We start from the raw sequence: 57,671 nt of genomic DNA on the forward strand, positions 1-57,671 counted from the left end.
GCCCCCAGCGTTCACTCAAAATAGATAAGGCGCCGGAGTCGGCGCCTGTTTCAGTTAATAGACAGATTTTCACAGAATAAATCAGCCTTTGATGCCGTAATGGGCCAGCATCGCATCCAGTTGAGGTTCGCGGCCACGGAAGCGTTTGAACAACTCCATTGGCTCTTCAGAACCGCCACGGGTCAGGATGTTATCAAGGAAAGATTGCCCGGTTTCGCGGTTGAAAATCCCTTCACTTTCAAAGCGCGAGAACGCATCTGCCGCCAGCACATCAGCCCATAGATAGCTGTAGTAACCCGCTGCATAACCGCCCGCAAAGATATGGCTGAATGCATGTGGGAAACGGCCCCACTTCGGCGATGGCACCACGGCAACCAGCTTCTTGATTTCATACAGCGTATCGAGCACTTTCGCGCCCTGCTCTGGATTAAATTCAGCATGCAGACGGAAGTCGAACAAGCCGAACTCAATCTGGCGCAGAATAAACAGTGCCGCCTGGTAGTTCTTGGCAGCCAGCATTTTATCCAGCAGCTCTTTTGGCAGTGGCTCGCCCGTTTCGTAATGACCAGAGATGAACGCCAGCGCTTCCGGCTCCCAGCACCAGTTTTCCATAAACTGGCTCGGCAGCTCGACGGCATCCCACGGCACACCGTTGATACCAGAAACACCCGCTGTTTCCACTTTAGTCAGCATGTGGTGCAAGCCGTGGCCGAACTCATGGAACAGCGTGATCACTTCGTCGTGAGTGAACAGCGCAGGCTTGCCATTCACCGGACGGTTAAAGTTACAGGTCAGGTAAGCGACTGGTTTTTGCAGCGAACCGTCGGCTTTACGCATCTGGCCTACGCAATCGTCCATCCACGCCCCACCGCGTTTGTTTTCACGGGCGTACAGGTCGAGGTAGAAACTGCCGCGCAGCTCGTTTTTCTCGTCATACAGCTCGAAGAAACGCACGTCAGAATGCCAGACGTCGATATCTTTACGCTCTTTCGCGGTGATGCCATAAATGCGTTTCACTACTTCGAACAGACCATTTACCGCGCGGTCTTCCGGGAAGTACGGGCGCAGTTGCTCATCGCTGATGCTGTACAAATGCTGCTTCTGTTTTTCGCTGTAATACGTGATGTCCCACGGCTCAAGCTCGGTAACATTGAATTCTTTTTTCGTAAATTCGCGCAGTTGTGCCAGTTCAGCTTCACCCTGTGGACGGGCGCGTTTAGCGAGATCGGTCAGGAACTCCAGCACTTGTTGCGGGTTTTCGGCCATTTTTGTGGCGAGCGATTTTTCCGCGTAGTTATCAAAGCCCAGCAGTTCCGCCAGTTCGTGGCGCAGCGCGAGGATTTCTTCCATCACCGGCGTGTTATCCCACTTGCCTGCGTTCGGGCCTTGATCGGAGGCGCGGGTCGCATAGGCGCGGTACATTTCTTCACGCAGTTCGCGGTTGTCGCAGTATGTAAGAACCGGCAAATAGCTTGGAATATCCAGCGTCAGCAGCCAGCCGTCTTGCTCTTTCGCTTCGGCTTGCGCACGTGCGGCTGCCATAGCGCTCTCCGGCATACCAGAAAGCTCGGCATCGTCGGTGATTAGTTTCGTCCAGCCTTGAGTCGCATCCAGTACGTTGTTGCTGTAGGTCGAACCCAGCTCAGACAAGCGCGCAGCGATTTCGCCATAACGCTTTTGTTTTTCTGCTGGCAAACCGATACCGGAAAGCTCGAAATCACGCAGGGCGTTATCTACCGCTTTCTTCTCGGCAATACTCAGATCCGCGTAAAACGCGCCATCACGCAGATTGCGATACGCCTGATACAGGCCTTCGTGCTGGCCTACCCAGGTGCTGTATTCAGACAGCAGCGGCAGCGTCTGTTCGTAAGCTTCACGCAGTTCCGGGCTGTTCTGTACGGAGTTCAAATGGCTCACTGGCGAGAAAATACGACCCAGACGGTCATCCACTTCAGCCAGTGGCTGGCAAAGATTTTCCCAGCGATAAGGTGCGCCCTGCGCGACCACACTTTCGACTTTCGCACGGCAATCATCCAGCGCTTGCTGCACAGCGGGGACAATATGTTCAGGTTTCAAAGCGGAAAACGGCGGCAGGTCGAAAGGCGTCAACAATGGATTGGTCATAAGCGCGGTTCCTGATATCTGATAAGTGGAGCGCGGCAGGCCGCGCTACAAAAGCAATACCCTTTAACATGAGGCTTAGTGTAGTTAATTTCAATGCCAGGCGGGGAGCATAAGGCTGTATACTGTGCAGAATAGTTGTTCTTCTTTTGTCTTTGGAAACCCTTCAAGCCATGCTCAGTTATCGCCACAGCTTTCACGCCGGCAACCATGCCGACGTACTGAAACATACCGTTCAATCTCTCATCATTGAATCGTTGAAAGAGAAGGATAAACCTTTTCTTTACCTCGACACGCATGCGGGAGCAGGCCGATACAAACTGAGCAGCGAGCACGCCGAGCGTACCGGTGAATATCTGGAAGGTATCAGCCGTATCTGGCAACACGATGATTTGCCAGCAGAACTTGAAGCGTACATTGGCGCGGTTAAAGCGTATAACCACGGCGGCCAACTGCGTTATTACCCAGGTTCCCCGCTGATTGCCCGCCAACTTCTGCGTGAACAAGACAGCCTGCAACTGACCGAACTGCACCCGTCTGATTTCCCGCTGCTGCGTTCTGAATTCCAGAAAGACAGCCGCGCGCGTGTTGAGCGTGCTGACGGTTATACCCAGTTGAAGTCCAAACTGCCGCCGGTTTCGCGTCGCGGTCTGATTCTTATCGACCCGCCGTATGAGATTAAAACCGACTACCAGGCCGTCGTCACCGGCATCAACGAAGGCTATAAGCGTTTTGCTACCGGCACTTACGCGCTGTGGTATCCGGTGGTTATGCGTCAGCAAATCAAACGTATGCTGCGCGAGCTGGAAGAAACCGGTATCCGCCGTATTCTGCAAATCGAGTTAGCCGTTCTCCCGGACAGCGACCGCCGTGGCATGACCGCTTCGGGCATGATTGTTATCAACCCGCCGTGGAAACTTGAGCAGCAAATGGCTAATGTACTGCCGTGGTTGCATAAAACACTGGTGCCTTCCGGCAACGGTTCAACAACATTGAGCTGGGTTGTTCCTGAGTAACCCCCCACTAAATAATTCGAGTTACTGGCAGGCGGCAAGAGAATGAATCCCCAGGAGCTTACATAAGTAAGTGACTGGGGTGAGTGAATGCAGCCAACACCCCTGTAACTTGAAGTATGACGTGGGGCTATCAGAGCTATCGGTGGAACCAATTTCTCGACGCGTTACAATTGCGCAAATTTTTTCGACTCAATAGGGAAACATCATGACCAAACATTATGACTACCTCGCCATTGGCGGCGGCAGCGGCGGTATTGCCTCCATTAACCGTGCGGCAATGTATGGGAAGAAATGCGCACTCATTGAGGCGAAAGAGTTAGGTGGCACCTGTGTCAACGTCGGTTGCGTGCCGAAAAAAGTGATGTGGCATGCGGCGCAAATCGCAGAAGCCATCCACAACTACGGCCCGGATTACGGCTTTGACACCACGGTGAATAAATTCGACTGGGACAAACTGATCGCCAGCCGCACCGCTTATATCGACCGCATCCACACCTCTTACGACAACGTGCTGGGTAAAAACAACGTTGACGTGATTCGTGGCTTTGCCAAATTTGTCGATGCGCACACGGTTGAAGTGAACGGCGAAACCATCACTGCCGACCACATTCTGATTGCGACCGGCGGCCGTCCAAGCCATCCGTCGATTCTAGGTGCGCAATTCGGTATTGATTCCGACGGTTTCTTTGAGCTGCCAGCGCTGCCAAAACGCATTGCGGTAGTCGGTGCGGGTTATATCGCCGTTGAAATCGCAGGCGTAGTGAACGCACTGGGTTCTGAAACTCACCTGTTCGTGCGCCAACACGCACCGCTGCGTACTTTTGATCCGCTGATTGTCGAAACGTTGCTGGAAGTGATTAACACCGAAGGCCCAACGCTGCACACCCACGCCGTGCCAAAAGCCGTTGAAAAGAATGCCGATGGCAGCCTGACTTTGCACCTGGAAGATGGCCGTTCGCAGACCGTCGATTGCCTGATTTGGGCGATTGGCCGCCAGCCAGCAACCGACAGCTTCAATCTGGGCGTGACCGGTGTGAAAACTAACGCCAAAGGCTACATTGAAGTCGATAAGTTCCAGAACACCAGCGTGCCGGGTATTTATGCTGTTGGCGATAACACCGGTGCCGTAGAACTGACGCCCGTTGCCGTTGCCGCTGGCCGTCGCCTGTCAGAGCGCCTGTTTAACAATAAGCCAGACGAGCATCTGGATTTCAGCAACGTCCCAACCGTGGTGTTCAGCCATCCGCCAATCGGCACTGTGGGTTTAACTGAGCCACAAGCGCGTGAGCAGTACGGCGACGACAACGTGAAGGTGTATAAATCCTCCTTCACCGCGATGTACACCGCTGTCACCTCTCACCGCCAGCCGTGCCGCATGAAGCTGGTATGTGCAGGTCCGGACGAGAAAATTGTCGGTATTCACGGCATTGGTTACGGCATGGATGAAATGCTGCAAGGTTTTGCGGTAGCACTGAAAATGGGTGCCACCAAGAAAGACTTCGACAACACCGTGGCGATTCACCCGACGGGTTCGGAAGAGTTCGTGACCATGCGCTGATGTGCGCTTTCGTCTTCTAAAGACGGGAAATAAATGACAGGCTGTGGATCCCAGGATCCGCAGCCTTTTTATTTACAGCGCTACGAAATATATATTTCAAACTATTTAGTTACATTTGGACGTAATTTCCGAACTTATACGCTTTCACTTATTGCTGTATTAATTTCTGTTTATTCCGTTGCTCCGCCGCGCATATTCTAGGAATTATCTCATGACCCAGGTATCTCACCTGGTTGATATACTTGCGGGTGCAGAATATTAAAATTGGAGCGCAGGTTATTGCGCATTTATATGTCCAGGAGGACAAGTTCTTGAAAAAATTCATTCCAGGTTTATTGATCTTATCATTCGCATTTTCCGGCAACGTATTGGCGCTTGATAAAACATCGGGTGGCGCACTCGCTGGCGCGGCAATTGGTGCAGCGACAGGTAAAAGCGTGAAAAGCACCGTCGGTGGCGCAGTGGTTGGCGGTGGTACTGGTGCGATGTTTAAGAGCGGAGACACCGGTAAAGCTGCACGTAAAGGTGGCGCAATTGGTGCCGCTGTGGGCGGCGTTGCGGCAGCAGCAACTGGCAACAGCGTGTTAAAAGGTGCTGCAGTCGGTGCCGGCGGTGGGGCATTGATCGGCGAAGCGTCTCACTGATCCTGAGTAAAAGAAAAAGCCTGAGATCGGCCGATCTCAGGCTTTTCATTTTGTCGGATGACGCTGCGCTTATCCGACCTACAAATGATTGAAACGTAGGGTGGATAAGCGCAGCGTCATCCGACAGCGAAATAATTGAAACGTAGGGTGGATAAGCGCAGCGTCATCCGACAGCGAAATAAATGAAACGTAGGGTGGATAAGCGCAGCGTCATCCGACAGCGAAATGATTGAAACGTAGGGTGGATAAGCGCAGCGTCATCCACCATTTTCGCCAATTATGTCATCAGTCCCAAACGAAACCAGCACATCACCGCATCGCGTCATAAATCGCTTTCTGAATCTCCATCGCACGTTTTTCATCGGTTTCTTCAGCGTCAGAATTGCGTTGCTGTTGCGCATTTAGCCGCAATTTTGCGCGGTCCACATCTTCTTTCTGCCGCTTGATAGCCTCAGGCGTACTACAAAAAGTTTGCAGGAATTGTTTGCGTGCAGAAGTGAGACTTTGCCCGTCGTTCATCGCCTGGCTGATGGTTCTGACCATGCGCCGACACGGACGCTCTTCATCCATTTGCGAGCGGTATTGCAACAACGTATTGAGCGCGTCGCGATAATCGCCCGCCAGTGCAGATTCGGTGTAATACACTTTCCAGTTCATTCCGCCCTGCATAAACAGGCGCACTACCGTGGAATCGCCCCGCTCAATGGCCGAGCGCAAATTTCCTTCTTCCCAGGTAATACCAATATTCGCCAGCTTTTCACGCGCACTCTGACTTAATGGGATTGAATCAACCACCGTCACTTTCGCCGGTTCACTTTTTGCCTGCGCGGGTTGACTGGTGATATCGCTCAGGAAATACATGCCGAAAATAGCGGTGCTAATCAGCGCCACGCCTGCCACGCACCACAACAGCATGCGCAGCGTTTCGCCGGTATCCTGTTTTCTTTTGGTGTGACGCAAATCGGGATGATCGATGGTGTCGCGCACCTCATCCGAATCACGTCCCGACAGTTGATATTTTTTCTGAGCAAGCTCTATAAATGCCTGCAGTTGAGCGTCATCAGCAGCCATAAAGGCGGCCGGATTGACTGTGGTTCGCCCTTCATCATAAGCACGCTGAATAGCCGCGCTGCTTTCCTGATAATAGCTATCCAACAAAGCGAGTTGCACTGAAGTGAGCGGCGGTTGTTGAAGGAGATGATTGCGAATTTCGCGTACGTCGTCGAGGAAGGTTTGTAGCGTTTTGCGTTGATCAATAAACAAACTTAACTGCGGCGTGCTCTGGATTATTTCAGCATAGTGGTTCGCAAACTCCTTTTTATCCACCACCATCAAAGCCAGCTCGCTAAACCGCATGCCGCTTAACACATCCCCCTGCTCGCCATGCTTTAACCAGCGGCGCACACCTTCGGCGCCAAACTGTTTTTTCAACTTATTCACCAGTTGCGACTGGCTGGGATAACTTTTATTAATCATCCCTTTGAGCATTAATTCCATTGCCCGCATCTGGCGCACAGCCTTTTGCTGCTCAGCTTCGCTGTTCTTATCGAGTTCGGTGGAATAACCCAGCAGTGGCTGCCTTAATCGCACCAGTTCGAGATAACTGACAAAACGCAGTGCGGCAATAAGCTGGTTATGGCTGATTTCCTGGCCACTTTCATATTGCGGCACCAGTTGTTGTAAATGGCGCAGCAGCAGAGTGAACTGCGAAATCTCGGCGTCATTGAGGTTTAACCGCTTTGCCACCGCCATCCAACTGCCGAGTGCCAGCCGGGCCTGCTCCAGTTGTTGGAAAAACCATTGAGGATCTTTGCCTTCGGAGGCTTTGATGGTGAGCAATGGCAGGATTTGTAATGACGCCTGGCGGCAAACACTCAGGCAAGTCTCAAACTTATCCCGCATCAGCAACTGTGCAGCGCTGGTCATGGTTTTCCTTTTTGGATAAGGCGCGCGTTCACGACGCCGTTACGCCGGATTTTAGCGTAATCAAAATGGAATCTATGGCAGTAAAAGACCAGGAAAATTAACCGTTTTCAAAAACATCGCTGATCACCTCGCCCAATTTTCGCAGCGCGGTTTCGGTCTCATCGTTGAATGGCAGCGCGTAATTCAGGCGCATACAGTTGCGATATTTCCCGGAAGCAGAAAGCAATGACCCCACCGCAATGCGAATATTGTGCTCACGCAGCGTTTCAATAATCGGCACGATATCAATGTGTTCCGGTAGCTCTATCCACATCAGGAAACCGCCTTGCGGGCGAGAAACACAGATACCGCACGGGAAATAGTGGCGTACCCAGCAGGTGAAAATATCGAGGTTGCGTTGATAGTGTTGGCGCATACGCCGCAGATGGCGATGGTAATGGCCGTTACGCACAAATTCAGCGACCGCCATTTGCGTAAAGGTCGTAGTGCTGCCGGTCACGATATATTTCATATGCATCGCGCGGTCAAAATAGCGCCCCGGCACAATCCAGCCGACACGCAGACCCGGCGCTAGTGTTTTGGAAAATGAACTACACAGCACCACACGCCCATCCACATCGAGCGATTTTATTGTCATCGGACGCGGATATTCATACGCCAGCTCGCCATAAACATCATCTTCAATGATGGCGATATCAAAGCGTTGCGCCAGATTCAGCACCGCTTTTTTACGTGCATCGGGCATGATAAACCCGAGTGGATTGTTGCACGTAGGAACCAAAATCACCGCTTTGATTGGCCACTGTTCCAGCGCCAGCTCCAGCGCCTCAACACTGATCCCCGTTTCAGAATCCGTTGGTATTTCAATCACTTTAATGCCAAATGCACGCAGCATTTGCATGGTACCGTGGAAACAAGGTGACTCAACCGCCACAATATCTCCCGCCTCACACACCGCGCGAATCGCAATCGACAGGGCTTCATGGCAACCGGTGGTGATCACAATGTCGTCCGGCGTGACAACACAACCGCTATCGAGCATCAGGCGGGCAATTTGTTCACGCAGAACGCCCTTACCGTTAATACAGTCATAGCCTAAAACTTCGGCTTCCTGATATTGGACAATGCGGCCCATTTCACGCCACAACGGTTTAATCGTTGAATGGGTCACATCCGGGAATCCGCTGCCAAACGCGATGCTACCGGCATCTTCCCTGCCAGTGAGTTGTTCAAGAACCGCATCCCATTGCGTAATTTCTACCGGACGTTGCGCAGGACGAGTCAGCGCTGGCACGGGCGGCAGTGATTTGCGTGGCGTAACAAAATAGCCGGAGCGGGGCTGCGGGGAAATAAGCTGGCGGTCTTCAAGAATATGATAGGCCTGCTGTACGGTGCTGATACTGACGCCGTGTTCGCTACTCAGGTTGCGCACCGATGGCAGGCGTTCCCCACTGCGATACAACCCTTGTTCAATGCGTTCTGCCAGCAAAGTGGCAAGATGTTGGTAGCGCGTCATGCTGTATCCTCTCATTTCACCATACAGACGGAAAAACCAGTACAGAATGGCGAAGAAAGTCCCATTCAGATCTTGTTTTAGCGCGTCTGTATGTTAAATAAAAGTTATATTTGCGTCTGCCTGCGATCTGTATGGTGGCGCATGATTGTTCCCATCAACACGATGAGGAGCAACACCATGGGCTTTGAAGAAAACAGACCACGTCGGCCTTTTTATGGCTTCGTGATGATCTACCACTATTTCCGCCAACGCTGGTTGCAACATCAGACGGCACGCGTACTAAAAGGGCTCAATAAGGAACAATTACGCGATATTGGACTGACGACGGATGATATATCACGCTGGAATTAACCTTATATAACGGCGCAATTTTCTGGCGCCGTTATTTTTTTGCTGATATGAATTAAACACCTGCAAATAATAAAAATCGTGGACTAAAAGCTATGTTTCCACTCGTGACTTCCAGACTCAATTTAACGCAAATCACCGAGCAAGAATGGCCATTATTCTTGCGCTTGCAACAAGACCCCGACGTTATGCGTTATGTTTCTGATAATCGACAGGAAGCTGAGATTCGCCAGATTTTTAATGCTCGCCTGGTGCGCTGGGAAATTCACAGCCGCCACTGGCTTTGCCTTGTTATGCGCGATAAACCCAACGGCGTGCCGATTGGTTTCACCGGTTTTGTGCGTAGCGATGACGATATGGCGGAAGTGGGCTTTATTCTTGATCCTGCGTTTCACGGGCAAGGTTACGGGTATGAATCGCTTAATGCGGTATGCAAATTTGCGTTCGAAAAGTGCAGTATGCGCAGGCTGACCGCGACTGTCACCGTCGGGAATATCGGTTCCAAAAAGACGCTGGAAAAGGTGGGTTTTAAGCAGGAAGGCGTTCTGCGAGAAAACTATTTTCTGGGAGACGTCTGGCAAGACGACTGGATTTTCGGCTTGCTGCGCAAAGAATTTAAATAAAACACGGTGGATGACGCTGACGCTTATCCACCCTACGATAACGGTGTTGTAGGTCGGATAAGCGTTAGCGTCATCCGACAATGTTCACAGTGTTGTAGGTCGGATAAGCGCAGCGTCATCCGACAATGTTCACAGTTGTAGGTCGGATAAGCGTTAGCGTCATCCGGCATCGCCCCAGACTGTGCTTACAAAAACATTCCGCCTGACACTTCAATACGCTGCGCATTCATCCAGCCACTTTCATCACTCAGTAGAACCGCAATCGCATTACCAATGTCATCAGGTTGCCCAACACGTCCCAACGCGGTTTGTGCAGCGATGGCATTGGCAACTTGTTCATTGTCACGCACAACACCGCCGCCAAAATCGGTCGCAATCGCACCCGGTGCGATGATATTGACCGATATCCCCCGAGCACCCAGCTCTTTGGCCTGGTATTTAGTCAGCACTTCCATCGCCCCTTTCATCGCGGCATAAGCCGCTTTCCCCGGCAGCGCAAAACGCGTCAGCCCGGTAGAAACGTTGAGGATGCGCCCGCCATTTTTAATCAGCGGCAGCAGCTGTTGGGTCAGGAAAAAAGGCCCTTTCAAATGGATGTTCATTAAATCATCAAACTGCGCTTCTGTTGTTTTTTCGAACAGCGCATCGAGACCCGTACCCGCGTTGTTTAATAAATAATCAAACGAGTCGCGCTGCCAGACGTCATGCAGCTGTTGTTTCACTTCGCTAGCAAACGCCGGGAAGGTTGCACTTTCGGCGACATTCAAGTGAATTGCCACTGCTTTCACGCCTGTTAGCTCGATTTCACGTACAACATCCCGCGCTTCTTGTTGCTTGCTGTTGTAGGTCAGAATGATATTCACTCCGCGAGCCGCGAGCTTCAGAGCCGCGTTTTTACCTAATCCACGGCTGCCGCCGGTCACTAATGCGATTGTTTGGCTCATGTTTTACCCCTTCGATGACTGTTCGGTGATTGAGGGAAAGCTTATTAGCTGCTACAAAATCAATAAAGAGTGCCAAATGCGCATCACTGTTTCACTACCAACAACAATGCGGAAAAAAAGTGGATAAAATACAGGCAATGCAGCTATTCATTAGAGTGGCTGAACTGGAGAGTTTTTCTCGCGCCGCCGACACTCTGGGCCTTCCTAAAGGTAGCGTATCGCGCCAGATTCAGGCGCTAGAAGGCATGCTGGGAACAAGGTTATTGCATCGCACCACGCGGCGCGTGCAATTGACGCAAGACGGCATGGTCTATTACGAACGCTGTCGCGATCTTTTAGCCAATCTTGATGAACTCGACGGGTTATTTCTGCAAGACCCAGGCAGCGTCAGTGGGCGCTTGCGGGTCGATATGCCGGTGGGGGTAGCCAAAAATCTGGTGATCCCCAGACTCCCCGCCTTTTTACAGCAGTACCCAGGCATTGAGCTGGAGTTAAGCAGCAGCGACCGCATGGTGGATGTGGTGCGTGAAGGGTTTGACTGCGTGGTGCGTGTTGGGCAACTCAAAGATTCAGGGCTGGTCGCACGTCCCTTAGGCAAACTGACCCTAATTAACTGCGCAAGTCCGGATTATCTGGCGCGTTTTGGCTATCCGGAAACCCTTGATGATCTGGCTTCTCACGCGGTGGTGCATTACGCGCTCAATCTCGGCAGCCGCCCGCAAGGCTTTGAAGTGTGGCTCGATAAAAATACGCGCTGGATAAAAACCGGTGGCGTTATTACCGTGAACAGCACCGAAACTTATCAGGCAGCGTGCCTGGCTGGGCTGGGGATTATTCAGGTGCCGCGCATCGGCGTGAAAGACTTACTTAAGAGCAAAAAACTGGTGGAGATCCTGCCGCAATACCGCGCCGAACCGATGCCTGTTTCGCTGCTTTATCCGCACCGACGCAACCTCTCCCGCCGCGTTCATTTGTTTATGGAATGGCTGACCGGGCTGGTTAAAGGCTATGTAGACTGACGACCAGGCTATAATTTCTTTACGAGCCAGCAAAACTAAAAGGATATCGCTGCTGATGACCCCACCGGAAAACGTCGAGAAACGTCCAACCGAACCGCTTGAATATGAGCCTGTCGCCAAATTTCAGACGGAGCCGAAGCCCGAAACAGTTGAGCCTGTGAAGCCAGATGAGTCGGAGCAGTTGTTAAATATCAAAACGAGCAACGAGACGGTTAATCATACGATTGCCAGTGTCAATAAAGCCGCGCAGCGCCCAATGGTGGCGCATCTTTTACGTGCTACCGAGCGGTTTAACGACCGCCTTGGTAATCAGTTTGGTGCAGCGATTACCTATTTTTCGTTTTTATCGCTGATCCCCATCATGATGGTGGCGTTCGCCGCAGGCGGTTTTATTCTCGCCTCGCACCCGACGCTATTGCAGGATATTTTCAACAAAATCCTTGAGAACGTCAGTGACCCGACGCTTGCGGCCACACTGAAAAACACCATTAACACCGCGATTCAACAACGCACCACGGTGGGTTTAGTGGGGCTGTTGATTGCGCTTTATTCCGGCATTAACTGGATGGGGAATTTACGCGAGGCGGTACGTGCCCAGTCGCGTGACCGATGGGAGCGCAACCCGAAGGATGAAGAAAAGTTCTGGATAAAATATCTGCGTGATTTTATCTCGTTGATTGGCCTGCTGATTGCACTGATTGTGACGCTTTCCATCACTTCGGTTGCAGGTTCAGCACAGACTATGTTGATCGGTCTGTTGCATTTAGACGGTATTGAATGGCTGAAACCTGTCTGGCATGTGGTCGGGTTAGCGATTTCTATTCTGGCTAACTATTTGCTGTTCTTCTGGATTTTCTGGCGCTTGCCGCGCCATCGCCCGCGCAAAAAAGCGCTGATTCGCGGCACGTTTATCGCCGCGATTGGCTTTGAAGTTATCAAAATCATCATGACTTACAGCCTGCCAAAACTGGTGAGTTCGCCTTCCGGTGCGGCGTTTGGTTCGGTTTTAGGTTTGATGGCGTTTTTCTATTTCTTCGCCCGCCTGACGCTGTTTTGTGCCGCGTGGATTGCCACCGCCGAGTACAAAGATGACCCGCGTATGCCGGGTAAAACGCAGAGGTGATCTTCAATCCGTAGGTCGGATAAGCCTGCGTCATCCGACACCTCACGGCGGATGACGCTGGCGCTTATCCGCCCTACGAGAACTTCACTTCACAATCCATTCAGCACATAAATCTAACCTGTAACTTTTATTTAACCTGAAACCAGTTTTATCATCTAATTTTTTAAAAATGAGAAGCACGACATGGATGCTTATTTTCTGGACTAAAAATTATCCTCTTAATGCTTATTTATCGCACAGCCTGCTCATCAGGCGTGCGTTGAAATGCGCCTTTTGCTGTGCGTAATATGGCCTTTCGTTCGATATAAATAAGAAAAAAATATGCAAGCCACCATCGCAAATCCAGTCAATACCGAAACTGACGTCACGCCCGTCAACTCACGCGGAAAAGTTGTCGTTGCCTCGCTTGTCGGCACCGCCATCGAATTCTTCGATTTCTATATTTACGCTACTGCGGCCGTGATTGTTTTCCCGCATATCTTCTTCCCGCAAGGTGACCCAACGGCGGCGACACTCCAGTCGCTCGCCACGTTCGCCATTGCCTTTGTGGCACGCCCAATTGGCTCCGCACTGTTCGGCCATTTTGGTGACCGCGTCGGGCGCAAAGTAACCCTGGTGGCATCGCTGCTGACGATGGGTGTTTCAACCGTGTTGATTGGCCTGTTGCCGAGCTATGAAACTATCGGCGTATTAGCGCCAATGCTGCTGGCACTGGCTCGCTTCGGGCAGGGCCTCGGTCTGGGTGGTGAATGGGGCGGTGCTGCGTTGCTGGCGACCGAGAATGCGCCACCGCGTAAACGCGCGTTGTACGGTTCATTCCCGCAACTCGGCGCGCCAATCGGCTTCTTCTTTGCCAACGGCACCTTCCTGCTGCTTTCCTGGTTGCTGACTGACGAGCAATTTATGAGCTGGGGCTGGCGCGTACCGTTTATTCTGTCCGCAGTGCTGGTGATTATTGGCCTGTATGTGCGTGTTTCTCTGCATGAAACTCCGGTGTTCGCAAAAATCGCTAAAGCCGGCAAACAGGTTAAAGTCCCGCTCGGCACGCTGCTGACCAAACACCTGAAAGCGACTATCATCGGCACGTTTATCATGCTGGCCACCTACACACTGTTTTACATCATGACGGTCTATTCAATGACCTTCAGTACCGCCAAAGTACCGGTGGGTCTGGGCTTCTCCCGCAACGATGTGTTGTGGATGCTGATGATGGCGGTGATTGGTTTTGGCGTGATGGTGCCGATTGCCGGTTATCTGGCTGATAAGTTTGGTCGCCGTAAATGCATGATTGTTATCACCAGCCTGATGATTGTGTTTGCGTTAGCCGTATTCCAGCCGCTTCTGGGTTCAGGCAACCCGACGCTGGTGATGGCGTTCCTGCTTATTGGCTTAAGCCTGATGGGTTTGACCTTCGGCCCGATGGGCGCGTTGTTGCCAGAGTTGTTCCCAACGGAAGTGCGTTATACCGGTGCGTCGTTTTCCTACAACGTGGCGTCGATTTTGGGCGCGTCAGTTGCGCCATATATCGCAACCTGGTTGCAGGCGAATTACGGTCTGTTCTACGTTGGTTTGTATCTGGCGGCGATGTCAGCGATTACGCTGGTTGCGCTGTTGGTGTCTAAAGAGACACGTCATTTGTCGCTTTAGAACAGTGCAAATGGTGGATGACGCTAAACGCTTATCCACCCTACAAAGTCTGTAACCTATGTGCCCGGTTTGTACCCTGCGCTTATCCACCCTACTACGGCATTTGTAGGTCGGATAAGCGCAGCGTCATCCGACACTGTTACTTCTTCATCTGCCCTAAAATATTCCGACACTGATTTTGCTCCCCTTCAGAAGGTGAAATCAGCGCCAGTAACGCGGCGGCCGGTGTCACAAGGGTCGCCAGCGCTGCGGCAACCGCACCACGGGCAATCAGTGGTCCAGGTTTCACGCCAGCATCCGGGTTTTTAAACGTCCCGCGCACATAAAGTGGCGAGCGTAGCGTCAGAATACGCACCCCTTTGCTTTCCGGGTTGATGGTTAAATCGAGACGTTCGTTAGCAAAATTAGTGGTGCCGGTGACGTTAATCAGCGAGTTTTCCGTATCGAAGGCGAAAATACGTGGGGACGCTATCCCGTCGCGTAAATCCAGATTCGCCGCCGCACAGTTAATCCGCACTTCATCATCACCAAAGATTTGCCCAACGATGTAGTTCCCCACATTTAGACCGACGATTTCCATCAGGTTGCGGCTAATCAGCCCATCGTGCATCAGCAGCTTCAGGTTGCCATCGCTGCTTCCTAACAACTCTGCGATAGAATTCCCCCGGCCACGCAAATCTGCATCACCGTTCAGTTCACCGAGTGTTTTCTGCATCGATTCCACTTTCGGCATCAGCTGTTTGAGCTGCAAACGCCGCGCCTGAATATCCGCCTCTCCCAGCATCGGCTTCTTATTGCCTTGCAGGTGGATATTGGCGTTGATGGTGCCGCCCGCCATACCAAATTTCAGCGGCTCAAGGCGCAAGTCGGCATTTTTAAGGATCACATGGGTATTGAGGTTGCTAAGCGGCAGCGAGCCACTGTGTTCGATACGGCCCCCTTTAAAGCGCACGTCGGCATCCATCACATCCCATTTATCCGTTTCGAAACGGTCGTATGGCAGAACTTTGCCACTCGGCTGGACAGTTTTCTCGCCTTTGGCTTGCTCGGCTTGTTTGCTTTTCTGCGCGTCTTTGCCGGAATCCACACCAATTAACGGCCCTAAATCCGCCAGACGCAGCTGTTTAGATTCAAGATCGCCTTCCAGCTTCGGACGCGGCTTGCCCTGAGAAAACGTCAACGAACCATGAATATCGCTCTCGCCGATACGCCCGTTAAAGTTCTGATAGCGGAAGACTGACCCTTTTTCTGTGTCGATTTTTGCCAGTAAATGACCGTCAGTTTCAAAGGGAGGGGTATCCGGCAATAACACGCCGGTCAAATCGTAGAGATTTCCCAAAGAATCACCGGAGAATTTCAGTTGCAGATCCACGCCGCCCATTTTCATCGGGTCATTAACGGTACCAATGAACGCCACGCGTGAATTACCTGAATGCACATCAGCCTGCACCGGGAAGGCGGTTTCACCTTCGCTGCGCAGCGCTAACATGCCGCCAATTTTGCCAGTACCTTCAATCGGTTCGCCGTTATAGCGCCCACTGACCTTCAGGCCAAAGACATAATCTCCGGCTTTTGCGGCATCTTTACCTTTCGGTTTTTTCCCTTCAACCTCGCTAAACGGCAACGGCTTGCCGAGTGGATCGACGAGGATTTCCATCTCCGCTTTGGTGAGTTTGTCGTTTATAGCGATTCGGCCTTTATCGAACAAAATGTTGTCCATTTTGAATGACCAGGCAGATGGCGGCTGGTTGGGATCTTTTGGCTGGTCGCTGGCAAAGTTAAACGTCCAGTTATTGTTTTTTTCCGACAGGCGAATGATGCGCACATCGGGCTTTTCAAGCTTGATCCACGGGATATAAACCGTTTTGGTGAGCAAAAAGAGGGGGGCCAGCGTGGCATCCACACGCGGCAGATGCACCATAGTCACTTCTGGGATGTCGGGCGGGTTGCCGAGAATAATATCTTCTGCATGAACATGTGGCCATGGCACCCAACTGCGCCAGCCGGTCTCTTCTTTGTTACGTTCCCATACCACGCCTAAATCGCCACGAATGGCGAATGGACGGTTAAGCTCTGTCGAGACTTTTTGGTTGATGGTCGGTTTGAGCCGATTCCAGTCAAACGTCGCAATCACAATGATTGCCACCACAACCAACAACAATAAACCCCCGACGATACCGCTGGCGACTTTTCCAGTTTTAGTCATGCCTTTTACCTTCTCCTGATGTGGCTCGCATTAACTAAAGATAGTTGAGCGTAACCAATCCGGCATCAGGAGAGGCGAGTCAGGACACTTTCTAACTGTTCAAACGGGAACGGACGGGAGAGAAAATAGCCTTGCGCCGCAAACGCCGGGGAGTTTTGCACATCACGCCATTCATCTTCGGTTTCCACACCTTCGACGATGACGCCTTTGCAATAGCGATTCATCAGTTGCAGCAACATGGTGAATAAATTGCGGCCTTCTTCGCTGGTACGCAGCATGATAAACAGGTCACGCGCGACTTTGATGTAGTCGTAGTGCATCTCACTTAATGCCGAAAAGTTGGCGACGCCCGTACCGAAATCATCCAGCCACAGCGGGCCAAATTCATTCATTCCCGCAAGCGTCACCGCTTGTGGTTGGGTGATGTGTTCAACCAGTTCAAAGCGTACCCACGGCATTTTGTTGATCAGTGCCAGTATCGGCTGATGGTTTTTCATCGCCACAAGCGTAGGGCCATCGACATTTACGGACGCTAAAATGCCATAACCGAGGAAAATGGACTCCCAACTGTGCAGCAAGTTGAGTTGCTCTTCGATAACCATCAATCGTGTGCGGCTGGAGATAGATGCAAAGTAGCGATCGGGTGGAATACGGACTTCGGGTTCATCCACGTGCGTGACCACCGTCAGTAGCTCTATCGCCATCAATCGACCGTCGATTTTATAGATCGGCTGGAAGGTGTACTGCCGCTGGCACTGCAACCAGAATCGCCGTTCCTGCAAACTTTCGACACTCGCCTCAAGCGTATTCAGCCGGTGAGTGATCTGCTTAAACTTCATCATGTACGTCCTGTTTACCTTGATAACTCGGGTGGCCCATCGACAAGTTATCGGCGTAGCGCATGAGAACTTTATGTTCGCTTTGAGTACAACATCAATGAAAGAGAGTTCGTTCACATTGGCAATAAACTGCCTTAGCTCAAAGTTTTCCGAAACAACGTTTTAAATTGTTTGACTCGTTTTTGGCCGACCAGCAAACTAACGTTAATTTCATTAATTCAGGTTTACTGCTATGCCAACGCGCAAAATCGCCGTCATCGGTGAATGTATGATTGAACTGTCGCAAAAAGGTGCGGAAGTTAGCCGCGGCTTTGGTGGCGACACCCTTAACACCTCTGTTTACATCGCTCGTCAGGTTGATGCTGACGCGCTGGAAGTCCATTACGTTACGGCGTTGGGCGAAGATAACTTCAGCCAACAAATGCTCGACGCATGGCAGCAAGAAAACGTACACACCGAACTGACACAGCGCCTGGAACACCGTTTACCGGGTCTGTATTACATCGAAACTGACTCGACTGGCGAGCGTACTTTCTACTACTGGCGCAACGAAGCCGCAGCCCGTTTCTGGCTGGAGAGCGAGCAAGCGCAAGCCATCTGTGCAGAACTGGCTCAGTTCGACTATCTGTACCTGAGCGGGATTAGCCTCGCTATCCTCAATGCCGCGAGCCGTGAAAAGCTGATGGCGTTGCTGACTCAGTGCCGCGCGAACGGCTGCAAAGTTATCTTCGATAACAACTATCGTCCGCGTCTGTGGGCAAGCCGTGAAGAGACTCAGCAGGTTTACCAGCAGATGCTGGCCTGCACCGACATCGCGTTCCTGACGCTGGATGACGAAGACCTGCTGTGGGGCGAGAAGCCAGTTGAAGAAGTGATTCACCGTACTCAGGCGGCTGGCGTGCGTGAAGTGGTTATCAAGCGTGGCGCAGATTCTTGCCTGGTGGCGATTCAGGGTGAAACGACATTAGAAGTGCCAGCAGTAAAACTGCCGAAAGAAAAAGTTATCGATACCACGGCGGCAGGTGACTCTTTCAGCGCAGGTTATCTGGCAGTGCGTTTAACTGGCGGAAGTGCTGAAGAAGCGGCAAAACGTGGACATTTGACCGCGAGCACCGTGATTCAGTATCGCGGCGCGATCATCCCGAAAGAAGCCATGCCCGCTTAAAACAACCCTCACCCCGACCCTCTCCCTGAGGGAGAGGGAGAAATCAATTCAATCCCCTCTTTTGAGGGAGAGGGAGAAACCGATTCAATCCCCTCTTCTGAGGGAGAGGGAGAAACCGATTCAATCCCCTCTCCTGAGGGAGAGGGTTAGGGTGAGGGCAAATATTACTGCGCTGGCGGAATATCCGACACGTCCTGCTTCGGTTCATCCGTTAACGGAAGCGCCTTAGACGGAACCATCACTTTATCCCACGTCGCTTGCAGATCCTTCATGTTGAACTCAGGTTCGCCTTTTGGCTGCAACAGCACTAATGCCATTTCTTGCGACAACTGCTGACGCAAATCCTGATTCAGCGAGCTTAAGGTCAGGCTGTTCAGGAAGTCGCCGCGCAGTTTCTGATACTGCTCCGGCGCGATATCTACCACCTGGTTTTGCAGCGAGCGCATACGCTGGCTAATCAACACATCGGTATCCGTACGCGCGTAAGTGGCGAATAGCTTGGCAAGTTCAGCTTTTTTCTGCGCCACCAGCCCATCAAACTCTGCCTGGGAAAGCCCTTTATCACGCACGTTCACCAGCTCTTTGCCGACGTTCGCCAGATTCGCGTTTAGCTTATCGTTTGGTGACTCAAGGTTAATGCCACACTGCGCACGCTGATACAGCACGCGGCAATCGAAGCTCAGATTGAGGTCTTTGGTGTTCTGCTTGCTAAGGTTCTGCTGCACATGCCAGAACAGCGCTTCACGGGCGAGGTCAGCACGCCAGTAACGCAGCAGCGCAGAGGATTCACGGATAGGCTGCCAGGAGTTGTCCCACATCAGTGAGAGGCGGTCCTGACTCACGCTATCAGTCATCAAACTCACGGGAACGCGCTTGAGAGGAGAAAGGGTCGCAACCGGTGCGGGAGTTTCACGTTTGCCGGTCAGCGCGCCAAACGTTTTGTTGATTTGATCGGCAACGCTTCGGCTGTCTACGTTACCGACGACAATCAACGTCATCGCGTCAGGGGTGTACCATTTCTTGTAGAACTGGCTCAGTTGTTCGTTATCAACTGGCTGTTTGAGATCTTCTGCCGGGTCATGGCCCAACAGCGTGGAACCTTGCAAGCGATAGCGCCACCAGTTGTCTTTGGTGTCCATCGGCCAGGTTGCCACCATATCCTGAGTTTGCAGCGCAACGTTCACCGTTTCTGGGGTGACAGACGTTTTACCGGTGCTTTCAGAAAGATAAACCAGCGCTTCTTTAAGCAAATCATTGCGGTTATTAGGCAGGCTGAGATTAAACAGCGTGAAGTCATAGGAGACAACCGCTGGAGGCAGAGGACGCTGCGGGTCCACACTTTGCTGCCAGAGTGAGCGTACCTGCAATGGCTGCAAGCTACCGCTTTGTGTAAGTGCCAGGCGAGGTAAGAAGTGGCTAAAGCCGCTCTGCTGGGTGGTCTCAGTCAATGAGCCCGTATTGACCAACAGACGAATTTCAATACGATCGCTTGGGCGTTGAGGTGTGGCCAGGACTTGCCATTGAAAACCATTGGCCAGCGTACCTTGCTGCCAGGCTGGATCGGGCTGTAGTGCTTCTGCCTGCACATTACTGGCGGCGGCGACCAACAGCAATCCGCCAGCTAAGAGTCGAATTTTGGTGCCCTGCATGTTAACCCCTGGAAAACAATCCTGATTAAAAAGTGTAATGGTGACAAAAGATTACGCAAAAAAGCCACCACGGTGACAATTCACCACTCCGTTTGACCGCATCTTCGCGAAAACGTCACTTTTAAAATGAAAAAAAACGCCAAAGAAGTTGGCTCAAGGGTCAATTATGCGCAGTAGCCCACAGCGAGGGCAAGTCGCTGTGGGCAATTGAGGGGATTAAGACGAGACTTCGCTCACTTTTTTCGCGGAATTTGGATTATTAAGCGTATCAACCAGCTGTTTCTCATCCAATTGTTTCACCCACTTAGCCACCACAACCGTCGCGACACCGTTACCCACCAGGTTAGTCAGCGCACGCGCTTCTGACATAAAGCGGTCGATACCGAGAATCAACGCCAGGCCCGCGACCGGTAAATGTCCCACCGCTGAAATGGTGGCTGCCAGCACGATGAAACCGCTTCCCGTGACACCCGCCGCCCCTTTAGAGGAGAGCAGCAACACCACCAGCAGTGTGATTTGATGGAAAATATCCATATGACTGTTGGTCGCCTGGGCGATAAACACCGCAGCCATGGTGAGATAAATCGATGTGCCATCGAGGTTAAACGAGTATCCGGTCGGGATAACCAGCCCGACAACTGATTTACGACAGCCGAGTTTCTCCATTTTATCGAGCATTCTTGGCAGCGCGGATTCAGATGAAGATGTGCCGAGCACGATCAGCAGCTCTTCTTTGATATAGCGGATAAATTTGAAGATGCTGAAACCCGTCATCCGGGCAATGGAACCCAGCACGACAACCACAAACAGAATACAGGTGATATAGAAGCAGATAATCAACTGGCCAAGCTGAACCAGCGACCCGACGCCATATTTACCAATGGTAAATGCCATGGCACCGAAAGCACCGATTGGCGCAAGGCGCATGATCATATTGATGATGCCGAAGATGACCTGCGAGAAGCTTTCAATGACGTTGAAAATCAGTTGGCCTTTGTGGCCCAGACGGTGCAACGCAAAACCAAACAGCACTGCAAACAGCAGCACCTGCAGGATATTGCCGCTGGCGAATGCGCCAATTACGCTACCCGGAATCACATCCAGTAAGAATGCGACCACGCCTTGCTGCTGTGCTTGTTCGGCATACATTGCCACGGCTTTCGCATCAAGCGTTGCCGGGTCAACGTTCATGCCAGCCCCTGGCTGGAGCAGGTTGACGACAATCAAGCCAATAATCAGCGCAACGGTGCTGACCACTTCGAAATAAAGCAACGCCACAGCACCCGTGCGGCCGACAGCTTTCATGCTTTCCATGCCCGCGATGCCCGTCACTACCGTACAGAAGATAACCGGCGCAATAATCATTTTAATCAGTTTAACGAACGCGTCGCCGAGCGGTTTCATCTGTGCGCCTATTTCCGGGTAAAAATGACCCAGCAGGATACCGACGGCGATCGCCGTGAGAACCTGGAAGTAGAGGCTTTTAAAGAGAGAGAGTTTCATAGCGTGTCCTTGAGAGGTAGAAATTCCGCAGTGCCGCAGGATTGGCCATTGGCCTGCGGCAGCAAAAATAACACCCACAAAAACACTCAAAAGTGACACAGCGCTGATTTGTAGACAAAATTGTTAAATAATTGAGCTGACTCGCGCCAGCCCAATAACATTTGCAACAACTAATTTACTGAGAAGCGGCGGATAAGTACTGCGCATCAAACTCTTTAAGAGTCAGTGCTCTGGAGAAAAGATAACCCTGGGCAAGGGTCACGCCCTCGTTTAACAGCCAGTCGCACTGCGCCTGATTTTCAACGCCTTCCGCCACCAGTTTCAGACCAAGTGTGTTCGCCATCCCGATAATCACGCCCGCCATGGCGTTGTCTTCCGGCAGGCCATCAACAAAGCTCTTATCGAGTTTCAGCACATCCACAGGCAGCGATTTCAGGTGATGTAAATGGCGCAGACTGGCATAACCCATACCAAAGTCATCCAGCGCAATTCGCACCCCCGCTTTGCGTAACGGACGCAAAATACTGACCGCTTTTTTCGGATCATCAATGTTATGACTTTCCGTGACCTCGAGAATTAACATCCCTGGCTGGATACGGTAGCGCGCCATCAACTCCAGCAATGACGAGCCCATTTCTTCGTGCAGTAATTGATGTGCGGAGACATTCACACATAACGGCATAGTGATGCCCTGGCTTTGCCAGCCAGCCAGCACGCGGCAGGATTCTTCAAGGATCCAGTTGCCAATCGTGAACATCAAACCGCAATCTTCGATACGTTCAATCAAGCCTTCCGGCAACGCCCAACTGCCATCTGGCTGCTTCATACGCAGTAACACTTCGGCGCTGACTACTTCCCGGGTACGCAAATTGACCTGCGGTTGCAGCCAAATCGCGAACTGATGATTGTCTAAAGCCGCCAGCAAATCATGTTCTTGCGTTAGATAGCGCTGCGCAATTTCCATCTGTTCAGGGTCAAAGAATTGAATCTGATTTTTGCCATGGCGACGGGCAGAAAACGCAGCGGAAACCGCACGGCGATACAACTGTTCGGCGCTCAGCCCACCGTGATACATCGCAATTCCGATGCTGGCAGTCGGTTTGAGAGAAATGGTCTGAAGCGGCAGTTTCTCGTTGAATACTGCGATAATCTGCTTCGCCAACGCCATCGCCTGCCATGCATCCTGAATGCCATGAGCAATAATGCCGAAGTCGTTGCCACTGAGCTGGGCCAACACCATATTCGGCGGCAGGACACCTTTGATTTTCTCGACCAGCGTCAGCAGCAGCATTTCGCGCTGCTCTTCGTTAAGCACGCCGGCGCTGTCTTGCAAAGTCTCGCTGGCAATCACGATCAACGCGTTCTTGTTATCGCTGGCGGTCAGCTGCTCCAGCAAAGCGAGTAACAGCGCTTTATTGGGCAACTCAGTCAGAGTATTTCGGGTGCTCATCGCACTCATTTCGTCATGCATCCGCAGCGACATTTGTTGGTTGCGGTTATAGCTGCGCACCAGCATGCCTATCTCATCATCGTGATGAAGAGGAGGCAGACTGAGTTGATGAGTCGCCGCGTCATGCGGGCTGAGGCTGTCGAGTTCACGGGCGATTTTTCGCAGAGGGTGAACAATTAAACGGTTAATCGACCAGCTAATCGCTACTGATAAAATCAGCGCCAGCAGCAGATACGTCGTCAGTAAGGTCGAAATCGTACTAATGATGAATTTATACATCCGCCACGAGTCCGCTTGCAGCACCAGATAAGCCAGCGGCTGCGGATTGGCCGGGCGCTCCAGTGAATACAGCGGTAAGGAAATCTGCACCGGAAGTTCAAACAGGCGCGCAATCCACACAGGGATCGTGCGTTCCGGGGTAAATCGCTGGCGTAACGCCTGGAATTGGTTCGGCAGAACGACATCCGCCCGGCTGATAATCCCGGAAGGTTGAATTTGGTTCAGGATGGATTCTGCCTGAGGAATATCGGCCCGCAGGATAGCTTCAGACAGCGGAATACGCACCGAATGGGCGATTTTCTCCATCTGGCTGGCTGTGTCGTAGCGGCTTTGCTGCACAAAGTGAAAAAGCTGAACCACAATAAAAATGAAAATAAACAGCAAAGCGACGGCTGACACCATCGCCATTTGTTTAATCGTTAATGAACGACTGACTCGCAAACTTACACTCCGCAATGACTGGGCTTACTGAACTTGCTCTTATGCAGGCTGAGTATACTTCATTGTGGTGGATTTTAGGCTTGAGAAACCGAAACTGCCGCGAGCGTATCCAGAATAAGAGTGAGTACGTCGTCGGTATTATGCGTGAACTCGTTATTCCAAAAGCGCAGTACCCGCCAGCCTCTTAGCTCCAGCCATAATGTCCGGCTCTCATCGTAACGATGACTTTCGCTGTGCTGCCCGCCGTCCAGTTCGATAATGACTTTGGGTCGTAAGCAGGCGAAGTCGACAATAAACGGACCGACAGGATGCTGGCGCCTGAATTTGTAATTGGAAAAATGTCTGTTTCTTAGCAGCCGCCACAGCAATTGTTCCTGGGGCGTCATGGTTTGGCGCAATGTTTTAACGTAGGTTTTGGTTTTTTTATTCATTGCGGGATGCTGGCGGTTTTTTGGGGTTTTGTCAGATTGCGCGAGGAATTTTGGAAAGTGCCTCGAGAAAACAACCCTCATCCCGGCCTTCTCCCTGAGGGAGAAGGAGCTAAAAATCCCCTCTCCTGGGGAGGTACGGGGAGAAACGGTTTATTCCCTCTCCTGGGGGAGAGGGCCAGGGTGAGGGCGTCCCGCACCAACAATAATCACCTTACCGACAACGCCACCAGCATCTTCAAACTCGCCGAGTAGTAATCCTCTTGCGCAGTGATTTGCGGGTTCGCCACATTCGCAGGCTGGAGCACTAAATCACGCACCGCCAGTAACCCGCCGTCCATCATGTACGGCGCGGTATCCCCCGTGGTGACATTCACCCACGCTGGAGTTTGCAAGCGACCGTAGCGCCCCCACCAGGTTTTATAGACCTGCAACTCAGGGCTGCTGTGATTAAACCAGTAGACGTACAGCGGAACGCGGATCGCATCGTAACTAAAACGCGCCGGCCACTCTTTTGCTGGAACGGTACGGCCATCGGAATAGAGCGACACCCAGTCAGACGGAAGCTGCGGGCTGCCAAAGTGCATTTTCCCCAGTAACTTCTGCCCGTCATTAATCAAATCTCGCCACACCGTTAAATGGCTGCGGTTCGCGAAATCCTGCCAGGCCGGAAAGATAAAATAGGAAGGGTTGAGATTCACGTAGCTGTTGAGGTTAAAACCTTTTGCTCCAGGCAACATCACCTGCATACCCGCAAAACGCACCACGTTATGCGCCACCAGCGCCTTCGTGATGGCATCGGACTCTTTGAGATAATCCGGGTTCTGCCACTTGTTGCCCGCTTTTAATAGCGCCCAGGCGATAAAGGTATCGCCATCGACGGCATTGTTTTTATCGGTGATCGGCTGAGCTTCAACCGGGTTATATCGCCAATAGAACAGACCGTTTTCAGGGTTTTTCAGGGTTTTTCGCGTCCAGTTCCACATCTTATCAAAACTGGCGCGGTCATCATTGCTCACTGCCATCATCATGGCAAAGCCCTGTCCTTCGGTATGGCTGACGTTTTTATTCCCGGTGTCGACAATGCGACCATCAGGCATTAAGAAACGAGATTTATAGCTGTCCCATGCCGTGTCAGCCAGCGCTTGCTGGCTGAAAATCAAGGCAACCATTGCCACTATCAGCGTTTTGCATCGCTGCAACATCAAAGCACCTCATCGACTATTTTGATATCGAAAGTGTACCACTGTTGCTGACGGTGAAGACTCGCGCCACAGCGACACATGCGGTTTACCGCCCTGATCGCGTAACCAACGGGCGTATACTCCTTCCAGAACGGCACTGAAGGCATTATTCCAGGAAACCTGCTGCGCTTCGTCTGCGGGAACAGGCAAAGCCATGTGGCGAATAAGCATCGCGTTTTCACTGGCTTCGATATCAATATAGCCCCAGTTGAAACGGGCGAGCTGAACATTTATCTGTGATTCGAGTTCGCCCACAGTTCGCGCTAATGCCAACGGGTGACGCTCGGCCAGCGTCTCACCCATTTGTATCAGAAACGGACGGCTTTCCGCCTCGCCGGCATTCGCCACCATGCTATCAATCATGATGTGGAGCAAAGAGAACCAGCCGGGTTGTGTCTGCTGATTCTGAAAGTACTGCAACAACTGCGCGTCATTCATGATTAATTATTCCCCAGCAGGTAACGGAAGTAGAGTTGCGCGGTACTTTCGTTGTAATCACCAAAGGTGTCATAGCCGACCTGTCCACCTATCCGCATGTCTTTATTAACTTTGTAATCAGCACCCGCACGCAGGTTATAGCCCATGCCGTTTTTGCTACTGCCGCCGTACCACGCCTCTTTAGCGAAGCCGTTGGCGACATAGTTTTCCAGTTGCGCTTGCATCGCTGCATCGGTCGGGAAGTACGGGCTTTCATCCTGGCTATAGGACTGATAACCCAATGAAGCGCCAACCGACATATCCCAGTTATCAAACTTCTGCGTGTAATCCACCGGGAAGGAGACGCTGATGTAATCTTGCGGGCTAAAGTAGCCACCCTGCCCATAGCTGAAATAGCTGAGGTTTTTCGAGAAGTCCATGTAACTCATGCTGATACCGGTTTTCAGTTCGCGGTCATCAGCACGGTATGGGCGAAGATAAACGCCTGCGTTACCGGTGACACTGCCGTTACTCGGCACGTTTTCACCAATGTAGTTATACAGCCCCACACCCGCGTAGAAACCGGCATCACCGTTGTCGTAGCTCAGTTGTGCGTTACCGCCGTTTTTCGTCACCTGGCCCCATTTCTTCCCGCTGTATTTGTCTTCTACACCAACGTAAGAGAGCAGGCTGTCGACCACGGCACGACGTTCACCCGTTAACACGAGCTTCAGATAATCGGTCAGTTGTGGCGACCACTGCACGCCACCGACAACGGTATTCAAATCCTGGCCTAACGGTGTCGAGCCGACGTCCAGCTTGTACTGCTCGCCCGTTAATGCCATCGCGACTTCCACGCCCGCAGCGCTTTGTGAGCCTTGCGAAGGCACGGTTATCTTGTCGATATTCGGCAGTTCCGGCGGTGTGGTCGTTGAGGCGTTATATATCTCCTCGGCAACCTGCCCCTGAATCAGGGCGCCCGTACCAAAACGGCGGCTGGTTTCGTCCGAGGAACTCCCGGCGTTCAGGCTTATCGGTGTGACGTTGAGATCTAAACGTGAGTCGCCAAACGGAACGGTTGACCATTGCAGTGGAGCTTTGATTTCAGTGAGTTCACTCAGGCCACTTTCGCCATCACGACCACGCATCGCCACAGCCCCTCGCGCCCAGGTCGCGGTTTTATCGGTCAACTGCTCCATCATGTTATCCACCTGGCGCAGCGTTCCCGCCTGCGGCGATTCAACCGGCAGATCGGTACGCGTGGTGCCCGGAGGTGCTGTTTGCGGATTTCGCGCCAGTTGGGCGACTTGCCACGGCATCGCATCGCCATACAGCGAGTTGGACGCCGTTTGCTGACTTTGCGGAGCGACGGTGTTTTTCGGGGTAAACGGATTATCCGCCAACGCCAGGCCGCCAAGGGTCGGTGCCGTGTCGCCACTGGTTCCTTGCAGGCCGACGAGTTTCCCTCGTGCGGTACGCAAATAGCTCATCGCCTGCTGGTGATTGCCATCGGCTTCGGCGACGCGCGCCAGTAACAGCAAGCGTTCTGGGGTTTCATCGTGACGTAATCCCGCCGACAACTGTTTGGCTTTCTCAACATCTCTGCTGGCGAGTGCGATATCAATTGCACCGGTGCGGGCATCCTGTTGCGGCGTGTCACGCGTCATCAGGTAGTCGTAAACCACGCCCGCTTCTTTGTTCATTTTTCCGGACTGATACAGACGCGCCATGGCAAACATCAGGTCGGTGTTTTGTGGGTCGCTCTGCATTGCACGGATAAGCTTGTCATACGCCGCCGCATAATTGCCCTGAGTACGCAGCTGATCAACTTCGTTGATCACATAACCATTGCGGATACTGGCCATTTGCGTTGGTGTGCTGCGCGACTGCAATTCTGGATTCGCAAGGAACGCCTGCGCTTCACGCCCGAGGCCAGCCTGGTTCAGCACGGCAATCTGGTCGCCGTAATCTCCGGCATTCCCCTGAACGCCACGACGCATGTTGTCGCGCACAATCGTCACAGCAGTAGTGACATCACCGGTTTGCGCCAGCATTTTCGCCAGTTTACCGGCGTCTGCCGGGCTTTGCGGTGGACGCATCGCCAGTGCTTTTAAGGTGTTAGCCGCAGCGACTGTGTCGCCTTGTGCGAGGTAGCGTTCCGCGACGGACATTTGCAGGTTGTAGTTCACACGCGCCGCCAGTGTGCGCATATCGCTGTTCTGGCTGGAGGCCGGAATGCGGGAAAGCAAAGTCTGCGATTGCTGCCAGGCGTTGTTTTCGCTGGCAAACAACGCGCCTGCATACAGTTCAGTATTGGAAGCGTTAGGCCGGAAAGACGCTGCCATCACGCTGCTGGCTTCGGCGGTGTTCCCCTGCTTCTGCAACTGACGCGCTAAATCAAGGCGCAACCATGGATCGGACGGGTAACGCGCCACGCCCTGCTGCAAAATAGCGATGGCTTGTTGTGGATTGCCATTTGCTGCGGCTTGCTGCGCCTGACGGCGAATCGGATCGGCAGGATTGCCGCCAGAAACACGCGGCTGCAATTTCGCCTGCAAGCTGGCGGGTAAAGTTTGCAGCATCGCCTGAGCTTCAGCGGTTTTGTTCTGCTCGCGTAACACGTAGTAGAGGTTTTCACGCGCCGTACCGTTATTCGGTTGCTCGGTCAGGATACCGCGCAAAGACTGCTCGGCGGCGGCGTAATCTTTGTTGTGGCGCTGAACATCAGCCCGGAACAATTTAGCCGAAATACCACGCTCGCCACTTTGTTGTGCCAGTGGCGCACTCAGCGCCAGCGCCTGGCTGATATTGCCTTGTTTGAACGCCGCCTGAGCGCTCGCCAGTTGCGCGTAAAAATCGGCGTCGTCGGCTTGCTGTTTGCGCTCGCCAGACTGATCGCCACCAAGACTCGCAGCACGATTCAGATATTGGGCCGCGGCAGTGTAGTCGCCCTTACGTTGTGCGATGTAGCCCATCCCGGCCAGCGCATCGGCGTCTTGCGGGTTGTCTTGCAGGACCTGTTCGAACTGTGTTTTTGCCACTTCGGTGTTGCCGCTATTCAGTGCGTTAAAACCTTCACCTTTCGCCGCACCACCAATGTTTTTCCGGTAGTGATCCTGGACCGCAGTATCTTTTGGATGGCGTTGCAGGAAGGTTTGATAATACTGTTCGTCACTGGCGGTTGGCCCGAGCCACAGCAGAGCCTGACGCAGTGATTTATCCGCATCCGAACTCCCGCTGGCCATATTTTGCAGGATATCGATCCCTTCACGACGCGTGCCTTCCTGGTAGGTCAGCACTTTGCCGAGCGCAATGCGCCCGCCGTTATCCTGAGGGTTTTGCGCGGCGAACTGGCGTAAACCGGCCACCGCTTGCGGATAGAGCGATTTATCCCCCGCCATGGTCAGATAATATTCTGGCGCAAGGCTCGGCGGTGGCTGGTCGCCATTAAACAAACTGCGCCAGGTAGCGAGGGCGGCGGGAATATTGCCGCTTCTGGCCTGCTGGCGCGCCAAATCCAGCTGTCCACGGGGGATTTGCTGAATTTGTTTGGCGTTATCCAGCGCCTGCAAATTGTTATCTTGCGGCGAAACTGACGCAAGGCGCTCGCGCCACTGGGCAGCACCTTTGATATCTCCGGCTTGCTGCGCCCATAACGCCATCAGGTACATCGCCTGGGTGTTATTGGCATCAACCATCAACACCTTTTGCAGCGCTTCTTTTGCCAGCTCGTCATGTGACTTTTCATGCCAGTAATTAGCCTGGTCAAATAACGCTTTTAACGCCGGATTATTATCCGCAGCCTGAGCGCCAAACGTCAGGCCGCCAAAGAAGCACAGAGTTAATAAGCGGCGGGCGGTTTTGTTTTTATGATTAATGTTTTTATCACTCATTGAGCACCACCTTACTTACCATCATCCTGAGGATTAAGACGTTTGTGTGCGCGTTTTTTCAGTAGGGCATACAAGCTCAGACCGATAACAGAAGCGAACAACAACCCTAAAATGGCCAGCAGTGCTGAATGCTGGTTGGCATACCAGACCACCATCATGTACCACGGCATCTGGCCGCTCGGGAATTGTTGTCCCACCCGGAAGCTACGTACCCCGTTTTCATCAGTAATGATGGTCGCGTCACCACGAATACCAGCGTTGATTCGGGCTGAGCCTAAGTCAGTTTGCAGTTTTGACAGCTCTTCATCGGTGCTGCCAATCGCCATCACCACCACGCGGTCGGGGCTCCACTGCGAACGGAAACTCACAAACCCGCGCCACGCTTCGTTAGACGAGAAGTAACGATCGGCGGCAATGCCTGTCGAGCCCCAGTCGCCTTCAATCCAGTGCTGCATTTTTTGCCAGACTGAACGTTCGCGAACGCCGAATGAATGCTCGTTGCTGGTAAATGGCGACTGAGCCAGTAGCGTCCGGTTAAAGCTGCTTTGATGAATGGTGGAAACAGAAAGCACGTGGCTTTGCTCAAGGCGTTGCAGGTTTGCGCCAGCGGTTGGCACGCCGAACATCACCGTGTTGTTGTTTAAAGAGGTACCCGTCGCGTTACCCGAACGGGCCGCCATATTCAGCAGGGTGCTGATTTCAGCCTCGCCTGGGTTTTCTGGCAGCAGCAACACGGTATGCCCAAAGTCAGCAAAGCGTGAGAACGGGAACGACGCACCGACGAAGTAAGAGAGGTTTGGCAGCAACGAGAAGTGACGCGTTTTGCTCAAATCAATCCATGAATCTTCGGAGATACGGCTCTTAATATTGTTATTGAGCAGCACGCTACACGGTGCCGATTCTTTGGTCTGGATGTTGAAGTACAACGACAACTGGTTGTCGCCGTAAATCAGGTACGGTTCCAGCGCCAGGTTGTACTCTTCCTGACGTGCATCGCCACCCACTTTGCGCCACAGAGTTTCGAGCGCGCCTTGCTTATTCACCGGCAGGTTGTGCAAGAAGGTGCCGTTGAGGGTCAGAGAGAGATATGAACGCTCTTCATCAATCCAGCTTTCTGTCGGGAAGCGATAGCCGATTTTCACCGGGATCGTGTCGCCATCCCACAAGAACAGATCCGGTGCGGCGCGGAATGCCACGCTTAATGGCTCGTGCCAGATACCAGTTGCGGTGAGGCTTTGGTCTTTACGCATCAATTCGGAGAGGCGTACCGGGCGTTCAGTGCTAATCCAGCGCGGGGCGTCATAAGCTTTACTCACCGGGATAGTCTGGTTTTCAACGGCGAGGCTGGCGGTCTGGAGATTAAATTTCCCCTGGGTTAACCGCCATGCGGCGGCGCGCAATTGCTGATCGGAATTCCCCACCACCAACAGCAACTTATAAACCGGATTGCCTGGGTTATCGATAATTTGCAGCATCGGTTTTTGCGTTTCTGGCAAGGTCAGGCCGCCAATTTGCTCGCCGGGCTTGCCAAACAGAATGCCGTTTTTCTCAGGCAGTTTGTCGTTTAACGCATTAAAGGAGATGCCGCGATAGTCCGCCTCGATGCCTAACCAGGAAGCCACCAGCGCTGCGGCGCTCACTTGTTCAGGCAGCGTTTTTGCCGGGAAAGCAAACTCCACAGAAGCCGGAGTCATCTGCATTGCGTCAAAGAATGGGCGTGGGAAATGGCTGAGGTCAGAGCCGATATTCAGCTGCTGGCCTTCCAGATCCAGCCGCGTGTTCGGCATGATGGTGACCTGATATTTATCAGACAGGTCACGCAGACATAGCAACGCATCACCATCGTTGATCTTAAAGCTGATGTTGTTGCTCGACACCACCATCGCCGCCGGGATTTCCAGCTGATAGTTGGAAACATCGCTGTCGGCAGAACCCAACGGTACCGTCCCCAAAGGCTGACCGTTCATCATCAACTGCAAGGTGGTATTGCGTGCCGCCATCGCCGGAGAGACTTTCAGATTCAGGAACAGCTGTGCGTTGGTGATCACCTGATCGGCGGGCAACGTGAAATCAATACCCGCCTGTAACTGCCCGCCACTGAGCATCACGCCGCGTGGTTGACCCATTTGTGCCACCGTAATGCTGCTACTGTTCCCCGGTGTGAATACCGAAGGCGTTGCTGGTGCCACTGCCGGAGCAGGGACGGGGTCAGGCAGTGCATCGGGCGCTGCTTCTGGTGCAGGGGCAGTTTCCGGCACAGACGCTGCGTCTTGTGCAAAAGCCGCGTCAGGCGCAGGTAAATCCAGCGGGATTTGCGACTCCACCGCAGTGGTGTCTTCCGCCATAACGGGTGAAGCCATCACCGTTAACGCGAGCAATAACTGGCAAAGCTTAAGACTCATCCCTTTCATGCAACGTTGTCCTCGCCAGCGGCTTCCATACGTCTTGCTTCTTCCTGACGCAGACGGCGGTTTTCACGCCGCGATTTGAACGTCAGCCAGAACAGGTCAAACACACAACGAATAATGATCATCAGGGAACGGAAAGGGTTGTCCTGCGGTTTTGGCGGACGGATCCACGCATCAGCACGCGACAGCACCACTCGCACCAGTTCACGACGCTTTTCGAGTGGGATCTCTTCAAACATCAGGCGAATGGCTTGCTCATCGCAGGCGATGACTTTCACCGGAATGCTGATAGAGCCGGATTTCAGCTGCAGCTCGATTTCTTCGATTTCATCGGTGAGATGGCGGTCATCTGGCACCGCTATCTGGCAGCCGCCCATCGACAAATCGATGGTGTTACTGCGGGAAGATATTCCGCTGGCGTAGTGAATAACTACCGGAACATCGACATCAATACGGATAGTTTTACGCGTCTGGCGCGTTTCACGGGCCACCGCAATCGCCGCCAGCAGGAACACCAGGCTGTATAATCCCCAGCCGACGTTCAGCGCGATAACATTCGGGTCAACGCCAAAGTAGTCATGAGCACAGGCGCGCACAATCCCGGCGATGATCGCCACCGCCAGCAGCACCGCGATAATCACATGTGGACGCACCACGCTGAAATCGAAGTAGCCGACGTTGAGCAACGCGCCTTTATCGGTCACGTTAAACTTGCCGCGTTTTGGGAACAACATGGTGATAACCGTCGGCAGAACCAGGTGGAAGGCCAGCACCATGTCATAAATCTCGCCCCAGAAACTGTAGCGGAAGCGCCCGTTCATGCGGGAGTTGAGATAAATGCTCAAGATCAGGTGCGGCAACGCGTAAGCAAAGATCAGGCTCGCGGAGGAGTGAATGATATTCAGGTTAAACAGTAAGTACGCCAGCGGCGCGGTAACGAACGCCACACGCGGCAAGGCAAACTGGAAATAGAGCATCGCACTGAGATAACAGCAGCGTTGCTGCCAGGTCAGGCCCCGACCAAACAGCGGGTTATCCATACGGAAGATTTGCGTCATACCACGCGCCCAGCGCGTACGCTGAATCACGTGTAGAACCAGACGTTCTGTCGCAAGCCCAGCGGCCAGCGGAATATCGAGGAAAGCGGATTTCCAGCCCAGGCGCTGCATTTTCAGTGCGGTGTGCGCATCTTCAGTCACGGTTTCGACTGCAAAGCCGCCAATTTCTTCTAGCGCGCTACGGCGAATAACGGCACAGGATCCGCAGAAGAAAGTCGCGTTCCAGTTATCGTTGCCTTGCTGAATTGGGCCGTAGAACAGCGACCCTTCGTTCGGGATATTTTGCCCGCCCGATAAGTTACGCTCGAAGGGATCCGGTGAATAGAAGTAGTGCGGCGTCTGTAACAGCGCCAGTTTCGGATCCTTCAGGAATGCTCCCACCGTCGCTTGCAGGAATATGCGCGTCGCAACGTGGTCACAGTCAAAGACGGTTATCAGCTCACCTTTGGTGAGTTTCATCGCATGGTTAAGATTACCGGCTTTGGCGTGCGAGTTATCATTACGCGTGATGTATCCCACCCCCACGTCGGCGGCAAACACCGCAAACTCGCGACGTTTACCATCATCAAGCAGGTAGATTTTTATTTTATCCCGCGGATAGTCGATACATTGCGCGGCCAGCACGGTATCACGCACCACATCGAGGCTTTCGTTATAACTCGGGATATAAACATCCACCGTCGGCCATTTCGAGGTGTCATCCGGCAAAGGCACAATTCCCCTTTTTAATGGGAATGAGGTTTGCAGATAGCTCAGTAATAAGATGACCCAGATATACAGCTCAGCCAAAAATAACCCTACGCCGAGAATGGCTTCAATTTCTGAATTAAAATGCAGGGTTTGAGTTGCACGAAAATAAATATAACGCGTCGACATCAGGACCGAAACGAGCATCATGATTATCGACACGCTGTGCTTTTTGCTGAAGCCTAATAAAAACAGAATAGCGAGGCTGATAAAGCCAAAGAGATACTGCTTCTGGCTGTCCATAGGCGTAATGATGATCAGCACTGCTATTGGCGCCAACACCAATAGCAGTAAATAGAACAGGACCTTTTTCATAGGACATCCTGGATGATTGTCAGAAATTTGATGTTCTCAAGGCGGTATGTACCGCGCCATCACCAATTTTAATGCCGAGAACACCCGCGACTCTTTTACTGATCAATTCAATATCAAAAGCCGCAGCAGAGGCCGGGCTGAAATCGAATATTGATTGCTGAGAAGCGTTGGCTTCAGCCACACTTTCGTCGCGGTTAATCACGCCAAGCAGACGATCACCAAGACGTTGTTGCATAAACGCCGTGACATCGCGGCTAATATGGCGGCGGTTATCACTTTGGTTAAGAACAAAATAATATCCGGCTTTATTATTGAGCGGTTCGCCAATGAGACGGTGATTTTCAATATGCGGTAACAATGACAGCGAAGCGGTATCTGCCAGCATGGTCACCAGATGCAAATCGGCCAAATGCGATACCGCTTTCAGCGCAGGATTAGGGCCTGGCGGGAAATCAGCAATAATCACAAGGCCTGGATAGTTCAGTAAGGTGCTTAATCCACGCATCAGGAAATGGCTGTCGGTGCTCAGGCGGTGCTCAAACTCCAACCGCTGATCTTCGGTGACATCGCCATACGGCAGCACGAACAAATTGCTACCGGCAGTCAGCACCGACTGGCTCCAGTCTGCGGATTCGATGGCTTTTGCCACATAGCCACGGCCATCGGATAAAGGCACCCCAAAATGCAGGCGCAGCGCATTTTGTACATCAAAATCAATGGCTAATACTTTGCTACCCGCGCGAGCTAACGCATACGCCAGGTTGGCGGTAACCGTGGTTTTTCCTACTCCGCCTTTTGGCGAGCAAACACACACTAGCGGCATGACGCAATCATCTCCAGCAACGGTTGCAGCGGTAAGTCTTTAGCGGGATGGTTCCGCGCCGTATTCCCTTTGGCTGCGAACAGTTTGTCAAAACGCACTGGCTCTGTTTTTACCGGTGCAGAGGCCTGCGGCGCTGAAACAGCGGCAGGTTTCACGGTGTCGTATATGGGTTCTTGTGTTGGTTCTTTTAACGGTTCAATAGCGGGTTCTGGTTGCGCGACGACCGGCGCAAGTTGTTCAAACAACGTCGATGTGGTGTGTTGCGTATGCTCGCTTTGAAAGATCTCAGCTTTGGTTTCAGGCAGTGCGCTTTGCAGGCTATTCAGAATAGAACCCTGAGACGCAGAGTTACTAATAGGTTGCGCCGACATCGGTCTGAAATGACTCGCATCAAACTCATCAGCCTTGACCGCCTGCGGGACAGGCACGGCAATACTTCCGGCATGGGAAAGCACTGAACCGTCATCTTCAGTATTCATTAACTGTTTGATTATCGCCCAGTTGCTGGCATCCGACTGTTGGTTTTGCGCCGACATATCTTTGAAGTCGATAGCGCCAGTGCGAGTCTTATCCTTGAATCGCTGCAAATCATCATAGTTTTTCATTGCGACACTCATGATTTGTAAGACAATTGAATTTGATGCATGAATATAATCAAACTAAACCGTGACTATTAGAACATCATTGTGGGTAATTAATTTGGCTTATTGACTTCATGAATTGCTAATAATTGCACTGCGTTATCATTCGGGTTTTTATTATTCATTTTTCGGGAAAACGACTGCATTTCAAGCCAATATATAGGCACAGATGGTCTTATCTCCATCTTTTTTTCTTATTAATGCCATGCTAAGCATGAAACCGATTAGATTTTGGATTGAGAGATATTTAAAACTACCACTTAAAAGGTAGCAGCTTTCTTTTGTGATTTCACACACATAAACATCATTTATCGATTTCTGATATTTCGCGGAAGAAATTAACATTAATGGCAGGGTTTTAAGAGCACATATATTCGGGTAGCGGATGAATGTACCGACGTGAGCTGGTTTTTTATCGCGACATAAAATTCAGGCCGGCGGATGGCGCTTCGCTTATCCGCCCTACGATAACAGGACTCGCAGTGACGCCCTTGTTCCCGGTTTAAATCCTGGAGCTTCCATGCTCCCAATCGTCCTACCGAATTTCCCCGTTCTCATCCTGATCAACAGCGAAACAAGCCACCAATTGCCCACCGTACTCTTTGAGTTGAGGTTGCAACTGCGTGCACGGCCCGAAACGGCGACGGCAGCGGGCGTTGAACGCGCAGCCCGGAGGCGGGTTCAGCGGGCTTGGCAGCTCGCCGGTGAGTTTAATACGCTCGCGTCGGTCGTCCGGGTTCAGGCGTGGTGTGGCAGATAACAGCGCCTGAGTGTACGGGTGGCGCGGGTTCGAGAAGATCTGGTCTTTGGTGCCCTTCTCCACGCAACGGCCTAAATACATCACCATTACTTCGTCGGCGATGTGTTCCACCACCGACAAATCGTGAGAGATGAACACGTACGACAGCCCCATCTCCTGCTGCAAATCCATCATCAGGTTGAGAACCTGCGCCCGCACGGAAACGTCGAGCGCGGAGACAGGTTCATCGGCGATCACCACGTCCGGGTCAAGCATCAGACCACGGGCGATAGCGATACGCTGGCGCTGGCCGCCGGAGAACATATGCGGGTAGCGGTCGTAATGTTCGGTTTTCAGTCCAACTTTCGCCATCATCGCCAGCGCTTTTTCACGGCGTTCGGCTTTGCTCAACGTGGTGTTGATTTGCAGCGGCTCTTCAAGAATTTGCCCCACTTTTTTACGTGGGTTCAGCGAGCCGTACGGGTTCTGGAACACGATCTGGATTTTCTGGCGACGCAGCTTTTCGGCCGTTTCGTCAGGTTTGAGCAGATCCTGGCCCTGGTAGTAAAGCTCGCCACCGGTCGGGATTTCGATCATCGTCAGCAAGCGGCCCAGCGTGGATTTACCACAGCCAGACTCGCCCACCACCGCCAGCGTTTTGCCGCGTTCCAGCTCAAACGATACGCCGTCGAGCGCTTTCACCAGGCGTTCCTGGCCGAAAATGCCTTTCTTCACCGGGTAGTGTTTTTTCAGGTCGATGGCCTGCAACAGAGGTTGCGCAGTGGCCTTATCGGTACTCATAGCGTTGGCCTCCCGGCATCATCGAGTGGGTAGTGGCATTTGGACTGACGCCCGTTGTCCACCATGTTCAGTTCTGGTTCTTCTGTGCGGCATCGGTCGGTCGCATACGGGCAGCGTGGGTTGAGCAGGCAACCGTTCGGGCGATCATATTTACCCGGAACCACACCCGGCAGTGAGGCCAGACGCGCTTTGTCCTGCGCAAACTCAGGCAACGCACGCAGCAGCGCCTGAGTGTACGGGTGGCGTGGCGCACGGAAGATATCGTGCGAAGCCCCCGTTTCCACCACTTGCCCGGCGTACATCACGATGATTTTATGCGCCGCTTCAGCCACCAGCGCGAGGTCATGGGTGATAAGAATCAGCGCCATGTTCTCTTTTTGCTGAAGTTCCAGTAACAGCTCAATGATTTGCGCCTGGATGGTCACATCCAGCGCGGTAGTCGGTTCATCCGCAATCAGCAGCTTAGGACGACAGGCAATCGCCATCGCGATCATCACGCGCTGGCTCATACCGCCGGAAAGCTGGTGCGGGTAAACATCCAGACGCGAAGCCGCATCGGGAATACCGACCAGGTTCAGCAGGTCGATGGCACGTTGACGACGGGTACTTTTGTTGCCGCCCTGATGCACCTTGATCGCTTCCATAATCTGGAAACCCACGGTGTAGCAAGGGTTGAGGCTGGTCATTGGATCCTGGAAGATCATCGCCACTTCGGCACCGACCAGGTTACGGCGTTCTTTCTCAGAAATCTTTTGCAGATCCTGGCCGTTAAATTCCAGTTTTTCCGCCATCACGCGGCCTGGGTAATCAATCAATCCCATAATCGCCAGCGAGCTGACCGATTTACCGGAACCTGATTCCCCCACAATACCGACAACTTCGCCCTGATTTACGCTGTAACTCACGCGGTCTACGGCACGGAACGGTGTCTTTTCGTCGCCGAAATGCACCGATAATTTATTTACATTCAATAACGCCATTACGTAGCCCTTTACTGCTTGAGTTTAGGATCGAGTGCATCACGCAGCCCGTCACCCATCAGGTTAAATGCCAGCACCGTCAGCAGGATGGCGACACCAGGGAAGGTGACCACCCACCAGGCACTTTGTGCGAACTGCAACACGTCGGAGAGCATAGTGCCCCACTCTGGTGTTGGCGGTTGCGCACCCATGCCGAGGAAGCCGAGCGCGGCCATATCGAGAATGGCGTTAGAGAAGCCCAGAGATGCCTGCACGATAAGCGGTGCCAGGCAGTTCGGTAAAATGTTGATGAACATCTGGCGCATTGAGCTTGCGCCCGCCACGCGAGAGGCCGTCACATAGTCACGGTGTACTTCCACCAGCACCGCGCCACGCGTCAGTCGCACATAGTGCGGGAGCGCAACGAAGGTCAGCGCCAGTGAAGCGTTGACGATCGACGGGCCGAAGATTGCCACCAGTACCAACGCCAACAACAGGCTTGGCAATGCCAGCATGATGTCGACGATACGCATGATGATGTTGTCGATAAGACCACCGAAGTAGCCTGCAATCAGACCGAGCACCACGCCCATAATCAGCGACAGCACCACAACCAGGCAGCCGACCAGCAGCGACAGGCGCGCGCCATACATCAGGCGAGCCATAATATCGCGGCCTACGTCGTCAGTACCGAGCAGGAACTGCCAGCTGCCACCATCCTGCCAGACCGGCGGGTGCAGCAGTGAGTCACGGAACTGTTCTGCCGGGCCGTGTGGCGCGAGCACGTTGGCAAATATTGCGATTAAGATCATCACGGTGACATACACCAGGCCGATGACCGCCCCTTTGTTACGTTTAAAGTAATGCCAGAATTCCTGGAACGGCGTCATTGGAACTGGCGCCGCGACCACCTTACTTACAGTGGCTGGTTTTTCAGTTACTTGCGTCATGATGGCCCCTTATTTCTTATGGCGTATACGCGGGTTCACCACGCCGTACAGTAAGTCGACTATCAGGTTAACGAGGATAATCATCGTCGCTACCAACAATACGCCGCCCTGTACTACCGGGTAGTCACGACGTTGCAATGCATCAATCAACCAGCGGCCAAGGCCCGGCCAGGAGAAGATGGTTTCCGTCAGGATCGCGCCTGCCAGAAGGGTACCAACCTGCAGGCCGATAACCGTCACCACTGGCAGCATGGCGTTGCGCAGCGCATGAACCACAATCACGCGCATGCGAGTCAGGCCCTTCGCGCGAGCGGTACGGATGTAGTCTTCACCGAGCACTTCCAGCATTGACGAGCGGGTCATACGCACGATAACGGCCAACGGAATCGTACCCAGCACGATGGCGGGCAGAATCATATGCGCTACGGCGTCGATGAAGTCACCCGGCTCGCCCCAGATGGCGGTATCTATCAACATAAAACCGGTGAGTGGCAAGGTGTCGTCGAGGAATACCGTATCGCTGACGCGCCCGGATACAGGGGTGAGGTTCCAGTAAACGGAAACCAGCATGATTAACATCATACCCCACCAGAAAATAGGCATTGAGTAGCCTGTCAGCGCAAGGCCCACAGAAGTGTGGTCAAACACGGAACCACGTTTCACCGCAGCCAGCACGCCAACCGGAATACCCACGGCAACGGCAAACAACATCGCGCAGACACCGAGTTCCATGGTTGCTTTAAAGCGCGGTACGAACTCGTCCCAAACTGGGAGACGGCTTTTTAACGAAATGCCCAGGTCGCCGTGCATCACACCCCAAATGTAATGGATGTATTGCTGCCACATAGGCTTGTCGAGGCCAAGTTCAGCCAACAACTGAGCATGACGTTCAGGAGAGATACCGCGCTCACCGGCCATAATCATCACCGGGTCACCGGGAATCATGTGCACGAAGGCGAAGGTAAGAAGGGTAATACCGATAAAAGTGGGGATAACTAGCCCCAGACGTCGGAGGATGAACTGCAACATAACCCGGATTCTCTGTAATCTCCCGCCCTAACCCTCATTTTACAGGCCACAGGTGCGTAGGCTTCACTCAGTCACCCCAGTCACTTACTCAAGTAAGCTTCTGAGGATTCCCGAGCTTGCCGCCTTCCTGCAACCAGAAATCTGACGGTTAGCATAAATTGAGGCGGGATTGTATTGCTCACATATCAAAAGACACCACTCTCACCCTAACCCTCTCCTAAGAGGGAGAGGGGATTTTTCTCCTTCTCCCCCAGGAGAAGGTCGGAATGAGGGCGGCGCTTAAAGTCAGAAAATTACTCTACTGACACGTTCTCAAAGTGGTGTTTGCCCAATGGGTCAACCACGTAACCTTTCACTTCTTTGCGCACTGGCTCGTAAACCGTGGAGTGAGCAACGATCAGTGCCGGAGCCTGGTCATGCATCACTACCTGAGCTTGCTTGTACAGTTCGATACGCTTGTTGTGATCGTCTGTCGCACGTGCAGGCTGAATCAGGTCTTCGAACGGCTTGTAGCACCAGCGAGAGTAGTTAGAACCATCTTTTGCCGCTGCACAGCTGAACAGGGTGGCGAAGAAGTTGTCCGGATCCCCATTGTCACCGGTCCAGCCCATCATCACAGCCTGGTGCTCACCTGCTTTAGCGCGTTTCAGGTACTCGCCCCACTCGTAGGTTACGATTTTGGCAGTCACACCCACTTTCGCCCAGTCAGCCTGAATCATCTCAGCCATACGGCGAGCGTTCGGGTTGTATGGACGTTGTACTGGCATTGCCCACAGATCAACGGTGAAGCCGTCAGCATGGCCTGATTCTTTCAGCAACGCTTTCGCTTTCTCAGGATCGTAGGTGTAGTCTTTCACGTCATCGTTGTAACCCCACATAGTCGGTGGGATCAGGTTTTTAGCCGCAGTACCTGCGCCCTGATAAACCGCTTTGATGATCGCTTCTTTGTTCACCGCGTAAGTCAGCGCCTGACGCACTTTCACGTCATCAAACGGTTTCTTCTCGGTGTTGAAGGAGAGGTAACCCACATTCAGGCCAGCCTGTTCCATCAAATTGATGCTCTTGTCTTCTTTCATACGAGCGATGTCTGCCGGATTTGGATACGGCATAACCTGGCACTCGTTTTTCTGCAGTTTGGCGTAACGCACAGAAGCATCTGGAGTGATAGAGAACACCAGACGGTCGATCTGCGGTTTAGTACCCCAGTAGCCTGGGAATGCTTTGTACAGAATGCGGGAGTCTTTCTGGTATTGCAGCAGCTGGAACGGACCGGTACCGATTGGGTTCAGGTCAGTTTTTTCCGGCGTGCCGGCTTTCATCATGTTGTCAGCGTATTCTTTAGACAGGATGGAGGCGAAGTCCATCGCAAGGTCTGCCAGGAATGGTGATTCTGGACGCGTCAGCACGAACTGAACGGTTTTGTCGTCCACTTTCTTAATTTCGCTGATCAGGTCAGATAAACCCATGCCTTCAAAGTATTCGTAGCTGCCGCCAGAAACTTTATGGTACGGGTTGTTGGCGTTTTTCTGACGATCAAAAGAGAACACAACGTCGTCAGCATTTAAGTCACGCGTTGGTTTGAAATCTTTATTGTCCTGCCACTTCACGCCCTGGCGAAGATGGAAGGTATACGTTTTACCGTCTTCACTCACTTCCCACTTTTCAGCAAGGCCAGGGATGATTTCGGTGGTGCCGGTTTTGAACTCAACCAGACGGTTATAAATTGGTACTGAGCTCGCATCGTACGTAGTACCAGAGGTGAACAGCTGAGGGTTAAAACCTTCTGGGGAACCTTCTGAGCAATAAACCAGGGTTTTTGCCTGAACGCTAGCTGCTACGGTCAGTGCCACCAGGCTCAGACCAAATTTCAGCATCCCTGACTTCTTCAAGGAAAGACTCATTCTTCTGCTCCGTTGTGAGATGTGTTGTTTTTATCCGTTAGACCTTTGTTATTTGAGTGCGGTCTGTTCGGTGTGCCCGGAGGCGATGGTGAGGCCAGGTGTTCCCTTCGTCAGGCTAGCTGTGTGGTAGTGCGGACTGTCCATAATTTGCCCCTCACGCCCTACAATCTGTCAATAGATGAGTAAAACGTCAATATAGGTAACGGGGATTTACAACCGAGGTGAGAAACGGCGAACAAAGTTAAAAAAAAGCCAGTTACTCTATTTCCAGCAGGGAAATTTATGCTACTGCCAGGTTTCTAGAATATTGCACTGCTTAAAAGACAAGCGACAGCTGTAATCAGTTGTGTCATTTCTGTAAAATTTATTGCCGAATGCTGATTATCTGAACGATATGTTTTGTGATCCATGTCTCCTACAGCGAATCATGCTGGGTTGAAACATAAGCATCGGGGTAAAAATCCACTATTTTCCATAACAAAATACGATGGAAAATGTCACAAAATCGGCCTCACGAGGTTGATACAACGTAAACGGAAACGTAATCCCACTTTTGTTCAATAAACACCCGGTAAAATGCTGATCTTGAAGCGCGGGTTTAAATTTAATAAATAGAGAGAACACTTTTTCAGTCCTCCATTAAAACAGCAACAATTAAATATAAATAACGAACACAATTCATTTCAATAATCAATTAAATTATTAAATCTATTTTTAGACAGTAATTAATACGTCCTTTGTTGGACAAAATGCAATAACCCTTGACCAGAAAATACCATTATTAATATTATTGAATCTTTCCGCCGGAAATTAATATGTATTCATACAAGGATTGTATTAACAATAGAATATTACTTATTCTTATGAGTGGCCTATTCTCCGTCTGCTTACTTTCAGGATGCGAGGATGCACAGCAGGACGCCTCAGCCAGCGCCACGCCCACTCAGGCGCACCCCAAAAACGCGCAATGCTACACCTCACCGAAGATCCCAGTGAATATTCAGTATGGGTCATATCCATACTGGGGCGATAACCCCACTGAGAATAATATTCACAATCACCAGACAGAACTTTCAGAGATAGAAAAAAGTCAGGATAAAACATTAGTCTATTATTCTCTCGCGATTATTATTCAGGCCGATAAAGCGACAGAGATGGTGAGCAAAGAAACGTTTATCCCGCAAGAGGCACAATTAGAGGTGACGGCGCTCAACTCGCTGATTGCACAGGCGCAAGAATGTTATAAAGCCGCGCCACCTTCAAACAACGCCAGCCTTATTCGTTACAGCTTCCTGCTCGACTCCGCTAACCAGTACAGCAAATTTGTCGCAGAGCGCATTCAGCGCCAACAGAATAAGGTTGCTTATAGCGAAGGGGAAAAGGCTCAAATTGGCGGGATGACCGAATGGATGGTCAAAGGCTCGGCGGGAAGAGTGATTCGGGCGTATAACCGGGTGGTCAGTAGTTTTAATGAGTTGAGCTAGCCTGCGAGCGTTGTGTCGGATGGCGCTGCGCTTATCCGACCTACAACCTCCTTCGGAGCTTCTCATCCTCTGTAAACTCCAGACGTAAAAAAGCCCAACCTTGCGGTTGGGCTTTCTTGAATTTGGTCGGCGAGAGAGGATGACTTGTCACTGCGTGACGCGCCCTGCGGGCCGTTGCTAAAGCAACGTTGTCTCGCTGCGCTCGGCTCAAACCTCCTTCGGAGGTTCTCATCCTCTGTAAACTCCAGACGTAAAAAAGCCCAACCTTGCGGTTGGGCTTTCTTGAATTTGGTCGGCGAGAGAGGATTCGAACCTCCGACCCACTGGTCCCAAACCAGTTGCGCTACCAAGCTGCGCTACTCGCCGAATGCGGAGCGCATCTTACTGCGCACCGTATTCACCGTCAATCCCTGATACCTAAAATTATATCTGTTTGATTTAATTTCAAGCATATGTGACGAAAAAGTTACTGCGCAGCCTTCTGCGGCACATGACACCAGTTGTTATTCTGGTTAATACCGCCGTCTGGAGAAGTGTATCCCAGGCATCCCAAAATAGTGTCATACAGCTCAACGTGACGGTGCGGCACTTTCATTTTCGCTTGTTCCTGCATGTGCTCGAACTCACGTGCGCGGTCCGGGTTTTCCAGATATTTATCGGAAGCCCACACTAACAACGGAACACGGAATTGCTCAGGCGGTGCCATTTTACGTGGCGTGCCGTGCAGGTGCTTCTTCTCATCAATCGATTCGCCGTGATCCGAGGCGTAGAAAATAATCGCCCGCTTATCACGCAGCTGGGAAATCACGCTATCCAGCACCGTATCGGTATAGAGCACGGAGTTATCGAATGCGTTAATCAACTGCTCCTTGCTGCACTCGGAATCAATACTGACGCACTCCGGAGCCCATTTCGCAAAGCTACGCGGATAACGTTGCACGTAAGAGAAGTGCGAACCTTTGGTGTGCAGCACAATCAGATGCTTGCCATCAGGATGCTTGTCAACCGAACGCTTCATCTCTTCAACCAGCAACATATCGTCGACCTGTTTGCCACTGTTACGCGGCTCAGCGGCGATTTGCTCACGATAAGAGAAGTTATCTGCCATGGTGTTGCCGTAGAACCACACTTCACTTTGCATCGCAAACAGCTCGGAGCTAAAGCCCAGTTGCTTGAGTACGGCAAATACGTTTTGCTCTTTTAACGTCCGCTGCGGGTTATCTTCCGCCCCACCTTCACGCACAAACATGCAGCGCAGCGAAAGTTTGGTCGCGGTATCGCAGGACTCCCCACGGAAGGCGACGAGGTTTTTCTCTTTGGCGAGTTTTGGCGTGGTATCACGGTCATAACCCAAAATACCCATGTGATCCCAGCGAGTAGTTTCACCAATCACAAACACCACGTAGGTATCATCCAACTCTTTCGGCGCGACATAGGTGAACTTCTTCGCTGGGTTCATCAGCGAGTTGTTATCGGTCGATTCATCGGCCTGAGCCCAGGCAAAAAGACCTAAAGCGGAAACCCAGTTAGATGGCAGATAGGAGTTAGCGACCACACCGCCATAGCTTGGCATATCAACGGTGGAGCGTTTCTCAGAGCGGTTTTGTTGTTTATCCAGTAAACGCAATGGCGCCCACACCATCAGCCCTGCCAGCAGCACAATCGCTACGTTCTTGATGCGATGACCCGGTGTTTTTAACTGCTGAAGCAGCGTGTCACGCGTGTTACTACCCCAAATTAATGCGAGGGGCACGACGCTGACCAGAATCATCCACATCACAAACTGATAGCCGACAATTTCTTTAGAAAGGTCGATATCGGTGGTCATTACTGAAGCAATGATCCCGTAGCCAATGACGACGTTAAGTAACGTCATGTAGTAACTGGCGGCGACAGAGAACACCACAATCACAGAGGCGAGGATTCGCCATACCATGCGGCCAAACAGCGACATCATACGAAGTAAAAAGAAAGTGACCAGCACGCATGCCGCTATTTCAGCCAGCATGGAAAATGCTTTTAAGCCACTAAATTCCCGAATGAATCCTTCAAAACGATGGTAAAAAACTGAAAGATTTAAAAATAGCCCGATGTACACCGCTAACAGTAAGCACAGCTTCTGCTGGGTCATCGATTTTACGTAATTCATGCAGTTGTCCGAAGAAATAATGCTAAAGAAGAAATGTCATAAACATCACTCAGACTCTACTTAACTTATAAAATTCTGAATGATGGAAAAATAAAGTCCGAAACAGGACGATTCTTAGCCGTTTTTTGGCGGGAATTAGTAGAGCATAGGGAGGAGAAAAAGTATCGGCAAAAATCGTGATCCGATATGTTGTTTACATATCTTAAGCCTGATTGACCTTATTAAAAGGCATAACAATAAATAGACGCCACAACTTTGTTGTGGGACAGAAGAGCCATTAAGGGTGATGCGAAGGGGAAATCATGTTGTCATTGGAAGAACGCGCACGCCGGTATGCCGCTAAGGCACATGCAGCATGCGATCAGCGCCGCAAATATACACTTGAGCCCTATATTGTTCATCCCGCTGCGGTGGTGGAGCTGGTCAGAAGCGTATCGCCGGTTGAGGAGATGCTTGCGGCTGCCTGGCTTCACGACACGGTAGAAGACACCGGCAGCACGATTATCGATATTCAGGAACACTTCGGGCCAGACGTCGCGTCGCTTGTCGCCATGGTGACGAACCCCGAACAGATCCCCGGCACCAACCGCATGGCGCGTAAACGCGCCCATTTCCTGCATACCGCCAATGCCAGTTGCGAAGCACAAACCATCAAACTTGCCGACATCATTGATAACACGCGTGAAATTTTACGTTATGACCCGCATTTTGCCCGCGTCTATCTGATTGAAAAACGTATTCAATTGGCAGGTTTGCAACGGGGGAATGAGACGTTAAGGATTCAGGCGGAAGGTATTATCGAACAGGGGATTTCACAATTAATGATGCCGCCGTATAACGTCCCGGCGGCATGGTTTGCGGCATTAATGGCTCGCTATCAAGCGTGAGCTTCTTGCAGAACTTCTCGTGCTGGCTGGCGGATGGTTGTGGAAATCGCCAGGGACAAAATTAGCAGTGCGAAGATTACGCAGAAGGTGACGTAGAAACCACCGAACACTGAGGCGATAATCGAACCACAGATGCTGCCGATACCGAAGCCCAGGTAAATCACACCGTAGTTTTTAGTCAGGTTATTCAGACCAAAGAACTCACTCACCAGGGATGGGTAAACGGTGATGGTGCCGCCGAAGTTAAAGGCCACACAAGCGATCGCTGCAAAGAAAGTCGCTTCGTTCAGTGGGGCGAACAGCAGTGCCGCCATACCGACTAAAGAGATGACCTGGCCGATAGTGATAACGCGGATGCGGGCAATTTTATCGGACAGAATGCCGAGCACTAAACGACCGCTCAAGTTAGCGATGGCGATAACCGTTACCGCGTTAGCCGCAGATTCAGCCGTCAAATGCACCATGCCTTGCGCGATATCTTTTGCTACACCAATCACATACAAACCACTCATGCAGGCGGTCAGGAACATAATCGCCAGCATCCAGTACTGTGGCTGACGCATAGACTCTGCCAGGGTGTAATCTTTTTCAGCCACGCCGCTCGCTGTTTTCACTTCCTGCAGTGGCGCATCTTTCATCAGCATTGAGCCGAACAGAATCATCACCATCGCCAGTCCGCCCCAAATCATAAAGGTGCTTTCCAGACCGACTGTCGCCAGCAAATGCGTGTCGATGTATTTGAAACCTAAGCTACCGAGGCCATATGAACCGATGGCAAGTGCGGAAATCAGACCTTTACGCTCCGGGAACCACTTCACGCAATTGGAGAGCGTTATCAGGTAACCTGCGCCATCAGCCAGACCCACCAGCACACCGGCGCTCAGCCACAACATCAGCAGATTATCGGAGTGAGCGGTCAGGAAGAAGCCGACACCCAACAGCACGCCCGCCGCCATCGTCACGTTACGTACACCAAAACGTTCCTGCAGTTTACCCGCCACTGAGGAGGAAATCGCAAGGCCGAGGCTTAACAGACCAAAGGAGAAAGCGACCTGGCTGATTGGCTCACCCAGTTTTTGCGACAGCGCGCTATTAAACAGACTCCAGGTATAAACGGAACCCAGTGCGAACTGAGTAATGATGGTGCCGATCAGAGTTAACCAGCGAGTACGGTTGTAGTTGGCATTATTCATGGCAGATGTCCGCAAAATTTAAGAGAAATCTTCTGCCGATAAGAGTAACGAAGTGCATTTTATTCCAGGAGAAAAAGGCATGAGATGCACTCAGGCCGGAATGAAATGCCACTGAGAGGGAATGAATGACCTGGACGTTCAATTAAAAACTTGAACAGTTAGTGGTTACTATCAATATACAGCGCGTAAACACTGATAATTAAATGTTAAATATCCCAACTCAAGGTTAAATGAATGATCAGAAGCGCGCACTCACTCCAAGATTATAAATATAGGCCTCGCCCGTGGTTAAACCTTCGGCTTGCGACATAGATGCAAACGCCGCCATATTTTTACCGATTGGCATATCCGCACCAACGGTCACATCCATCCAGTTGCTATCCTGACCCGACGCAGCATTCGCTTTCTGCCCTGACTGGGCTTTCCACAAGTTTTCACCATACTGATGGTTGTAGCTCACCTGTGCCCACGGGCGCAGATAACCGAGGGACGAATCCAGCCGCCAGCCCACGCTAGAAACGCTGGCATGCCAAAGCTGGTCGTTAAATCCTGAACCCACTGCCGAATCACCGTATTCGTTATACATACTGGTCGATGAACCATCCCAGCGGTACTTTGCGGTTGGGCCGGTGGTGATATTTCCGGGCAAATTGATATTCCAGCCGATACCCAAAAGGGAGTTATCAGACGAAACACTATCGTTACCAGAAACGAGCGACAGCCCCTCCTGGTTTTGGGAGGTAAAAGAAGAATTGATCCGTTCTGCAAGAATATCGTTATAACTTGGTTGGTGAGTACTGTCCCAGGTATAACGATCCTGCGCTTCGCCCGGTGCATCCTCAACAACATATTCTTGTTGCCAGGCAAATACATTCGTAGCATAGGATAGACAACACAAAGCCAGCACCGTGGTGAAAGTGACACGGCGACCACTGCGTATATTTATTATCATTGAAGCGACTCCAGAAAAGAGCCAAATCCGGCGATGTTTTTTAGTGTTTTTGGCGGGCTTGCGGATAGTCCCTTAATTGATCTGCGTTGCATTGAGGCAACTTGAAGCAAGACGGGGATAGCCCTGAATTAACTATTGACTCTTTATCTGACACGTCAAGTTGGCACGAGAAATTTCATCAAAGGAGTAACGTATGTTGCGTTGTGGATGGGTATCCCAGGATCCGCTTTACATGGAGTATCACGATAAAGAATGGGGCGTGCCGATGACCGATGGGCAGCATCTTTTCGAGATGATTTGCCTTGAAGGACAGCAGGCTGGTTTGTCATGGATTACGGTGCTAAAAAAACGCGAAAACTATCGGCGTTGCTTTAAAAATTTCGACCCGCAAGCGGTGGCATTAATGCAGCCAGAAGATGTCGACCTGCTGGTTCAGGACGCAGGCATCATCCGCCATCGCGGAAAAATAGAAGCCATTATTAATAACGCGAAAGCGTACCTGGCGATGGAAGCCAATGGCGAAAAATTCCCTGAGTTTGTCTGGTCGTTTGTCGACCATAAAGCGCAAGTGACGAAAGCCGCCACGCTTGCGGAAATCCCGACAACGACACCCGCTTCAGATGCCCTTTCCAAAGCCCTGAAAAAACGCGGCTTCAAATTTGTTGGCTCCACGATTTGCTACTCATTTATGCAGGCTTGTGGTCTGGTTAACGACCACGTAACGAGCTGTTTCTGCCACCCTGATAACCTGAAATGATTCGCCCTCTACAGCCGGATGAAATGAATGAGCTGATCGAGATCTGGCTTGCCAGCACCATTCATGCGCATCCGTTTATTAGCGAACGTTACTGGCATGAAAGTGAGTCGATTGTGCGGAATGTTTATATTCCGCAGTCGGCGACCTGGGTTTATGTTGAAGATGGCAAAATAGTGGGATTCATCAGCGTGCTGGATTCCCTGTTTATCGGCGCGCTGTTTGTCAGTGAAGCGTTCACCGGCAAAGGGATTGGGCATGCGTTGATGGCACACGTCAAATCGCAATTTTCAGCGCTGAGCCTTGAGGTTTACCAGAAGAATCATCGGGCAGTGCATTTTTATCATCACCAGGGCTTTCGCATCGAAGAAAGTGCCTGGCAGAATGAAACGCACCACCCGACGTGGATTATGAGCTGGCAGGCGGAAGAAACGCGGTAACGTCTGGCGCTGGGCCGGGATATTTTTCGGCCCATACCAGCGACGAATTGGCCGCACAGCCATTCGCCAGCCGCGACGTCGGTATATCCAGCGTCAGCACATTTACCGCACCGTTTTTACATAGCTTGTCGTCATTCAGATCGGGCCATGCGCCCTGATGAATGCAAACCACACCCGGTTTGATACCATCTGTCACTAAAGCGCCAACCAGCACCTGCCCACGTCCGTTCCAGACGCGCACCAAATCACCATCGGCGATGCCCCGTTCTGCGGCATCTTTAGGGTGCAAAGTTAACGGTTCGCGCCCGGCAATAGCGTATTTCTCGCGTAATGACGAATAGTTAAGTTGGCTGTGCAAACGGTGCGCAGGATGCGACGAAAGCAGTTGCAGTTGACCAGGCTTAGCATTGCCCTGCCATTCATTCGGAGCAAGCCAGGTCGGGTGCGCCGGGCAGTCAGCATAAGCAAAACTGGCGATGCGCTCTGAATAGATCTCGATTTTGCCACTCGGGGTTTTTAACGGATAAGCCTGCGGATCCTCGCGGAAATCAGCGAAACGGATGAACGCGGCATTCTTTTCACTTTCTGGCATTTCTATCAGCTGGTTAGCTTCCCAGAATTGCTGGAAATCTGGCAATTCCACCTGCTGAGCGGCGCCACGCTTACGGGCGATTTCGTAAAACTCTTCCAACCATTGCAGCTCAGTTTTGCCTTCCGTGAAGCGAGTTTCTCCGCCTTCTTCCCACAATGCGCTGAGTCCGGCAAAAACGTCGAAATCATTACGTGCCTCATGGCGCGGCGCGACCACCTGCTTCATCGGCACCAGATGTTGGTTACTGTAATCACCCGTCATCGTCATATCATTGCGTTCAAAGGATGTGGTGATCGGCAGCACAATATCCGCGTGTTTTGCCGCTGCGGTCCAGAAGCATTCGGAAATAACCACCAATTCCGGCTTCTGCCAGGCTTTGATCAGGCGGTTAGTATCCTGATGATGGGTGAAATTGGCACCGCCCGCCCACCACAACATGCGGATATCCGGGAAGGTTTTTTGCAGCCCATTATGCTGATACTCGCCACCCGGGTTTTCCAGCGCTTCAACAATGCGGGCCACCGGGATTTTTTCCACGGCATCAATACCGTTTTCCACCGAGCCTTGCAGAGAGCCCAACACCGCTGCGCGACGCGTCGGATTGCCGCCGTTAGCAAAGTGATAAGAGAGCCCAAAGCCGCCGCCTGGCGTGCCAATCTGCCCAAGCATGGCCGCAAGCGTTACCAGCATCCAGTGTTTTTGCTCGCCGTACTGCTGGCGCTGCATCCCCCAGCCAGACATCAGGATGGTACGTTTTTCACTGAATAATCGCGCCAGATCTTCGATAGTTTGTGCCGGAACGCCGCAAATCTCTGCCGCCCATTGCGCGGTTTTTGGCTTGCCGTCAGTTTCACCCAAAAGATAAGCGGCAAACTTGTCGTAACCGTGAGTGCAGCGCGCGAGGAACTGCGCATCGTGCCAGCCATTTTTTGCCAGCGTATGGGCGATGCCCAGCATCAGCGCCACATCGGTGCCCATGTTCGGCGCAATCCACTGCGCTTTTTCACCGAGGAAATCCACGGTCTCTGATCGCATCGGATCAATGGCGATCACCGTTTTGCCACTGGCTCGCAGTTGCTCAAAGTACTTCACGCCCTGCTCATCGCTGGCGTTCCATGCAATTTTCAGCGTGTTCAGTGGGTTAGCACTCCACAACACCACAACTTCGCTATGCTCAAGTACCAAAGGCCAGCTCGTTTGCTGCTGGTAAACTTCATTGGAGCCCACGACATACGGCATGATGACCTGTGCCGCACCGGTAGAATAATCGCCAAGATGCCCGGTATATCCGCCCGCCAGGCTCATATAGCGTTGTAATAATGTCGCCGCTTTATGCAGCACACCATTGGAGCGCCAGCCGTAGGAGCCAGCAAAAATAGAGGCTGGGCCATAAGTCTGTCGAATACGTTGATGCTGCTGGTGAATCAGCTGCAACGCTTCATCCCAACTAATCCGCACATATTCGTCCTCACCTCGCACACCTTGTGGCGCATCGGGTGATGCCAGAAATCCTTTTCGAGCCATCGGAAATTGCACGCGAGCCTTGCTGTGAACCTGGTCCGGAACGGCACTTTGCAATGAATTTTCATGCCGGGTTTCAAGCGCGCCAGTTGAACTGATAACGTTGACTCCGTCTGTTTCGACGAGCATCGGCCCCCAGTGAGCGGCCGTGAGGATTTTTTTATTTGATGAGGATGTGCTTGCCAATTCGGGCTCCCCTGTTTGCAGGTAGTGGGCAGGTGGCGGTCTATTGACCACTCAATATTTTATTTACAAATTCAGACGACTCTATAGAAACTTCTACACATTCACGCGGCATAATCAACCGCCGCTGAGCATGCGGTTGCTTTATTTAATTCACCAAGGAAATAAGATGAAAAAACGCGTCATGATGATTGCCGCTATTGTTTGCGGCACGTTAGCAGTTTCTGGCTGTACTACCAACCCTTACACCGGCGAACGTGAAGCAGGTAAATCGGGCATTGGCGCAGGCATTGGCTCACTGGTAGGTGCTGGCGTCGGTGCTCTTTCCTCATCGAAAAAAGATCGCGGCAAAGGTGCATTGATTGGTGCCGCAGCAGGTGCTGCATTAGGCGGTGGCGTCGGTTATTACATGGACGTGCAAGAAGCTAAACTGCGTGAAAAAATGCAGGGAACTGGCGTAAGCGTCACGCGTAATGGTGACAACATCGTGCTTAACATGCCAAACAACGTCACTTTCGACAGCAGCAGCGCAACACTGAAACCTGCGGGTGCGAATACCCTGACCGGCGTGGCGATGGTTCTGAAAGAGTATCCAAAAACTGCGGTTAACGTCGTGGGTTACACCGACAGCACCGGCAGCAAAGACCTGAACATGAAGCTTTCCCAACAGCGTGCCGACGGTGTGGGTAGCGCTCTGATCACCCAGGGTGTTGCGGCAGACCGCGTGCGCACCACAGGTATGGGGCCTGCGAATCCCATTGCCAGCAACAGCACAACTGAAGGCAAGGCGCAGAACCGCCGCGTAGAAATTACGCTGAGCCCGTTGTCCTAACCGCTGGATTTAACGCTCTCGCGCCCCGGTCATTTCCCGGGGCGATGAAGTTTATCCCGACACAAACCCCAGATTCACATCGGCGGCGTCAGCCCGTCTTTGCCTGCAGAAATTCCGCGCACCACCCACTGGCCTTTATCGTCTTTCGCCCCATGCAGTACCACTTTGGTGCCGGGTTGCAGCAGGTTTCGTGAGCCGGGAGCAATCAACACAACGGGGACATCGTCCGGAACGATCACCGTTTTTTGCTGATCTTTCACCTTCACGGTCATGGTGCGGCCATGGCTATTCACCAGTTTGCCAACGGTACCATTCGTCATGGTGTTCACGTTGCCGTCCGCAGATTCAAAAGGATTAAATCCTTCGCCTGAGCCCCGTAAGCTTGGGTCGAACACATGCACTTCCAGTGCTTTGAGTGAGCCGTCTGCCTGCTGTACAGCTGCTGTGCCAATAAAGCTATCAGGCTTGATGTCGCTGATTTTTGCCTCGCTGACGCTATTCACTTTGGTGTTGTTTGTTAATGCGACCTCGAGCTTTTCACCCTGGCGGGTGGTGATGGTGACGGCATTACCCTTCACCGAATCAATTGTTCCTCGAACAGGCCTGATAACATTATCAGGCTGAGCTGCCATTACTCCCGTACTCAGCAATAGAGCGCTAAGCAAAAAAGCGGAAAAACGATGTTTTATCATGACCCTCTCCAGTATTCAGCGAATGAATAATTAGCCAGCTTATTAAGGGTAATCCGCAAATCAAAACAGGAGAGGAAACTACAGTGAAAGAGTGTGTTTAAAGATTTCGTCGAATCGTGGTGTGACTGGCAGTCGGGGCTAAACTATCGTGATACGCTGCGTGAATTCGTTATCCATCATGCTGGTTCAGGAAAAATTATGGCCTACAAATATGTTCTGTTATTGCTTATCCCGTTGGCCATTGTTGGCTGCCAATCGACGGATTCCTCAGGCTATGACGGTCATAAAACCCTTAGCCCGACAGAAACCAACGAGGCCTTAATCATGCGTTCGAAGTATCCGGATCAGTACTATGGTCGTGAAAATTTAACGACAGAACAGCGCAGAGAGATAAGCGAGAAAATGCGCGCGGACAGACTGGAAGCTCGAGGACGACAGGATAACAGTACCGATAGCGGCGATGGATTCGGACAAGCCGTTCCGCAAGGATTCTAAAACTCATCCCCAAAAAACAAAAAACCCCGCTGGTGAGGCGAGGTTTTTTGTTTTTGCTGCTAGTGCTTTTACTGCTTCGCACACCAGATCACATCAACCCCCAAAATATACGACGAAAGCCGCTGTGGTGCAAATACTTGCTGCTATTGTGAGCGATGGAAAAAAATGTCGCTTGCGACGCTACGCGCATTTTCATCAAAATACTGTTTATTTATACAGTAAAATGGATATACTGAATGTGTTGAACGTGATGTGCTCTGAGGCCGCAAACCGCCGCGCAATTTAAGTCCTGGCTGAAACGGGTGGTGCCGTCAGTGCCTTAACCTCAGAGGAGCACATCGGATCACCTCAACAAATTCAGCAGGCTACAGGCAGCGGAAAGGCTCGCCGGCTGACAGTGCTCCTGGTAACAGGAGAAAAGCGTATGGGCTTGATGGGACTGGCTATTTTGTTTCTGAAACTCATGGTTGCGTTACTGCAACTGCTTGAAGTCGCCATGAAATACTTCAAGTAATTGATGGCCTTCAAGTCGCACCAAAAGGAGGCGGGAAACCGCCTCCTTTTTATAAATTCCGGTTGCCGTTTCGCTGGCAACAAAAATTGCCGTTCAGGCTATAAAAGCTGCCATTCAATCTTATGGCAAAAAGCGTTACACCATAGGGCTTCATGGTCTTAGTGTGGTAGATTCCTCTCGATTTTTTGACGCAGTCAGTTTTATACACTGACTATTGGCATTTAAATCCCTACAACACACCTGAGAAAATGAAAAAGTTAGCCAACATTCACCTGCTGATGATGTTAATTCTGCTGGTTGCCGTCGGGCAGATGACGCAAACCATTTATATCCCGTCTATTCCCGATATGGCTCACGACTTTGGTGTTCGCAACGGTGCAATCCAACGCGTGATGGCCGCCTATCTGCTGACTTATGGCGTATCGCAGCTCTTCTACGGGCCGATTTCGGACCGCATTGGCCGCCGCCCGGTCATCCTGGCGGGCATGAGCATTTTTATCCTCGCGACAGTGTGGGCGCTCTTTACCACCAATTTAACCGCACTGGTGATTGCCAGCGCATTACAGGGGATGGGGACCGGTGTGGCGGGCGTCATGGCGCGTACCATGCCGCGGGATCTGTACGAAGGGTCATCACTTCGCCAGGCCAATAGCCTGTTAAACATGGGGATCCTGGTCAGCCCACTGATTGCACCGGTGATTGGCGGCATGCTCGACTCCGTGTGGGGCTGGCGCGCCTGCTACGGTTTCCTGTTGGTGTTATGCATTATTGTCGCGATCTGCATGTTGCGCTGGTTGCCAGAAACGCGACCTGTTCAGGCCAAACCGCAACGCCTGGTCGCGAGCTATAAAACGTTGCTGGGAAGCGGCTCGTTTAATTGCTACTTACTGATGCTGGTAGGTGGCCTTGCCGGCGTGGCGGTGTTTGAAGCCTGTTCCGGCGTATTGATGGGCGGTGTGCTGGGGCTAAACGGCGTGGTGGTCAGCATCCTGTTTATACTGCCCATTCCCGCGGCGTTTTTTGGTTCGTGGTACGCAGGCCGTCAAAGCACACGTTTTTCATCGCTGATGTGGCAGGCGGTTTTAAGCTGCCTTGTTGCGGGCATCCTGATGTGGATCCCAGGCTGGCTCGGTGTCATGAATATCTGGACCCTGCTGGTGCCTGCTGCGCTGTTCTTTTTCGGTGCCGGAATGCTGTTTCCGCTGGCAACCAGTGGCGCAATGGAGCCCTTCCCCTTCCTTGCAGGGACTGCTGGCGCGTTGGTGGGTGGGCTGCAAAACATTGGTTCTGGGGCGATGGCGTGGTTTTCCGCATTGTTGCCACAAACCGGCCAGTTTAGCCTCGGCATGTTGATGACGGCGATGGGCGTGATGATTTTGTTCTGCTGGCTGCCGCTTGCGCATAAATTCCAGCAGCACGGTGAAGCGGCATAGGGATTTTCACCCTCACCCTGGCCCTCTCCCACAGGGAGAGGGGATAAATCAGTTTTCTCCCTCGCCCCTACGGGAAGAGAGGACAAATCGGTTTTCTCCTTCGCCCCTACAGGGAGAGGGGATAAATCAGTTTTCTCCCTCGCCCCTACGGGGAGAGGGTCGGGGTGAGGGGGGAAACCTAAAGCACTTTACTCAAGAACTCTTTGGTACGCGGGTTGGTCGGATTGCTAAACAGTTGCGACGGCGGCCCCTGTTCCTGAATCACGCCCTGGTCGATAAACACCACGCGGTCGGCGACTTCACGGGCAAAGCCCATTTCGTGGGTAACGATAACCATCGTCATCCCTTCCAGCGCCAGCTGTTTCATCACCGCCAGCACTTCCCCCACCAGTTCAGGGTCCAGCGCCGAAGTCGGTTCATCAAACAGGATTATTGATGGCTCCATCGCCAGCGCACGCGCAATTGCCACTCGCTGCTGTTGCCCACCGGAAAGGCTTGAGGGCCAGGCGTCAATTTTGTCTATCAAACCCACTTTATGCAGCAGTTTTTCCGCACGCGAGACCGCTTCAGCTTTCGACAAACCTTTAAGCGACATCGGCGCCATCGTCAGATTTTCCAGCACTGTCATATGCGGGAACAAATTAAAGCGCTGAAATACCATTCCCACGCCAGAGCGCAAGGTGTTGAGGTTCGTTTTCGCATCGTGCACCGCAAAACCGTTCACCACCACTTCACCGCCATCTGGTTTTTCCAGCGCGTTCAGACAACGCAAGAAGGTACTTTTACCGGAACCGGACGGACCAATGACGCACACCACTTCTTGCGGCGCGATATCACATGAAATGCCACGCAGCACATGGGTTTTGCCAAATTGCTTCTGTAAATCATTAACGTGAATCACTTTTTCCAAGCCTCTTTTCCATGTGCTGCACCATCAGCGAGAGCAGGAATGTTAATACCCAATAAACCAGTGAAATCGTCAGGTAGGGTTCCCAATAAGTCGCGTAAGCGCCAGAAACGGTACGCGCTGCATAAGCCAGATCGGCCAGGCCAATCGCTGAAGCCAGTGAAGAATCTTTCACAATCGCGATAGCGTTATTGCCCAGCGGAGGCAGAATGCGGCGGAACGCCTGCGGCAAAATAACTTTGCGCATCGTTTTTCCCCAGCCCATTCCCAGCG

Annotated in this window: 47 protein-coding genes, 1 tRNA gene and 1 other RNA gene (2 of these 49 cut by a window edge); 17 read left to right on the forward strand and 32 right to left on the reverse strand. The window is 52.0% G+C overall.

What is annotated here, in order from left to right; genetic code table 11:
* Both rsmJ and prlC read right to left on the reverse strand, forming a co-directional pair.
* A protein-coding gene (gene rsmJ / locus WBL83_RS20430; RefSeq protein ID WP_424590841.1) for a 16S rRNA (guanine(1516)-N(2))-methyltransferase RsmJ crosses the window boundary here: on the reverse strand, positions 1-73 show its 5' end (the start). Its footprint begins 680 nt before the window's first position; 73 of the gene's 753 nt are visible here — the first part of the coding sequence; its start codon is at positions 71-73; the stop codon falls past the left edge of the window.
* Positions 74-81: 8 nt separating this feature from the next.
* On the reverse strand, positions 82-2,124 hold the full coding sequence (prlC, locus tag WBL83_RS20435) for an oligopeptidase A (RefSeq protein WP_424590842.1): 2,043 nt from the start codon (positions 2,122-2,124) through the stop codon (positions 82-84).
* A gap of 170 nt (positions 2,125-2,294) precedes the next feature.
* Between prlC and WBL83_RS20440 the strand changes: the two genes are divergently transcribed.
* The 3 genes from WBL83_RS20440 to WBL83_RS20450 all read left to right on the forward strand — a co-directional run bounded on the left by WBL83_RS20440 (position 2,295) and on the right by WBL83_RS20450 (position 5,339).
* Positions 2,295-3,137: a 23S rRNA (adenine(2030)-N(6))-methyltransferase RlmJ gene (locus tag WBL83_RS20440; protein WP_424590843.1), complete on the forward strand. Its 843-nt coding sequence runs from the start codon at positions 2,295-2,297 to the stop codon at positions 3,135-3,137.
* Between the two features lie 205 nt (positions 3,138-3,342).
* The gene (gene gorA, locus WBL83_RS20445) at positions 3,343-4,695 is read left to right on the forward strand and encodes a glutathione-disulfide reductase (RefSeq protein ID WP_424590844.1); all 1,353 of its coding nucleotides are present in this window, start codon (positions 3,343-3,345) and stop codon (positions 4,693-4,695) included.
* A gap of 311 nt (positions 4,696-5,006) precedes the next feature.
* Positions 5,007-5,339: a glycine zipper family protein gene (locus tag WBL83_RS20450; RefSeq protein WP_424590845.1), complete on the forward strand. Its 333-nt coding sequence runs from the start codon at positions 5,007-5,009 to the stop codon at positions 5,337-5,339.
* A gap of 309 nt (positions 5,340-5,648) precedes the next feature.
* On the opposite strand, the gene WBL83_RS20455 is transcribed toward WBL83_RS20450, so the two are convergent.
* Positions 5,649-7,265, reverse strand: coding sequence for an STY4199 family HEPN domain-containing protein (locus WBL83_RS20455; protein ID WP_424590846.1), 1,617 nt, complete (start codon positions 7,263-7,265; stop codon positions 5,649-5,651).
* A 97-nt stretch (positions 7,266-7,362) separates the two neighbouring features.
* Positions 7,363-8,781, reverse strand: a complete 1,419-nt coding sequence (locus WBL83_RS20460; RefSeq protein ID WP_424590847.1) for a PLP-dependent aminotransferase family protein — start codon at positions 8,779-8,781, stop codon at positions 7,363-7,365.
* A gap of 177 nt (positions 8,782-8,958) precedes the next feature.
* On the opposite strand from WBL83_RS20460, the gene WBL83_RS20465 reads away from it, so the two are divergent.
* Positions 8,959-9,132: a DUF1127 domain-containing protein gene (locus tag WBL83_RS20465; protein ID WP_424590848.1), complete on the forward strand. Its 174-nt coding sequence runs from the start codon at positions 8,959-8,961 to the stop codon at positions 9,130-9,132.
* A gap of 92 nt (positions 9,133-9,224) precedes the next feature.
* A complete protein-coding gene (locus WBL83_RS20470; protein ID WP_424590849.1) occupies positions 9,225-9,752 on the forward strand; it encodes a GNAT family N-acetyltransferase in 528 nt (175 codons plus the stop codon).
* A 185-nt stretch (positions 9,753-9,937) separates the two neighbouring features.
* Here the strand turns inward: WBL83_RS20470 and WBL83_RS20475 are convergent, their stop codons facing one another.
* Positions 9,938-10,696 carry an SDR family NAD(P)-dependent oxidoreductase gene (locus WBL83_RS20475; RefSeq protein ID WP_424590850.1) on the reverse strand — a complete coding sequence of 253 codons (759 nt, stop codon included), beginning with the start codon at positions 10,694-10,696 and terminating at the stop codon, positions 9,938-9,940.
* Positions 10,697-10,815: 119 nt separating this feature from the next.
* On the opposite strand from WBL83_RS20475, the gene WBL83_RS20480 reads away from it, so the two are divergent.
* The 3 genes from WBL83_RS20480 to WBL83_RS20490 all read left to right on the forward strand — a co-directional run bounded on the left by WBL83_RS20480 (position 10,816) and on the right by WBL83_RS20490 (position 14,485).
* Positions 10,816-11,715: a LysR family transcriptional regulator gene (locus WBL83_RS20480; RefSeq protein WP_424590851.1), complete on the forward strand. Its 900-nt coding sequence runs from the start codon at positions 10,816-10,818 to the stop codon at positions 11,713-11,715.
* A 55-nt stretch (positions 11,716-11,770) separates the two neighbouring features.
* Positions 11,771-12,838: an inner membrane protein YhjD gene (gene yhjD, locus WBL83_RS20485; RefSeq protein WP_424590852.1), complete on the forward strand. Its 1,068-nt coding sequence runs from the start codon at positions 11,771-11,773 to the stop codon at positions 12,836-12,838.
* A 321-nt stretch (positions 12,839-13,159) separates the two neighbouring features.
* A complete protein-coding gene (locus WBL83_RS20490) occupies positions 13,160-14,485 on the forward strand; it encodes an MFS transporter (RefSeq protein ID WP_424590853.1) in 1,326 nt (441 codons plus the stop codon).
* A 139-nt stretch (positions 14,486-14,624) separates the two neighbouring features.
* On the opposite strand, the gene WBL83_RS20495 is transcribed toward WBL83_RS20490, so the two are convergent.
* Positions 14,625-16,691, reverse strand: a complete 2,067-nt coding sequence (locus WBL83_RS20495; RefSeq protein ID WP_424590854.1) for an AsmA family protein — start codon at positions 16,689-16,691, stop codon at positions 14,625-14,627.
* A 65-nt stretch (positions 16,692-16,756) separates the two neighbouring features.
* A complete protein-coding gene (pdeH, locus tag WBL83_RS20500) occupies positions 16,757-17,530 on the reverse strand; it encodes a cyclic-guanylate-specific phosphodiesterase (RefSeq protein ID WP_424590905.1) in 774 nt (257 codons plus the stop codon).
* Positions 17,531-17,762: 232 nt separating this feature from the next.
* Between pdeH and WBL83_RS20505 the strand changes: the two genes are divergently transcribed.
* Positions 17,763-18,695 carry a sugar kinase gene (locus tag WBL83_RS20505; protein ID WP_424590855.1) on the forward strand — a complete coding sequence of 311 codons (933 nt, stop codon included), beginning with the start codon at positions 17,763-17,765 and terminating at the stop codon, positions 18,693-18,695.
* 164 nt (positions 18,696-18,859) lie between these two features.
* On the opposite strand, the gene WBL83_RS20510 is transcribed toward WBL83_RS20505, so the two are convergent.
* The 16 genes from WBL83_RS20510 to dppA all read right to left on the reverse strand — a co-directional run bounded on the left by WBL83_RS20510 (position 18,860) and on the right by dppA (position 42,370).
* Positions 18,860-20,344 carry a M16 family metallopeptidase gene (locus WBL83_RS20510; RefSeq protein WP_424590856.1) on the reverse strand — a complete coding sequence of 495 codons (1,485 nt, stop codon included), beginning with the start codon at positions 20,342-20,344 and terminating at the stop codon, positions 18,860-18,862.
* A 216-nt stretch (positions 20,345-20,560) separates the two neighbouring features.
* Positions 20,561-21,847 carry a dicarboxylate/amino acid:cation symporter gene (locus WBL83_RS20515; RefSeq protein ID WP_424590857.1) on the reverse strand — a complete coding sequence of 429 codons (1,287 nt, stop codon included), beginning with the start codon at positions 21,845-21,847 and terminating at the stop codon, positions 20,561-20,563.
* Positions 21,848-22,022: 175 nt separating this feature from the next.
* A complete protein-coding gene (gene hmsP / locus WBL83_RS20520; RefSeq protein WP_424590858.1) occupies positions 22,023-24,017 on the reverse strand; it encodes a biofilm formation regulator HmsP in 1,995 nt (664 codons plus the stop codon).
* 74 nt (positions 24,018-24,091) lie between these two features.
* A complete protein-coding gene (locus WBL83_RS20525; RefSeq protein ID WP_424590859.1) occupies positions 24,092-24,448 on the reverse strand; it encodes an endonuclease domain-containing protein in 357 nt (118 codons plus the stop codon).
* Positions 24,449-24,654: 206 nt separating this feature from the next.
* Positions 24,655-25,650, reverse strand: coding sequence for a glycosyl hydrolase family 8 (locus WBL83_RS20530; protein WP_424590860.1), 996 nt, complete (start codon positions 25,648-25,650; stop codon positions 24,655-24,657).
* 9 nt (positions 25,651-25,659) lie between these two features.
* Positions 25,660-26,127 carry a cellulose biosynthesis protein BcsD gene (gene bcsD, locus WBL83_RS20535; protein WP_424590861.1) on the reverse strand — a complete coding sequence of 156 codons (468 nt, stop codon included), beginning with the start codon at positions 26,125-26,127 and terminating at the stop codon, positions 25,660-25,662.
* A 2-nt stretch (positions 26,128-26,129) separates the two neighbouring features.
* On the reverse strand, positions 26,130-29,999 hold the full coding sequence (locus tag WBL83_RS20540) for a cellulose synthase subunit BcsC-related outer membrane protein (RefSeq protein WP_424590862.1): 3,870 nt from the start codon (positions 29,997-29,999) through the stop codon (positions 26,130-26,132).
* Positions 30,000-30,010: 11 nt separating this feature from the next.
* Entirely contained in the window at positions 30,011-32,410 is a 2,400-nt protein-coding gene (bcsB, locus tag WBL83_RS20545; protein WP_424590863.1) for a cellulose biosynthesis cyclic di-GMP-binding regulatory protein BcsB, read from the reverse strand.
* The gene (gene bcsA / locus WBL83_RS20550; RefSeq protein ID WP_424590864.1) at positions 32,407-34,527 is read right to left on the reverse strand and encodes a UDP-forming cellulose synthase catalytic subunit; all 2,121 of its coding nucleotides are present in this window, start codon (positions 34,525-34,527) and stop codon (positions 32,407-32,409) included. The genes bcsB and bcsA overlap by 4 nt, the downstream gene beginning before the upstream one ends.
* Before the next feature lie 19 nt (positions 34,528-34,546).
* Positions 34,547-35,350, reverse strand: a complete 804-nt coding sequence (gene bcsQ, locus WBL83_RS20555; protein WP_424590865.1) for a cellulose biosynthesis protein BcsQ — start codon at positions 35,348-35,350, stop codon at positions 34,547-34,549.
* Positions 35,341-35,955: a cellulose biosynthesis protein BcsO gene (gene bcsO, locus WBL83_RS20560; protein WP_424590866.1), complete on the reverse strand. Its 615-nt coding sequence runs from the start codon at positions 35,953-35,955 to the stop codon at positions 35,341-35,343. Before bcsO ends, bcsQ begins: the two co-directional genes overlap by 10 nt.
* Positions 35,956-36,526: 571 nt before the next feature.
* Positions 36,527-37,531, reverse strand: a complete 1,005-nt coding sequence (gene dppF / locus WBL83_RS20565; protein ID WP_424590867.1) for a dipeptide ABC transporter ATP-binding subunit DppF — start codon at positions 37,529-37,531, stop codon at positions 36,527-36,529.
* Entirely contained in the window at positions 37,528-38,511 is a 984-nt protein-coding gene (dppD, locus tag WBL83_RS20570) for a dipeptide ABC transporter ATP-binding protein (protein WP_424590868.1), read from the reverse strand. Before dppD ends, dppF begins: the two co-directional genes overlap by 4 nt.
* 11 nt (positions 38,512-38,522) lie before the next feature.
* Complete coding sequence (gene dppC, locus WBL83_RS20575) at positions 38,523-39,440, reverse strand: dipeptide ABC transporter permease DppC (protein ID WP_424590869.1); 918 nt, start codon at positions 39,438-39,440, stop codon at positions 38,523-38,525.
* A gap of 9 nt (positions 39,441-39,449) precedes the next feature.
* Positions 39,450-40,469 carry a dipeptide ABC transporter permease DppB gene (gene dppB, locus WBL83_RS20580; RefSeq protein WP_424590870.1) on the reverse strand — a complete coding sequence of 340 codons (1,020 nt, stop codon included), beginning with the start codon at positions 40,467-40,469 and terminating at the stop codon, positions 39,450-39,452.
* A 293-nt stretch (positions 40,470-40,762) separates the two neighbouring features.
* A complete protein-coding gene (dppA, locus tag WBL83_RS20585) occupies positions 40,763-42,370 on the reverse strand; it encodes a dipeptide ABC transporter periplasmic-binding protein DppA (RefSeq protein WP_424590871.1) in 1,608 nt (535 codons plus the stop codon).
* Positions 42,371-43,233: 863 nt separating this feature from the next.
* On the opposite strand from dppA, the gene WBL83_RS20590 reads away from it, so the two are divergent.
* A complete protein-coding gene (locus WBL83_RS20590) occupies positions 43,234-43,854 on the forward strand; it encodes a DUF3829 domain-containing protein (protein ID WP_424590872.1) in 621 nt (206 codons plus the stop codon).
* 123 nt (positions 43,855-43,977) lie between these two features.
* Here the strand turns inward: WBL83_RS20590 and WBL83_RS20595 are convergent.
* The 3 genes from WBL83_RS20595 to eptB all read right to left on the reverse strand — a co-directional run bounded on the left by WBL83_RS20595 (position 43,978) and on the right by eptB (position 46,003).
* Positions 43,978-44,107, reverse strand: a non-coding RNA gene (locus tag WBL83_RS20595) — RtT sRNA.
* A 36-nt stretch (positions 44,108-44,143) separates the two neighbouring features.
* Positions 44,144-44,220 (reverse strand) — tRNA-Pro (locus WBL83_RS20600).
* Between the two features lie 100 nt (positions 44,221-44,320).
* Positions 44,321-46,003, reverse strand: a complete 1,683-nt coding sequence (eptB, locus tag WBL83_RS20605; RefSeq protein ID WP_424590873.1) for a kdo(2)-lipid A phosphoethanolamine 7''-transferase — start codon at positions 46,001-46,003, stop codon at positions 44,321-44,323.
* Between the two features lie 302 nt (positions 46,004-46,305).
* On the opposite strand from eptB, the gene WBL83_RS20610 reads away from it, so the two are divergent.
* Positions 46,306-46,890 carry an HD domain-containing protein gene (locus tag WBL83_RS20610; RefSeq protein WP_424590874.1) on the forward strand — a complete coding sequence of 195 codons (585 nt, stop codon included), beginning with the start codon at positions 46,306-46,308 and terminating at the stop codon, positions 46,888-46,890.
* On the opposite strand, the gene WBL83_RS20615 is transcribed toward WBL83_RS20610, so the two are convergent.
* Both WBL83_RS20615 and WBL83_RS20620 read right to left on the reverse strand, forming a co-directional pair.
* Positions 46,881-48,083 (reverse strand): L-lactate MFS transporter, encoded by a 1,203-nt coding sequence (locus WBL83_RS20615; RefSeq protein ID WP_424590875.1) that lies wholly within the window; start codon positions 48,081-48,083, stop codon positions 46,881-46,883. The genes WBL83_RS20610 and WBL83_RS20615 overlap by 10 nt on opposite strands.
* Before the next feature lie 238 nt (positions 48,084-48,321).
* Complete coding sequence (locus WBL83_RS20620) at positions 48,322-49,035, reverse strand: autotransporter domain-containing protein (RefSeq protein WP_424590876.1); 714 nt, start codon at positions 49,033-49,035, stop codon at positions 48,322-48,324.
* Positions 49,036-49,228: 193 nt separating this feature from the next.
* Here WBL83_RS20620 and tag point away from each other — a divergent pair, with 193 nt between their 5' ends.
* Together tag and WBL83_RS20630 are read left to right on the forward strand one after the other, a co-directional pair.
* Entirely contained in the window at positions 49,229-49,792 is a 564-nt protein-coding gene (gene tag / locus WBL83_RS20625; RefSeq protein ID WP_424590877.1) for a DNA-3-methyladenine glycosylase I, read from the forward strand.
* Positions 49,789-50,229, forward strand: coding sequence for an N-acetyltransferase (locus WBL83_RS20630; protein WP_424590878.1), 441 nt, complete (start codon positions 49,789-49,791; stop codon positions 50,227-50,229). The genes tag and WBL83_RS20630 overlap by 4 nt, the downstream gene beginning before the upstream one ends.
* Here WBL83_RS20630 and WBL83_RS20635 read toward each other — a convergent pair.
* The gene (locus WBL83_RS20635; RefSeq protein ID WP_424590879.1) at positions 50,198-52,528 is read right to left on the reverse strand and encodes a molybdopterin guanine dinucleotide-containing S/N-oxide reductase; all 2,331 of its coding nucleotides are present in this window, start codon (positions 52,526-52,528) and stop codon (positions 50,198-50,200) included. The two genes, WBL83_RS20630 and WBL83_RS20635, sit on opposite strands and share 32 nt — an antisense overlap.
* A gap of 166 nt (positions 52,529-52,694) precedes the next feature.
* Here WBL83_RS20635 and WBL83_RS20640 point away from each other — a divergent pair, with 166 nt between their 5' ends.
* On the forward strand, positions 52,695-53,357 hold the full coding sequence (locus WBL83_RS20640) for an OmpA family lipoprotein (protein ID WP_424590880.1): 663 nt from the start codon (positions 52,695-52,697) through the stop codon (positions 53,355-53,357).
* 74 nt (positions 53,358-53,431) lie between these two features.
* Here WBL83_RS20640 and WBL83_RS20645 read toward each other — a convergent pair whose 3' ends face one another.
* Positions 53,432-54,049 carry a hypothetical protein gene (locus WBL83_RS20645; RefSeq protein WP_424590881.1) on the reverse strand — a complete coding sequence of 206 codons (618 nt, stop codon included), beginning with the start codon at positions 54,047-54,049 and terminating at the stop codon, positions 53,432-53,434.
* Positions 54,050-54,142: 93 nt separating this feature from the next.
* Here WBL83_RS20645 and WBL83_RS20650 point away from each other — a divergent pair, with 93 nt between their 5' ends.
* The 3 genes from WBL83_RS20650 to emrD all read left to right on the forward strand — a co-directional run bounded on the left by WBL83_RS20650 (position 54,143) and on the right by emrD (position 56,491).
* A complete protein-coding gene (locus tag WBL83_RS20650; RefSeq protein ID WP_424590882.1) occupies positions 54,143-54,544 on the forward strand; it encodes a hypothetical protein in 402 nt (133 codons plus the stop codon).
* A gap of 424 nt (positions 54,545-54,968) precedes the next feature.
* Positions 54,969-55,058 (forward strand): type I toxin-antitoxin system toxin TisB, encoded by a 90-nt coding sequence (locus tag WBL83_RS20655; RefSeq protein ID WP_134185952.1) that lies wholly within the window; start codon positions 54,969-54,971, stop codon positions 55,056-55,058.
* A gap of 248 nt (positions 55,059-55,306) precedes the next feature.
* The gene (gene emrD, locus WBL83_RS20660) at positions 55,307-56,491 is read left to right on the forward strand and encodes a multidrug efflux MFS transporter EmrD (protein WP_424590883.1); all 1,185 of its coding nucleotides are present in this window, start codon (positions 55,307-55,309) and stop codon (positions 56,489-56,491) included.
* Between the two features lie 178 nt (positions 56,492-56,669).
* Here the strand turns inward: emrD and WBL83_RS20665 are convergent, their stop codons facing one another.
* Together WBL83_RS20665 and WBL83_RS20670 are read right to left on the reverse strand one after the other, a co-directional pair.
* Entirely contained in the window at positions 56,670-57,392 is a 723-nt protein-coding gene (locus WBL83_RS20665) for an amino acid ABC transporter ATP-binding protein (RefSeq protein ID WP_424590906.1), read from the reverse strand.
* Positions 57,379-57,671, reverse strand: partial view of an amino acid ABC transporter permease gene (locus WBL83_RS20670; protein WP_424590884.1) — the 3' end only. The gene runs 472 nt beyond the window's last position; the window shows 293 of its 765 coding nt (coding positions 473-765); its start codon lies beyond the right edge, outside the window; its stop codon occupies positions 57,379-57,381. Before WBL83_RS20670 ends, WBL83_RS20665 begins: the two co-directional genes overlap by 14 nt.

The organism is Buttiauxella sp. (genome assembly GCF_049686335.1).
Lineage (GTDB): Bacteria > Pseudomonadota > Gammaproteobacteria > Enterobacterales > Enterobacteriaceae > Buttiauxella.

Bases quoted from the DNA above. Each gene is read 5' to 3' on its own strand.
- emrD (WP_424590883.1), top strand. From the start codon at position 55,307: ATGAAAAAGTTAGCCAACATTCACCTGCTGATGATGTTAATTCTGCTG.
- WBL83_RS20610 (WP_424590874.1), top strand. From the start codon at position 46,306: ATGTTGTCATTGGAAGAACGCGCACGCCGGTATGCCGCTAAGGCACAT.
- dppF (WP_424590867.1), bottom strand. From the start codon at position 37,531: ATGAGTACCGATAAGGCCACTGCGCAACCTCTGTTGCAGGCCATCGAC.
- WBL83_RS20590 (WP_424590872.1), top strand. From the start codon at position 43,234: ATGAGTGGCCTATTCTCCGTCTGCTTACTTTCAGGATGCGAGGATGCA.
- WBL83_RS20475 (WP_424590850.1), bottom strand. From the start codon at position 10,696: ATGAGCCAAACAATCGCATTAGTGACCGGCGGCAGCCGTGGATTAGGT.
- WBL83_RS20490 (WP_424590853.1), top strand. From the start codon at position 13,160: ATGCAAGCCACCATCGCAAATCCAGTCAATACCGAAACTGACGTCACG.
- bcsO (WP_424590866.1), bottom strand. From the start codon at position 35,955: ATGAAAAACTATGATGATTTGCAGCGATTCAAGGATAAGACTCGCACT.
- dppB (WP_424590870.1), bottom strand. From the start codon at position 40,469: ATGTTGCAGTTCATCCTCCGACGTCTGGGGCTAGTTATCCCCACTTTT.
- WBL83_RS20655 (WP_134185952.1), top strand. From the start codon at position 54,969: ATGGGCTTGATGGGACTGGCTATTTTGTTTCTGAAACTCATGGTTGCG.
- bcsD (WP_424590861.1), bottom strand. From the start codon at position 26,127: ATGAATGACGCGCAGTTGTTGCAGTACTTTCAGAATCAGCAGACACAA.
- WBL83_RS20615 (WP_424590875.1), bottom strand. From the start codon at position 48,083: ATGAATAATGCCAACTACAACCGTACTCGCTGGTTAACTCTGATCGGC.
- WBL83_RS20540 (WP_424590862.1), bottom strand. From the start codon at position 29,999: ATGAGTGATAAAAACATTAATCATAAAAACAAAACCGCCCGCCGCTTA.
- WBL83_RS20440 (WP_424590843.1), top strand. From the start codon at position 2,295: ATGCTCAGTTATCGCCACAGCTTTCACGCCGGCAACCATGCCGACGTA.
- WBL83_RS20640 (WP_424590880.1), top strand. From the start codon at position 52,695: ATGAAAAAACGCGTCATGATGATTGCCGCTATTGTTTGCGGCACGTTA.
- WBL83_RS20510 (WP_424590856.1), bottom strand. From the start codon at position 20,344: ATGCAGGGCACCAAAATTCGACTCTTAGCTGGCGGATTGCTGTTGGTC.
- WBL83_RS20525 (WP_424590859.1), bottom strand. From the start codon at position 24,448: ATGAATAAAAAAACCAAAACCTACGTTAAAACATTGCGCCAAACCATG.
- dppD (WP_424590868.1), bottom strand. From the start codon at position 38,511: ATGGCGTTATTGAATGTAAATAAATTATCGGTGCATTTCGGCGACGAA.
- yhjD (WP_424590852.1), top strand. From the start codon at position 11,771: ATGACCCCACCGGAAAACGTCGAGAAACGTCCAACCGAACCGCTTGAA.
- pdeH (WP_424590905.1), bottom strand. From the start codon at position 17,530: ATGAAGTTTAAGCAGATCACTCACCGGCTGAATACGCTTGAGGCGAGT.
- gorA (WP_424590844.1), top strand. From the start codon at position 3,343: ATGACCAAACATTATGACTACCTCGCCATTGGCGGCGGCAGCGGCGGT.
- WBL83_RS20515 (WP_424590857.1), bottom strand. From the start codon at position 21,847: ATGAAACTCTCTCTCTTTAAAAGCCTCTACTTCCAGGTTCTCACGGCG.
- bcsB (WP_424590863.1), bottom strand. From the start codon at position 32,410: ATGAAAGGGATGAGTCTTAAGCTTTGCCAGTTATTGCTCGCGTTAACG.
- WBL83_RS20460 (WP_424590847.1), bottom strand. From the start codon at position 8,781: ATGACGCGCTACCAACATCTTGCCACTTTGCTGGCAGAACGCATTGAA.
- WBL83_RS20530 (WP_424590860.1), bottom strand. From the start codon at position 25,650: ATGTTGCAGCGATGCAAAACGCTGATAGTGGCAATGGTTGCCTTGATT.
- dppC (WP_424590869.1), bottom strand. From the start codon at position 39,440: ATGACGCAAGTAACTGAAAAACCAGCCACTGTAAGTAAGGTGGTCGCG.
- dppA (WP_424590871.1), bottom strand. From the start codon at position 42,370: ATGAGTCTTTCCTTGAAGAAGTCAGGGATGCTGAAATTTGGTCTGAGC.
- WBL83_RS20455 (WP_424590846.1), bottom strand. From the start codon at position 7,265: ATGACCAGCGCTGCACAGTTGCTGATGCGGGATAAGTTTGAGACTTGC.
- WBL83_RS20495 (WP_424590854.1), bottom strand. From the start codon at position 16,691: ATGACTAAAACTGGAAAAGTCGCCAGCGGTATCGTCGGGGGTTTATTG.
- WBL83_RS20465 (WP_424590848.1), top strand. From the start codon at position 8,959: ATGGGCTTTGAAGAAAACAGACCACGTCGGCCTTTTTATGGCTTCGTG.
- WBL83_RS20505 (WP_424590855.1), top strand. From the start codon at position 17,763: ATGCCAACGCGCAAAATCGCCGTCATCGGTGAATGTATGATTGAACTG.
- prlC (WP_424590842.1), bottom strand. From the start codon at position 2,124: ATGACCAATCCATTGTTGACGCCTTTCGACCTGCCGCCGTTTTCCGCT.
- WBL83_RS20645 (WP_424590881.1), bottom strand. From the start codon at position 54,049: ATGATAAAACATCGTTTTTCCGCTTTTTTGCTTAGCGCTCTATTGCTG.
- WBL83_RS20470 (WP_424590849.1), top strand. From the start codon at position 9,225: ATGTTTCCACTCGTGACTTCCAGACTCAATTTAACGCAAATCACCGAG.
- tag (WP_424590877.1), top strand. From the start codon at position 49,229: ATGTTGCGTTGTGGATGGGTATCCCAGGATCCGCTTTACATGGAGTAT.
- WBL83_RS20630 (WP_424590878.1), top strand. From the start codon at position 49,789: ATGATTCGCCCTCTACAGCCGGATGAAATGAATGAGCTGATCGAGATC.
- bcsA (WP_424590864.1), bottom strand. From the start codon at position 34,527: ATGAAAAAGGTCCTGTTCTATTTACTGCTATTGGTGTTGGCGCCAATA.
- bcsQ (WP_424590865.1), bottom strand. From the start codon at position 35,350: ATGCCGCTAGTGTGTGTTTGCTCGCCAAAAGGCGGAGTAGGAAAAACC.
- eptB (WP_424590873.1), bottom strand. From the start codon at position 46,003: ATGAATTACGTAAAATCGATGACCCAGCAGAAGCTGTGCTTACTGTTA.
- WBL83_RS20620 (WP_424590876.1), bottom strand. From the start codon at position 49,035: ATGATAATAAATATACGCAGTGGTCGCCGTGTCACTTTCACCACGGTG.